46 protein-coding genes and 1 pseudogene are annotated in these 44,743 nt (G+C 62.7%); 30 read left to right on the top strand and 17 right to left on the bottom strand.

Translation table 11 applies throughout. The features are described 5' to 3' along the window. Positions 1 to 142: 142 nt before the first annotated feature. A complete protein-coding gene (gene dnaN / locus AQ12_RS18005) occupies positions 143 to 1,249 on the bottom strand; it encodes a DNA polymerase III subunit beta (protein WP_048441340.1) in 1,107 nt (368 codons plus the stop codon). Positions 1,250 to 1,501: 252 nt separating this feature from the next. Next, positions 1,502 to 2,914, bottom strand: coding sequence for a chromosomal replication initiator protein DnaA (gene dnaA, locus AQ12_RS18000; protein WP_048441339.1), 1,413 nt, complete (start codon positions 2,912 to 2,914; stop codon positions 1,502 to 1,504). A 251-nt stretch (positions 2,915 to 3,165) separates the two neighbouring features. On the opposite strand from dnaA, the gene rpmH reads away from it, so the two are divergent. From rpmH to AQ12_RS17960, 8 genes are all read left to right on the top strand, one after another. Then, entirely contained in the window at positions 3,166 to 3,300 is a 135-nt protein-coding gene (gene rpmH, locus AQ12_RS17995; RefSeq protein WP_027101598.1) for a 50S ribosomal protein L34, read from the top strand. 36 nt (positions 3,301 to 3,336) lie between these two features. Then, positions 3,337 to 3,786 (top strand): ribonuclease P protein component, encoded by a 450-nt coding sequence (locus tag AQ12_RS17990; protein WP_048441338.1) that lies wholly within the window; start codon positions 3,337 to 3,339, stop codon positions 3,784 to 3,786. Further along, positions 3,783 to 4,073 carry a membrane protein insertion efficiency factor YidD gene (yidD, locus tag AQ12_RS17985; RefSeq protein WP_048441337.1) on the top strand — a complete coding sequence of 97 codons (291 nt, stop codon included), beginning with the start codon at positions 3,783 to 3,785 and terminating at the stop codon, positions 4,071 to 4,073. Before AQ12_RS17990 ends, yidD begins: the two co-directional genes overlap by 4 nt. Next, positions 4,070 to 5,761 (top strand): membrane protein insertase YidC, encoded by a 1,692-nt coding sequence (gene yidC, locus AQ12_RS17980; protein WP_048441336.1) that lies wholly within the window; start codon positions 4,070 to 4,072, stop codon positions 5,759 to 5,761. The genes yidD and yidC overlap by 4 nt, the downstream gene beginning before the upstream one ends. Positions 5,762 to 5,805: 44 nt before the next feature. Continuing rightward, positions 5,806 to 7,209 carry a tRNA uridine-5-carboxymethylaminomethyl(34) synthesis GTPase MnmE gene (gene mnmE / locus AQ12_RS17975; protein ID WP_048441335.1) on the top strand — a complete coding sequence of 468 codons (1,404 nt, stop codon included), beginning with the start codon at positions 5,806 to 5,808 and terminating at the stop codon, positions 7,207 to 7,209. A gap of 102 nt (positions 7,210 to 7,311) precedes the next feature. Further along, positions 7,312 to 7,803: a Crp/Fnr family transcriptional regulator gene (locus AQ12_RS17970; protein WP_048441334.1), complete on the top strand. Its 492-nt coding sequence runs from the start codon at positions 7,312 to 7,314 to the stop codon at positions 7,801 to 7,803. A 148-nt stretch (positions 7,804 to 7,951) separates the two neighbouring features. After that, a complete protein-coding gene (locus AQ12_RS17965) occupies positions 7,952 to 8,878 on the top strand; it encodes a hypothetical protein (protein WP_048441333.1) in 927 nt (308 codons plus the stop codon). 31 nt (positions 8,879 to 8,909) lie between these two features. After that, a complete protein-coding gene (locus AQ12_RS17960; RefSeq protein WP_048441332.1) occupies positions 8,910 to 9,359 on the top strand; it encodes a Crp/Fnr family transcriptional regulator in 450 nt (149 codons plus the stop codon). 13 nt (positions 9,360 to 9,372) lie between these two features. Here AQ12_RS17960 and AQ12_RS17955 read toward each other — a convergent pair whose 3' ends face one another. Then, positions 9,373 to 11,358: a monovalent cation:proton antiporter family protein gene (locus tag AQ12_RS17955; protein ID WP_048441331.1), complete on the bottom strand. Its 1,986-nt coding sequence runs from the start codon at positions 11,356 to 11,358 to the stop codon at positions 9,373 to 9,375. Positions 11,359 to 11,408: 50 nt separating this feature from the next. Between AQ12_RS17955 and AQ12_RS17950 the strand changes: the two genes are divergently transcribed. Genes AQ12_RS17950 through AQ12_RS17935 form a run of 4 tightly spaced genes read left to right on the top strand, consistent with a single transcriptional unit; the run spans position 11,409 to position 14,403 of the window. After that, positions 11,409 to 12,434 (top strand): SIS domain-containing protein, encoded by a 1,026-nt coding sequence (locus AQ12_RS17950; RefSeq protein WP_048441330.1) that lies wholly within the window; start codon positions 11,409 to 11,411, stop codon positions 12,432 to 12,434. A 5-nt stretch (positions 12,435 to 12,439) separates the two neighbouring features. Next, positions 12,440 to 12,982 (top strand): HAD family hydrolase, encoded by a 543-nt coding sequence (locus AQ12_RS17945; protein ID WP_048441329.1) that lies wholly within the window; start codon positions 12,440 to 12,442, stop codon positions 12,980 to 12,982. Beyond that, a complete protein-coding gene (gene lptC / locus AQ12_RS17940; protein WP_048441328.1) occupies positions 12,979 to 13,620 on the top strand; it encodes an LPS export ABC transporter periplasmic protein LptC in 642 nt (213 codons plus the stop codon). Before AQ12_RS17945 ends, lptC begins: the two co-directional genes overlap by 4 nt. 3 nt (positions 13,621 to 13,623) lie before the next feature. Then, positions 13,624 to 14,403: an SDR family oxidoreductase gene (locus tag AQ12_RS17935; protein ID WP_048441327.1), complete on the top strand. Its 780-nt coding sequence runs from the start codon at positions 13,624 to 13,626 to the stop codon at positions 14,401 to 14,403. Between the two features lie 60 nt (positions 14,404 to 14,463). Here AQ12_RS17935 and AQ12_RS23035 read toward each other — a convergent pair whose 3' ends face one another. The 4 genes and pseudogenes from AQ12_RS23035 to AQ12_RS17920 form a co-directional block, all read right to left on the bottom strand. After that, on the bottom strand, positions 14,464 to 14,985 hold the full coding sequence (locus tag AQ12_RS23035; protein WP_048441326.1) for an RNA-binding protein: 522 nt from the start codon (positions 14,983 to 14,985) through the stop codon (positions 14,464 to 14,466). A gap of 323 nt (positions 14,986 to 15,308) precedes the next feature. After that, a pseudogene (locus AQ12_RS23480) lies at positions 15,309 to 15,716 on the bottom strand (RNA recognition motif domain-containing protein); the annotation flags it as partial. Positions 15,717 to 15,880: 164 nt separating this feature from the next. After that, positions 15,881 to 16,081, bottom strand: coding sequence for a zf-HC2 domain-containing protein (locus AQ12_RS22535; RefSeq protein ID WP_082151673.1), 201 nt, complete (start codon positions 16,079 to 16,081; stop codon positions 15,881 to 15,883). Then, positions 16,078 to 16,650, bottom strand: a complete 573-nt coding sequence (locus tag AQ12_RS17920; protein WP_048441324.1) for a sigma-70 family RNA polymerase sigma factor — start codon at positions 16,648 to 16,650, stop codon at positions 16,078 to 16,080. Before AQ12_RS17920 ends, AQ12_RS22535 begins: the two co-directional genes overlap by 4 nt. A 35-nt stretch (positions 16,651 to 16,685) precedes the next feature. Between AQ12_RS17920 and AQ12_RS17915 the strand changes: the two genes are divergently transcribed. The 5 genes from AQ12_RS17915 (at position 16,686) to AQ12_RS17895 (ending at position 19,759) form a co-directional block, all read left to right on the top strand. Further along, entirely contained in the window at positions 16,686 to 17,210 is a 525-nt protein-coding gene (locus tag AQ12_RS17915) for a TlpA disulfide reductase family protein (protein ID WP_048441323.1), read from the top strand. Positions 17,211 to 17,324: 114 nt separating this feature from the next. Next, a complete protein-coding gene (locus tag AQ12_RS17910) occupies positions 17,325 to 17,600 on the top strand; it encodes a DUF2282 domain-containing protein (RefSeq protein ID WP_048441322.1) in 276 nt (91 codons plus the stop codon). Positions 17,601 to 17,633: 33 nt separating this feature from the next. After that, positions 17,634 to 18,491: a DUF692 domain-containing protein gene (locus tag AQ12_RS17905; protein ID WP_053076788.1), complete on the top strand. Its 858-nt coding sequence runs from the start codon at positions 17,634 to 17,636 to the stop codon at positions 18,489 to 18,491. Beyond that, positions 18,488 to 19,246: a DUF2063 domain-containing protein gene (locus AQ12_RS17900; RefSeq protein WP_048441321.1), complete on the top strand. Its 759-nt coding sequence runs from the start codon at positions 18,488 to 18,490 to the stop codon at positions 19,244 to 19,246. Before AQ12_RS17905 ends, AQ12_RS17900 begins: the two co-directional genes overlap by 4 nt. Positions 19,247 to 19,267: 21 nt before the next feature. Further along, the gene (locus tag AQ12_RS17895; protein ID WP_048441320.1) at positions 19,268 to 19,759 is read left to right on the top strand and encodes a DoxX family protein; all 492 of its coding nucleotides are present in this window, start codon (positions 19,268 to 19,270) and stop codon (positions 19,757 to 19,759) included. Here the strand turns inward: AQ12_RS17895 and AQ12_RS17890 are convergent. Next, on the bottom strand, positions 19,749 to 20,951 hold the full coding sequence (locus AQ12_RS17890) for an ammonium transporter (protein ID WP_048441319.1): 1,203 nt from the start codon (positions 20,949 to 20,951) through the stop codon (positions 19,749 to 19,751). The genes AQ12_RS17895 and AQ12_RS17890 overlap by 11 nt on opposite strands. Before the next feature lie 247 nt (positions 20,952 to 21,198). Between AQ12_RS17890 and AQ12_RS17885 the strand changes: the two genes are divergently transcribed. From AQ12_RS17885 to AQ12_RS17860, 6 genes are all read left to right on the top strand, one after another. Then, positions 21,199 to 22,338 (top strand): homoserine O-acetyltransferase, encoded by a 1,140-nt coding sequence (locus AQ12_RS17885; protein WP_048441318.1) that lies wholly within the window; start codon positions 21,199 to 21,201, stop codon positions 22,336 to 22,338. Then, positions 22,335 to 22,919 (top strand): methionine biosynthesis protein MetW, encoded by a 585-nt coding sequence (metW, locus tag AQ12_RS17880; RefSeq protein WP_048441317.1) that lies wholly within the window; start codon positions 22,335 to 22,337, stop codon positions 22,917 to 22,919. Before AQ12_RS17885 ends, metW begins: the two co-directional genes overlap by 4 nt. Before the next feature lie 113 nt (positions 22,920 to 23,032). Then, entirely contained in the window at positions 23,033 to 23,872 is an 840-nt protein-coding gene (locus AQ12_RS17875) for a chromate resistance protein ChrB domain-containing protein (protein WP_053076791.1), read from the top strand. Beyond that, complete coding sequence (chrA, locus tag AQ12_RS17870; RefSeq protein ID WP_082151671.1) at positions 23,869 to 25,206, top strand: chromate efflux transporter; 1,338 nt, start codon at positions 23,869 to 23,871, stop codon at positions 25,204 to 25,206. Before AQ12_RS17875 ends, chrA begins: the two co-directional genes overlap by 4 nt. 34 nt (positions 25,207 to 25,240) lie before the next feature. Continuing rightward, complete coding sequence (otnI, locus tag AQ12_RS17865) at positions 25,241 to 26,050, top strand: 2-oxo-tetronate isomerase (protein WP_048441314.1); 810 nt, start codon at positions 25,241 to 25,243, stop codon at positions 26,048 to 26,050. Between the two features lie 3 nt (positions 26,051 to 26,053). After that, positions 26,054 to 26,641: a YigZ family protein gene (locus AQ12_RS17860; protein ID WP_048441313.1), complete on the top strand. Its 588-nt coding sequence runs from the start codon at positions 26,054 to 26,056 to the stop codon at positions 26,639 to 26,641. 16 nt (positions 26,642 to 26,657) lie between these two features. On the opposite strand, the gene AQ12_RS17855 is transcribed toward AQ12_RS17860, so the two are convergent. Continuing rightward, entirely contained in the window at positions 26,658 to 26,861 is a 204-nt protein-coding gene (locus AQ12_RS17855; RefSeq protein WP_048441312.1) for a DUF3606 domain-containing protein, read from the bottom strand. Between the two features lie 154 nt (positions 26,862 to 27,015). Then, positions 27,016 to 27,780 carry a DUF72 domain-containing protein gene (locus tag AQ12_RS17850; RefSeq protein ID WP_048441311.1) on the bottom strand — a complete coding sequence of 255 codons (765 nt, stop codon included), beginning with the start codon at positions 27,778 to 27,780 and terminating at the stop codon, positions 27,016 to 27,018. Positions 27,781 to 27,873: 93 nt separating this feature from the next. On the opposite strand from AQ12_RS17850, the gene AQ12_RS17845 reads away from it, so the two are divergent. After that, positions 27,874 to 29,346, top strand: coding sequence for a M20 family metallopeptidase (locus AQ12_RS17845; RefSeq protein ID WP_048441310.1), 1,473 nt, complete (start codon positions 27,874 to 27,876; stop codon positions 29,344 to 29,346). Positions 29,347 to 29,500: 154 nt separating this feature from the next. After that, the gene (locus AQ12_RS17840; RefSeq protein WP_048441345.1) at positions 29,501 to 30,355 is read left to right on the top strand and encodes an alpha/beta hydrolase; all 855 of its coding nucleotides are present in this window, start codon (positions 29,501 to 29,503) and stop codon (positions 30,353 to 30,355) included. On the opposite strand, the gene AQ12_RS17835 is transcribed toward AQ12_RS17840, so the two are convergent. Genes AQ12_RS17835 through AQ12_RS17825 form a run of 3 tightly spaced genes read right to left on the bottom strand, consistent with a single transcriptional unit; the run spans position 30,327 to position 33,328 of the window. Continuing rightward, positions 30,327 to 31,502 (bottom strand): MFS transporter, encoded by a 1,176-nt coding sequence (locus AQ12_RS17835; RefSeq protein WP_048441309.1) that lies wholly within the window; start codon positions 31,500 to 31,502, stop codon positions 30,327 to 30,329. The genes AQ12_RS17840 and AQ12_RS17835 overlap by 29 nt on opposite strands. Further along, positions 31,499 to 32,218, bottom strand: coding sequence for a 16S rRNA (uracil(1498)-N(3))-methyltransferase (locus tag AQ12_RS17830; RefSeq protein WP_048441308.1), 720 nt, complete (start codon positions 32,216 to 32,218; stop codon positions 31,499 to 31,501). The genes AQ12_RS17835 and AQ12_RS17830 overlap by 4 nt, the downstream gene beginning before the upstream one ends. A 12-nt stretch (positions 32,219 to 32,230) precedes the next feature. Beyond that, a complete protein-coding gene (locus AQ12_RS17825; protein WP_048441307.1) occupies positions 32,231 to 33,328 on the bottom strand; it encodes an aminoglycoside phosphotransferase family protein in 1,098 nt (365 codons plus the stop codon). A 59-nt stretch (positions 33,329 to 33,387) separates the two neighbouring features. Here AQ12_RS17825 and AQ12_RS17820 point away from each other — a divergent pair, with 59 nt between their 5' ends. Genes AQ12_RS17820 through rsmA form a run of 3 tightly spaced genes read left to right on the top strand, consistent with a single transcriptional unit; the run spans position 33,388 to position 37,940 of the window. Beyond that, positions 33,388 to 35,757: an LPS-assembly protein LptD gene (locus AQ12_RS17820; protein ID WP_082151670.1), complete on the top strand. Its 2,370-nt coding sequence runs from the start codon at positions 33,388 to 33,390 to the stop codon at positions 35,755 to 35,757. Between the two features lie 14 nt (positions 35,758 to 35,771). Next, a complete protein-coding gene (locus tag AQ12_RS17815; RefSeq protein WP_048441306.1) occupies positions 35,772 to 37,151 on the top strand; it encodes a peptidylprolyl isomerase in 1,380 nt (459 codons plus the stop codon). Positions 37,152 to 37,166: 15 nt separating this feature from the next. Further along, positions 37,167 to 37,940 (top strand): 16S rRNA (adenine(1518)-N(6)/adenine(1519)-N(6))-dimethyltransferase RsmA, encoded by a 774-nt coding sequence (rsmA, locus tag AQ12_RS17810; protein ID WP_048441305.1) that lies wholly within the window; start codon positions 37,167 to 37,169, stop codon positions 37,938 to 37,940. Positions 37,941 to 38,188: 248 nt separating this feature from the next. Here the strand turns inward: rsmA and AQ12_RS17805 are convergent, their stop codons facing one another. The 4 genes from AQ12_RS17805 to AQ12_RS17790 form a co-directional block, all read right to left on the bottom strand. Then, positions 38,189 to 38,617 carry a barstar family protein gene (locus AQ12_RS17805; RefSeq protein ID WP_048441343.1) on the bottom strand — a complete coding sequence of 143 codons (429 nt, stop codon included), beginning with the start codon at positions 38,615 to 38,617 and terminating at the stop codon, positions 38,189 to 38,191. Positions 38,618 to 38,667: 50 nt separating this feature from the next. Further along, positions 38,668 to 39,069, bottom strand: a complete 402-nt coding sequence (locus AQ12_RS17800) for a ribonuclease domain-containing protein (RefSeq protein ID WP_048441342.1) — start codon at positions 39,067 to 39,069, stop codon at positions 38,668 to 38,670. 218 nt (positions 39,070 to 39,287) lie between these two features. Further along, positions 39,288 to 41,597 (bottom strand): NADP-dependent malic enzyme, encoded by a 2,310-nt coding sequence (locus AQ12_RS17795; RefSeq protein WP_048441304.1) that lies wholly within the window; start codon positions 41,595 to 41,597, stop codon positions 39,288 to 39,290. A gap of 166 nt (positions 41,598 to 41,763) precedes the next feature. Further along, positions 41,764 to 42,075: a hypothetical protein gene (locus AQ12_RS17790; RefSeq protein WP_048441303.1), complete on the bottom strand. Its 312-nt coding sequence runs from the start codon at positions 42,073 to 42,075 to the stop codon at positions 41,764 to 41,766. Positions 42,076 to 42,171: 96 nt separating this feature from the next. Between AQ12_RS17790 and AQ12_RS17785 the strand changes: the two genes are divergently transcribed. Next, complete coding sequence (locus AQ12_RS17785) at positions 42,172 to 43,209, top strand: SPFH domain-containing protein (protein WP_048441302.1); 1,038 nt, start codon at positions 42,172 to 42,174, stop codon at positions 43,207 to 43,209. Positions 43,210 to 43,263: 54 nt separating this feature from the next. Continuing rightward, positions 43,264 to 44,743, top strand: a 1,480-nt coding sequence (locus tag AQ12_RS17780) for a DUF4178 domain-containing protein (protein ID WP_048441341.1), incomplete at its 3' end; no start/stop codon positions are given.

Here is a 44,743-nt window from a genome sequence, read left to right as displayed (position 1 = left end):
CCCGCCTCGATGGCGGGTTTCATCTATTCCCGCCTGTATCGGCGGGTCTGGATTCTTTACCCGGTTGTCATGCCGGACTTGATCCGGCATCCATGAATTCGGGGTCATGGATTGCGGATCGGGTCCGCAATGACATCCTTCCTCAAATCCGCATCGGCATCACGACGTACTTGAACGTCGAATTCTCGGGAATGGTGAAGAGCGCCGAGCTGTTCGAATCGGCCAGCTCCAGCTTCACCATGTCCTGCTCCATGTTGGTCAGCGCGTCGATCAGGTACGTGACGTTGAAGCCGATCTCGATCGAGTCACCGCCGTAGTCGATGTCGAGTTCATCCACGGCTTCTTCCTGCTCGGCGTTGTTGCTCGCCACGCGCAGCACGCCTGGCTCGATGTTCAGGCGCACGCCCTTGAACTTCTCGCTCGTCAGGATTGCTGTGCGCTGCAGGCTCGCCAGCAGCGGCGCACGGCCCAGCGTGACCGTGTTCTTGTGGTTCTTGGGGATGACGCGGTTGTAGTCGGGGAACTTGCCTTCGACCAGCTTGGTGACGAACTCCATGCCCTCGAAACTGAACTTGGCCTGGTTGCTCGCGAACTGCATTTCGATCGCGCCTTCGGCGTTCGACAGCAGGCGCTGCATTTCGAGCACCGTCTTGCGCGGCAGGATGACTTCCTGACGCGGCACTTCGACATCGAGCGTCGCGTTGGCGAATGCCAGGCGGTGACCGTCGGTTGCCACCAACGACAGCTGCTTGCCCTCAGCGACGAACAGGATGCCGTTGAGGTAGTAGCGAATGTCGTGCACGGCCATCGCGAACGAGACCTGGTTCAGCAAGTCCTTGAGCGTCTTTTGCGGGACCGAGAAAACCGGGCCGAAGCTCGCGGCTTCCTGCACCAGCGGGAAGTCTTCGGCTGGCAGTGTCTGCAGCGTGAAGCGGCTCTTGCCGCCTTTCAAGATCAGCTTGCTCGCGCTCGACTCCAGGCTCACGGTCTGGTCGCTGGGCATGGTGCGCAGGATGTCGATCAGCTTGCGTGCGCCGACCGTCGTTGTGAAGTTGCCGCTGTCGCCGCCGAGGTCCGCGGTTGTGCGGATCTGGATTTCAAGGTCGCTGGTGGTCAGCTGCAACGAGCTGCCCGTCTTGCGGATCAGAACGTTGGCCAGGATCGGCAGCGTGTGCCTGCGCTCCACGATGCCCGCCACCGATTGCAGGACCGAGAGCACCTTTTCTTGCGTTGCCTTCAAGACGATCATGTCTTCCTCTTCTCTTTAATATTCTTTATTTAACTTAGTAGTAGTTAGATAAGGGAGCGGCACTTCTGTGGACAACCGCTATTTTCCCCTTTTTCATCAAGCACTTGGCGACTTTAAAAGCCTGTGATGCTGCCTGCGTTTCGTGTACCCGGCGCAGGGATAACTTTTGCTTTTTGACCGGTCGTGTGGATAACCGGCAGGTTGTGCCAGAACCATCCACAGGGTTTGCGCGGGCAGCAGCTGAATCATCTGCTAGCCCTTCAGCGTCTGTTCCAGCACATGCAGCTGCTGGTTCAACTCGGTCATTTGCTGGCGCTCACCACCGATCTTGCGCACGGCGTGCAGCACGGTGGTGTGATCGCGGCCCCCGAAGAGCTCGCCGATCTCGGGCAGGCTCTTTTGCGTCAGCTCCTTGGCCAGGTACATCGCGATCTGGCGCGGGCGGGCAATCGAGGCCGGGCGCTTCTTGGAGTACATGTCGGCGACCTTGATCTTGTAATAGTCGGCCACCGTCTTCTGGATGTTCTCCACGCTGATCTGCCGGTTCTGGATCGACAGCAGGTCTCGCAGGGCCTCCCGGGCCAGCTGGATCGAGATTTCCTTCTGGTTGAAGCGCGAGTACGCCAGGATCTTTCGCAGCGCGCCTTCTAGTTCACGCACGTTCGAACGGACGTTCTTGGCCACAAAGAAGGCGACTTCTTCGGGCATGTCGGCGCTTTCGGCCCGCGCCTTGTTGATCAGGATGGCCACGCGCATTTCGAGTTCGGGAGGCTCGATGGCCACCGTGAGGCCTGAATCGAAGCGCGAAACCAGCCGCTCGTGGATGTCGGTCAGGCCCTTGGGGTAGGTGTCGGACGTCATCACGATGTGCGACTTCTTGGCCAGGAGGGCTTCAAACGCGTTGAAAAATTCTTCTTGCGTGCGGTCCTTGTTGGCGAAGAACTGCACGTCGTCGATCAGGAGCAGGTCGAGCGAGTGGTACTTTTCCTTGAACTCGTCGAAGGTCTTGCGCTGGTAGGCCTTGACCACGTCCGACACGAACTGCTCGGCATGGATGTAGAGGATCTTGCTGCCCGGCTTGTCGGCCAGCAGCTTGTTACCCACAGCGTGCACCAGGTGCGTCTTGCCCAGGCCGACTCCGCCGTAGATGAAGAGTGGGTTGTAGAGATGACCGGGGGTGGTTGACACGTGCATTGCTGCTGCGCGAGCCATGCGGTTCGCAGTGCCTTCAACCAGGGTATCGAAGGTCAACCCGGTGTTCAGCCGGTTCTTGAATGCGACATTGGCCGCATCGTCGCCCAGGTCGGCGGGTTCGGCCACGGCGCCCATTTCAGGGCTGCTGGGGGTGCTGTACGTGCGCGCCGTCGGCTCTCTGATAGCGAGCGCTAACTCAAGTTGAACTGGCTGCCCATATAGCTTTTCAAGCAGACTCGAGATGCGAGACGCATATTGCGCACGGACCCAGTCGAGTTTGAATCGGTTGGCCACGAACACCGTGACTTTGGAAAAATCGTCGGAAACCTGGGCCATCAATGGCTTGATCCAGGTGTTGAACTGCTGCTCTGGCAGCTCTTGCGCCAGCTGGTCGATGCAGGCCTGCCACAGGCTGTCGCCCGCGCCCAGGGCGGCATTGGCCGCCAGGCTGTTGTGTTGCCCCTCGCTCATTCTTGGCTGTTGCCTCTTGTGGATATAGTGCTGCCGGAAAGGTCGCGATTCTAGATTATCAAAACGTTGTCCACAAAGACGATTTGGCGATGAACTTGTGCAAAGTCGGTCTTAAATTGTCCTTGACAAGAGGTCAAAGGCGGCAGGTGCGCCCCGCCCCCCGACCCTCACCCCAGAGGGGCAACGCAGCAAGGCTGATTTGCCGGGATGGCCGATTTACAGGATAATGCTGGGTTCCCCCGAGAATCATCATGAAACGCACCTACCAACCATCCAAAGTTCGCCGCGCACGCACCCACGGCTTCCTCGTTCGCATGAAGACCCGCGGTGGTCGCGCCGTCATCAACGCACGCCGCGCCAAGGGCCGCAAGCGCCTGGCTGTCTAAGCAGTCGGCTTTGTTGCCGGCAGCCCCAGGCGGCGCATGCAGCGGCTGAAAACACGGGCGCAATTCCAGGCTGTCATGGCCGGGTCAACCGTCTCGCGTACACCGCACTTTGCGCTGCATCGCACAGGGCTTTACCCCGACTCGCAAAAGATTGCGCAAGAGTCCGAGAGATCGGCGTCCAGTGGGCGCCCCCAGTCTCCGCCCACAGGGCCAGGGTCCACAGGACCTGAGGCCCTGTTTGCCGTTAGTGAACCCTGGCTTGGAGCCATGGTTCCCAAGCGCTGGGCCAAGCGTGCCGTGACCCGTAATGCCATCAAACGCCAGATATACGCCGTGAGCCGCGACTACAGCTTTCCCGTGGCTGCCCATGTGGTGCGGTTGCGCTCGGGTTTTGATCGCGCGCAGTTTGTGAGCGCCGAGTCCGATGCGCTCAAGCGCGCGGTGCGTGCCGAGCTGCAAAACCTGTTCGCGAAGGCTGCAGCATGATACGCAGGTTGCTGATTGGCGTCGTCAAGGCGTACCGACTGCTCCTGAGTCCCTGGCTGGGCTCGGCCTGCCGGTTCACGCCCACCTGTTCCCTCTATTCGATCGAAGCGCTCGAGCGCCATGGCGCCATTCGCGGGTCCTACCTGACGCTTCATCGCATCGCTCGCTGCAATCCCTGGTGCGACGGCGGTCACGACCCAGTGCCGCCCGCCAAAGACATCAGCCTCTTCACACAGCTGCTGAAGTCGGTTCACACCTCCCCCCTTTCCGAGAAGAAGTCTTCATGAACGATATTCGCCGCACTGTCCTGTGGGTGATCTTCACCCTGTCCCTGGTGCTGCTGTGGGACCAATGGCAGGTTTCCAACGGCAACAAGGCCACTTTCTTCCCGACGCCGCAGCCCGCAGCCACGGCAAAGGCTCCTGCGGGCGCCTCCAGCGTGCCCGCCAGCACCGTGCCTGCCGCGACAGCGACTTCGACGGCGGCTGCCGTGCCTGGCGCGACACCGTCCGCTGCACCTGCACCAGCGGCGGCCTCCGAGAAGATCACGGTCAATACCGATGTGATGAGCGTGACGTTCAACACCGAAGGCGGATCGGTCGTGCGCACGGAATTCCTCAAGCACCGCTCGGATGACAAGCAGAGCAATGTCGTGCTGCTGGACAACGTGCCCGGCCATACCTACCTTGCACATTCGGGCCTGATCGGCGGCGACTTCCCCAATCACACGACGGTGATGACCTTCAGCGGCGAGCGCCAGTTGAAAGACGGTGCCAATGAGCTGACGGTCAAGTTCGAGTCCCCCGAAAAGGGCGGCGTGAAGCTGGTCAAGACCTACACGCTCAAACGCGGCCATTACGACATGGCCGTCAGGAATGAAGTGATCAATACCGGCACGACGCCGCAGGCACCGCAGCTGTACCTGCAGATCGTCCGGGGCGCCGCAACGTCGGGCGGATCGTTCATCACGAACCCGACCGGCACGTTCACCGGGCCGGCGGTCTACACGGACGTCAAGAAGTTCCAGAAGATCGAGTTCAGCGACATCGAAAAGAACAAGGCTGACTTCCAGAAGGAATCCACCAGTGGCTTCATTGCCATGGTCCAGCACTACTTCACCAGCGCATGGGTGCTGCCCGATGGCGTCAAGCGCGAGCATCGCGTGCGCAAGGAAACGGGCGAGCTCTATTCAGTTGCCATGGTGACGCCCGTCAACGTGGCGCCCGGTGCGACCCAGGCGATCAACGCGACGTTCTTCGCAGGCCCACAGGAAGAAAAGGTCCTCGAAGGCGTTGCTCCTGGCCTGGATCTGGTCAAGGACTACGGCATCTTCACCATCATTTCCAAGCCCCTGTACTGGCTGCTCGACAAGCTTCACGGCTTCATCGGCAACTGGGGCTGGTCGATCATGGCGCTGGTCCTGATCATCAAGATTGCCTTCTACTGGTTGCAGGCCAAGGGCTACGAGTCCATGGCCAAGATGAAGGCCGTGAACCCGAAGGTCATGGCCATGCGCGAGCGCTACAAGGACAACCCGCAGCAGATGCAGCAGGAGATGATGAAGATCTACCGTGAAGAGAAGGTCAACCCGATGGGTGGTTGCCTGCCCATCATGGTCCAGATCCCGGTCTTCATCGCGCTTTACTGGGTGCTGCTCTCCAGCGTCGAGATGCGCGGCGCGCCGTGGATCTTGTGGATCAAGGATTTGTCCACGCCCGATCCGTTCTTCATCCTGCCTGTGGTGATGACGCTGACGACGCTCTTGCAGACGGCGCTCAACCCGGTGCCACCTGATCCGTTGCAAGCCAAGATGATGTGGCTGATGCCTCTGGCCTTCAGCGTGATGTTCTTCTTCTTCCCGGCCGGCCTGGTGCTGTACTGGATCACGAACAACGTGCTGTCGATCGCGCAGCAATGGCTCATCAACGTCCGCATGGGCGTGCCGCCTGAATTCAATCTGCCGAAGTTCAAGTAACGGCTTTCTCCCTCCCCTTGTCGGGGAGGGTTGGGGATGCATCCATGTTTTCCCGACACGACCAACCCATTGCCGCGATTGCGACCGCGCCCGGGCGCGGCGCGGTGGGCATCGTCCGGGTCTCGGCGTCATCGGTGGCACCCCTCATCGAAGCGATTTGCGCGCGGCCCCTGAAGCCGCGTGAGGCCACACTGCTTGCTTTTCGGGCTGCAGACGGATCAACCATCGACCAGGGCCTGGCGATCCACTTTCCAGCGCCTCACTCCTACACCGGCGAGGACGTACTGGAACTACAGGCACACGGCGGCCCTGTTGTCATGCAGCTTCTTCTCGCACGATGCCTGGAGGCGGGTGCCGCGATGGACCTGCGCGTGGCGCAGCCGGGCGAATTCACCCAGCGTGCATTCCTCAACGACAAGATCGACCTCGCACAGGCCGAGGCCATCGCCGACCTGATCGACGCCAGCACCGAGGCGGCAGCGCGCAGTGCAAGCCGGTCGATGGCCGGCGAGTTCTCGCGCGAGATCCACCAGCTGCGCGACGCGCTGATCCACCTGCGAATGCTGGTCGAGGCCACGCTCGACTTTCCCGAAGAAGAGATTGATTTCCTCCAGCAGGCCGATGCACAGGGCCAGCTCGATCGGCTGGCCCAATCGCTCGCAGGCGTGATGCAGCGCGCGCGTCAGGGCGCGCTCTTGCGCGAAGGCATCAAGGTCGTGATTGCGGGGCAGCCCAATGCCGGCAAGAGCTCGCTGCTCAATGCGCTGGCCGGCGCCGAGCTGGCCATCGTGACGCCGGTGGCTGGAACGACGCGCGACGTCGTGAGCCAGACGATCCAGATCGAGGGCGTGCCGCTGCATGTGATCGATACGGCCGGCCTGCGCGACAGTGACGACCAGGTCGAGCAGATCGGCATCGAGCGCGCCTGGGGGCAGATCGAAGGTGCCGATGCGGTGCTGTTCCTGCACGACCTCACACGCTCGCAGCAGGAGGACTATCTCGCGGCGGATCGCGCGATCGCACGCGGGCTTGAACTGAAGTTGGGACGGCGGGTGCCGGTGATCGACGTGTGGAACAAAGTCGATGCTGTCACGGCTTCCTCCCCTTCGGGGCCCGTTGAAGGGCCGAGGGAGCATGCGCACGTGAAAGTCTCGGCCAAACATGGCACCGGCCTGGATGTCCTGCGTCGCCAGTTGCTGGACGTCGCCGGCTGGCAATCAGCGCCGGAAGGCGTTTACATCGCACGGGAGCGCCATGTTCAGGCCCTGCGAAATGTGAAAGAGCATCTGCAAGCCGCCGACGGGCACCTCGCCCAGCGGGCAAGCGCACTCGAACTGCTCGCAGAAGAACTGCGGCTCGCGCAAAACGCGCTCAATGAAATCACCGGCGAGTTCACTTCCGATGATTTGCTCGGGGTGATATTTTCGAGCTTCTGTATCGGGAAGTGACGGGCATAGCCGCTGATACAAACCCGGCCGATCAGGTTTCAGGTGTAAGGACGAGTTAGCGGGCATTGCCCCGGCCCTTTACTGGCGGTACTGTGGGCAACCATGAATGCACCCCTACGAACACCGCTGAAGTTCGACCTGAATGGTCTCATCCAGGCGATCTCCCACAACCGCTCAAACGACGCGTTCAATCCGCAACTCACACCTGCGCAATGGGAGTTGCTCGGTGGTTATCTCACGCCGTTCGCGCTGATGGAGGGGCAGGTGCTCATCGAGCAGGGGGCCGTGGATCGCACGCTGTATCTCGTCGAGTCGGGCACGCTCAGCGTCCATTACAAGGACGGCAACGAGCGCGTGCGGCTGGCAATGGTCGGTGCGGGCTCTGCCGTCGGAGAGGGCGCGTTTTTCACACGGCTTGCACGCAATGCGACCGTGCAGGCGGCCGGGCCGTCCAAGATGTGGTGCCTCACGCCTATTCGCTTCACCGAACTGAGCAACCGGCAGCCGGCAGTAGCGCTGGAGATTGCGATGGCTCTCGGCTCCGTCGTGACGCGGCGTCTGGCCAACAAGCCCAAACGCGTGGCCGTGACCTGAGCGTCTTGGTGAGCACAACAACTATTTCACGCCGACACCTTTCGTCCTTGAAAAAGTTGGTGTCCTGACACGACCCGGGCATACACTGGCCGACCCAGGAAGCCTGGGGTCAAGGCCCCGTTTCCATTGCCATTCGCAGGTGTCCGCCATGTCTCTTTTCAGCTGGCTATTTCCCGCGCCGTCCCAACGCGCGGCCAAATCGTTGCCCGACAGCTCGGGCTTGTCCCGCATGGAAGCCACCCGTCCCGTGGGGCGGTCCGGTTCGGGCGCCGGTTCGAACGGCGCTGCAAGCTCCAGCACCAGCAACGGCCAACCGGCCAACCGCAAGAACGAGCGCATGGCACGCCGTGAGTTGCTCTATCAGGTCGTTCGCGATTCGATGATGCGCGCAGGCGTTCTGTCGTCGAGCTACAAATTCAAGGTGCTTTCGCTCGACGCGCGCGGCCGCCAGTTTCTGGTGATGTGCGACCTGGCACGTGACTACGGCGGCGAGACCTCGCGCCTGGCCGAGATCGAGGCGTTGATTGCGCAGGGCGCCAAGACCCGTCACGACATCGTGGTGACGGCCGTGTACTGGCGCATGAACGAACACGTCGCCGTCGGCGATCCGGTGGCTGCCTCCCCCAGGAAGACCGAGACTGCGCCGGTCGATTCAACCCCCGTGCCTTTGGACTCATTGCCTGCGGTGCTGGAGTCGGCCCCTGCCGCACTGCAGGCGCATCCCGATCCGGAGCCCGTGGCTGCGCGAGGTCCAGCCCGATTCGACCCCATCCAGTCTGACGAAGTCGAAGCATTCAGACGCGCTCTGGCTTCAGGGGCGACTTCGGCCGCTGCAGTGGCGGCTTCCGCCGCGGCCGCCAAGGCTTCGGCAGCGTCAACTGCCATTGGTGTAGCGCCTCTCGCACCCGAGGCGCGCGATCCTGCGCACGCACACGGAGCCAGCGCCAAGGCATTTGACGGCTCCACCCGGCACGGACCCCAGAGCTACACGTTGCTCACCGGTTTCGAGGACACAGAGATGCCTGAAACCAAGGGACCGGCCTTGAGCGGCACGCAATACGGCGAGCTTCGCTAGACGTTTTTTTCGGACCTGGTGAGAACTCCCCATGAATGTCGAACAGCTCGTGAACGCCATCAACAAGCTGGAGGCTTCCGACGCGCTGCAATGCAAGTTGACGCTTCCCGAGTGGAAGTCGCTAGCGCCCTATCTTTCCATGCGGTTCCTCAAACCAGGCGACCCCCTGATGACCGAGGGCGACACCGCGCGCGAGCTGTTCATCCTGGCCGATGGAGAACTGAAGGTGAGCATTCTGGGCAACGCCATTGCAACGCTGCTGCCCGGCACCGTCGTGGGCGAAGGCTCTTTTTTCTCGGGTGCACCCCGTAGCGCGACCGTCACGCCGTCCTGTCCCGGCGTGGCTTGGGGCTTGAGCTGGGACAAGTTCGATGCAATGACCAACAAGCACCCCAGGCTTGCCGTTGACCTGGTGAAGGGACTCGCAGCGGTGCTCGCGGTTCGCATGCGCGAAGCGATCCTGGTCGGTCACTTCACCTGATTCACCGAGCCGTTCAACCGCGCATCAGTTTTTCCTCGGCGACCGCCAGTGCCTCGGGTTTGCCTGAAAGGACCAGCGTATCGCCGTCGGCCAGCACGGGGTCCGAGTCGGGATCGACCGGCTTTCCGTTGGCGCGCCGCATGCTCACGACGCGCGCGCCCATCGCATGCAAGGCCAGCTTGCTGATGGGTCCGCCCAAAGAACCGGCCCCGAATGGGAGCGTCACAGTCGCAAGGCGCTCTGTGTCCCGCTCTTCGACGCTGTCGTCGTCAGCGCCATGGAAGTAGCCGCGCAGCAGGTTGTAGCGCGCATCGCGCTGGTCCTGCACGATGCGGATCACGCGGCGCATCGGAACACCGACGAGTGCCAGCGCATGGCTGGCCAGCATCAATGAGCCTTCGAGCGCCTCTGGAACCACTTCTGTCGCGCCGGCCGCCTGAAGTTTTTCGAGATCGCGGTCGTCCTGTGTCCGCACGATCACCGGCACCTGAGGCGCGTGCGTGCGCGTGACAGCCAGCACCTTGAGCGCGCCCGGTATGTCGAGATACGTCACGACCACCGCGCTGGCCCGGGCCAGGCCGGCGGCTGCCAGGGCCTGCAGGCGCGCCGCGTCGCCGAACACGACAGAGTCGCCCGCTGCGGCGGCCTGCCGCACACGGTCGGGGTCGAGGTCGAGCGCCATGTACGGGATGCCTTCGCGTTCGAGCATGCGCGCGAGGTTCTGGCCGCAGCGGCCGTAGCCGCAGATGATGACGTGCTTGTTGACGTTGATCGACTTGCGCGCAATCGTGGTCATCTGCAGCGACTGCTGCAGCCATTCGCTGGCCACCAGCTTCATCACGATGCGGTTGGAGTACATGATGATGAACGGTGTTGCGAGCATCGACAGCACCATGCTCGCCAGGATCGGATTGAGCAGGTCGGGGGGGACCAGCTTGTTCTGGTTGGCCAGCGTCAGCAGCACGAAGCCGAACTCGCCGGCTTGCGCCAGGTAAAGGCCCGTGCGCAGCGACACACCTGTCGAAGCCCCGAACATGCGGGCCAGCGCCGTCACCAGTGCCAGCTTGAAGAGCACCGGCAAGCTCACCAGCAGCAGCACCAGCGCCCAGTTCTGGAACACCTGGCGCCAGTCGAGCAGCATGCCGATCGTGATGAAGAAAAGGCCCAGCAGCACATCGTGAAACGGGCGGATGTCGGTCTCGACCTGGTGCTTGTATTCCGTTTCCGAAATCAGCATGCCCGCAATGAAGGCGCCCAGGGCCAGCGACAGCCCCGCCAATTCGGTAAGCCATGCCAGCCCGAGCGTGACGAGCAGCAGGTTCAGCACGAAGAGCTCTTCGCTCTTGCGGCGTGCCACGATGGTGAGCCACCAGCGCATCACACGCTGTCCGCCCACCAGCAGCACGGTGATGAGCGCCGTGGCCTTGGCCGCAGCAATGGCCAGGGCGGTGAACAGCTGGTCGGGCGGGCTATTGAGGGCTGGAATCACCACCAGCATCGGTACCACGGCCAGATCCTGGAACAGCAGCACACCCATCACGCGCTTGCCGTGTTCGGTCTCCAGTTCGAGCCGCTCGGCCAGCAGCTTGACCACGATGGCGGTGCTGCTCATGGCGACGGCGCCCGATAGCGCAAGCGCGGTGCGCCAATCGACCTTCCAGAGGGTCGGCGCGAGCGCCGCCAGGAAAAGCGATGCAAAGGTGATCAGGACCACGGTGAGCAGAACCTGCATCATCCCCAGGCCGAACACATGCGCGCGCATCGCCCGCAACTTGTGCAGGTTGAATTCGAGCCCGATGACAAACATCAGGAACACGACGCCGAATTCGCCCAGATGGCTCAGCGCCTCGGGCTGATCGCCCAGGGCCAGCGCCTTGGGCCCGACCACCACGCCAACGACCAGGTAGCCCAGCATCGGTGGCAACTTGAGCGAGCGGCATGCGACCACGCCAAACACGGCTGCGCCAAGATAGAGCAGCGTGATTTCAAGCGAAGACATTTCCAGATGCTACCAAGGGCCTGCGACAGCGCCTCGATAGAATGCCTCCCATGGATCTTCCGCAAGTGACGAACGCACCCGACGCCCCGGTTCAGGCCCATGGCTTCGACGCGAAACGGGCCCTGGCCCTGGCGCTGGAGACGTTCGATATCGAAGCGGCTGCCGTGCAGGGCCTGAAGGCGCGCACCGGCGAGTCGTTCACCCGGGCGGTGGAGGTGATGCTGCGCGTGCGGGGACGGGTGGTGGTGATGGGCATGGGCAAGAGCGGGCACATCGGCCGCAAGATTGCAGCGACGCTCGCCTCGACCGGCACCCCTGCGATGTTCGTGCACCCCGCCGAGGCCAGCCATGGCGACCTGGGCATGATCAAGCCGATCGACCTGGTGCTGGCCGTGTCGAACAGCGGCGAAGTCGATGAGGTCACCAATCTCCTGCCGGTCATCAAGCGCATGGGCTCCATGCTGATCGCGATGACGGGCAACCCCAACTCGACGCTGGGCCGCCATGCCGACATCGTGCTGGACAGTGGCGTTGAAAAGGAAGCGTGTCCGCTGCAGCTCGCGCCTACCGCGAGCACCACTGCGCAGCTCGCATTGGGCGATGCGCTTGCGGTGGCTTTGCTGGATGCGCGGGGCTTTCGCACCGAGGACTTCGCCCGCTCGCATCCGGGCGGCGCGCTGGGCCGCAAGCTGCTCACGCATCTGTCCGATGTGATGCGTACCGGCGATGCCGTGCCGCAAGTCAGCGCAGATACACCTTTCACCGGTCTCATGCGCGAGATGAGCGCCAAGGGACTGGGCGCGTCCGCTGTGGTTGACGGCGAAGGCCGCGTCATCGGCATCTTCACCGACGGTGACCTGCGCCGCCAGATCGAAAAGGGAATGGATCTGCGCGCCCTGTCCGCGCGTGAGGTGATGCACCCCGACCCGCGCACCATCCGCGCCGATTCGCTGGCCGTCGAAGCTGCGCAGCTGATGGAGCAATACCGGATCACCAGCGTGCTCGTGGTGGATGCCAACGGCAAGCTCGCAGGCGCTGTGAACAGCAACGACCTGATGCGCGCGAAGGTCATCTGATCGCGATGCCGCCTGCACTGAATTTCGCGCCCGATGTGCTGCTGGCGGCGCAGGGCATTCGCGTCGCCTTCTTCGACGTGGATGGTGTGCTCACCGATGGTGGCGTGCTGTTCTCGCACGAGGGCGAAACGCTCAAGCGCTTCAACATCCTCGACGGGCTGGGCATGAAACTGCTCCAGCGCGCGGGCATCACGCCTGCCGTGATCACGGGCCGCGATTCGAAGCCGCTGCGCAACCGGCTTCAAGCGCTGGGTATTTCACACGTTCACTACGGCACCGAAGACAAACGCCCTGCCGCAGAAAAGACATTGGCTGAACTGGGGCTGGATTGGGCACAGGCCGCCGCGATCGGCGACGACTGGCCCGACCTGCCTGTGATGGCACGCTGCGCATTTTCGTGCGCCCCCGCCAATGCGCATGCGGAAGTCCGCGCAAGAGCGCGCTATGTCACCCAACTGCGCGGCGGCGAAGGCGCAGCACGCGAGTTTTGCGACTTGCTGCTGGTCGCCAGTGGCCGGTATGCAGACCTGCTGGAAGGCTACGCATGAGCACGGCGGCTGGTCGCACGGCTCCCTGGGTGCTGATCCGTGCGGGCTGGGAGCGCGCATCGATCTACCTGCCGATCATCCTGATGGCGATCATGGCCCTTGGCACCTACTGGCTTGCGCGCAACACGCCCATCACTGGACCGGCGAGCCCGCAGCGCCCCGTGACTCACGAACCCGACTACTACATGCGCGGCTTCTCCGTGCGGACGTTCGACGCCCAAGGCCGCTTGAAGAGCGAGGTGTTTGGCACGGAGGGGCGGCATTACCCGGATACCGACGTTCTCGAAATCGACCAGCCCCGCATCCGCTCTTTCAACATTCGAGGCGAACTCACAACAGCCACGGCACGCACGGCGATCAGCAACGCCGATGCAACTGAAGTTCAATTGATCGGGGGTGCCGTGGTCACCCGCGATGCCACTGCCGACAAGGATGGAAAGGTACGCCCCAAGCTCGTTGTTCGCGGTGACCTTCTTCATGTGTTCGTCGATACCGAAAAGGTCCGCTCACCCAAGCCGGTTGAGCTCACGCGCGGCAACGACAGGTTTACTGCCGACAACATGGAGTTCGACAACCTTGAGCAGGTCATGGAACTCAAGGGCCGTGTCAAAGGGGTGCTGACACCCAATCAGCCCTAGACCATGGACAGGCTGGCATTCATCACAGGCGCGTCCAGTGGCATCGGCCAGGCACTTGCCTTGCGCTACCACCAGGCCGGCTGGCGACTCGCGCTTGCTGCGCGCAGGGGCGGCGAAATCGAGACCTGGGCTCAAGGCGTCGGCCTGGCGCGCGATCGATACCAGGTCTATGCGTGCGATGTTGCAGATACGGCGAGCATCACTGCGGCCGGACGCGCATGCATCGAGGCGCAAGGCGTTCCCCAAGCCGTCATTGCAAATGCAGGCATCAGCGTCGGAATGGACACGGCAGTGCTGGAAGACATCGAAGTGCTGGCCCGCACCTTCGCAACCAACAACGTAGGCCTCGCCGCAACATTTCATCCGTTCATCGATGCGATGGTCCGACGCGGCTCTGGGGCTTTGGTGGGAATCGGCAGCGTGGCCGGCATTCGTGGCCTGCCCGGCCACGGTGCCTACTGTTCGAGCAAGGCCGCAGTGATCAGCTACTGCGAAAGCCTGCGGGGAGAATTGCGCTCAAGCGGAGTCAAGGTCGTCACGATCTGCCCGGGTTACATCGACACGCCGCTGACTCGCGCCAACCGGTACTCGATGCCGTTCCTCATGAAGCCCGAAGACTTTGCGCAGCAGGCGTTTCGAACGATTGAGGCCGGCCGCAGCTACAGGGTGATTCCCTGGCAGATGGGAGTCGCGGCCAAGCTGCTTCGTGTCATGCCGAACCCGTTGTTCGACAAACTGCTGGCGGGAAGGCCCAGAAAGCACCGCCAGGGCGAAGGCCGCTGACGCGAAAGCCAAAAACTGAAAAGCCCTCACAGAGAGGGCTTGTTCATTCAGGCAAAGCGCTCAGTAGCCGCCGCGGTTTCCGCCGCCACTTCCACCGCCACCGCCTCGCGGACCGCTTCCGTAGGGGCTGCGAAAGCCTCCATCGCCGCCTCCACCACCGCCGCCGCGGTAACCGCCGCCACCGCCGCCGCCTTCACGACGACCGCCGCCACCGCCACCGCCGCCATATCCACCCCCACCTCCGCCGCCGTAACCGCCGCCACCGCCGCCATAGCCCCCGCCTCCACCGCCGCCATAACCGCCGCCGCCACCACCTGAGCGCGGGGGGCGCGCTTCCATCGGGCGTGCTTCGTTGACCACGACGCTGCGGCCGCCCAGCGGCTGGCCGTTCATGCCATTGATGGCTGCCTGGGCTTCCCCATCACTGCCCATTTCGACAAACCCAAAGCCCTTGGAGCGCCCGGTGTCGCGTTCCATCATCACCTTGGCGCTGGTGACAGCGCCGAACTGACCGAAGGCCTGCTCCAGGTCGCTGTCGCGAACGGAGTAAGGCAGGTTACCGACGTAAAGTTTGTTGCCCATTGAAGGGGACTCCTGCAGAAAAAGTCTTGAACGTAGCGATGGAGTCCCGAAAACGCATTCAACTTGAACCTGAGCGAGCGCGAAAGTGACCTGTTCACCGCAATCCTGCGCGCGATACTGCCTGCACGCGATGTAATTATGAACAGATATTTGCTCGCCGTGCACCACCTGCGTCGCAGGTGCGAACCCACAAAAACCCTAAGCGAAGCACTCAGCAACGCCCATGAAAAAGGGGCCTTAAGGCCCCCGGAGATACAAAAAAAGGGCCCGTAGGCCCTTTTCATTGCTTTCAAGCGAAAGACGATTGCGTCTTGGGCTTAGTAGCCGCCACGGCCACCGCCGCCGCCACCACCGTAACCGCCGCCGCCGCCTTCACGACGACCGCCGCCGCCGCCACCACCGTAGCCGCCGCCACCACCGCCACCACCGCCGTAACCGCCGCCACCACCACCGCCGCCGAAGCCGCCGGTGCGAGGACGCGATTCCATGGGACGAGCCTCGTTGACAACGAGACCGCGGCCGCCGACCTGCTGGCCGTTCATGCCTTCGATAGCTGCCTTGGCTTCTGCGTCATTGCTCATCTCGACGAAGCCGAAGCCCTTCGAGCGGCCGGTGTCACGTTCCATCATGACTTTTGCGCTGGTGACTGCGCCGTACTGGCCGAAGGCCTGTTCGAGGTCGCTGTCGCGGTAGGAATAGGGCAGGTTGCCCACGTAAAGTTTATTGCCCATTGCATGGACTCCACAAAAAAAAACACGCCAAAAGCGATGGAGTCCGAAAAACGCAAGCTACAAACCACGCGAAACCGACCATTCACCGCAAACCTGTGCCGCATACGCGCGGACACACAAGGATTATGGGGCAATAAAGCACCGCATGGGAACCCCTTGTGAAGCTAGTTTGTAGCGTCTTGGTTGTAATTTCGCCAGTTCGACAGTGAATTTCGCAAGATAAGCAGCTGCTTTTCGAACACCGGACAGGCATTGCATGCAGCCAGATGGATGCGCAGGGCCACCCGATCCTTCAGCGGTAACGGGCGATCTTCCCTTGCGATCAACAGGGCGGCGGCTTCTTTACAGGAGGGCAGGAACATCATGAGGCGGGGTGGTTTCCAAACCAGTTGAGCTCCAGGCACTCTCGCAGCCTGAGGCGCGCCCGGTGTAATTGCACATAGAGATTGGTCGCCGTCAGCCCCAGCTCCTTACAGATCTCGTCGCTGGGCAACTCGAGCCATTCCCGCATCATGAACACGCGCCCCATCGCTGCCGGCAGTTTCTCCGTGCAAGCTTCAAGGACGGCAAAGAACTGGCGTGAATCGAGTTCCTGCTCGGGGTTGCCCCAGTCGGCGGGTCTTTGCACGTAATGACCATCGGCCTTGAACATCAGCGCCTCCAGTTCTTCGGTCCCATCCCCATCATCGTCGGACAGGGTCACTTCCCGCTTTCGTTGGCGCAACTGGTCGATCACCTTGTGCTTGAGGATGCCGACCAGCCAGGTCTTGAGCTGGCTTCGATTGCCGAAAGATTGTGGCTTGGAAAGCGCCGCCAGGATGGTCTCCGAGACTGCGTCTTCCGCCCATGCGTCATTGCGAAGCTGCAGCCGCGCGAATCGCATCAGGTAGACCCGGTGTTCGGCGAGCTGGTGCTCGAAAGATGTTTCGGACATTTGTAAGAGTAAATCATCGCACACGACCAAGGCGGATGAAATCCATTTGCAAGATCGCTTTCGCGGCTGCCACCGTCTTGTTCGCGGCGCCGTTTGCGGCGCACGTATTCGCGCAGGTTCCTGCTACAGCGCGTGCACCAGCTTCACCCTTTCTCGAAGGCAAGACCATCGAGGGGCGAGCGTTCAATCTGGCCTCGCTCAAAGGCAAGGTCGTGCTCCTGATGTTCTGGTCCACCGACTGCGCCGTATGCCGCGACAAGATGCCCGAGCTTCGCCAGAACGTCGAGGGTTGGCGTGCCAAACCCTTCGAGTTGGTGCTGGTCAGCACCGACCGCCGCATCAGGGATCTGCAGGACTATGAACAGATCATTTCGCGGACCGTGCCGGTCAAGCAGCGTTTCGTGCAGCTCTGGTCAGGTGATGCCGGTTATCAGGATGGCTTTGGCAGGCACGCACAGTTGCCGGCTGCATATCTCATCGACAAGAGCGGACAGGTGGTCGATAGCTGGCGTGGCCGCATTCCTGCCGAAGCATGGGACCGGATCGCCGAGTTGCTTTAAAAAATTGTTTTTCGTGTGTAAGAACGCCGCCGCAGCGCTGACCAAGCTGCAACCAGCGGATCTTGATTGCAGGCGCCCTGGTTGTTGTTCAACCTTTCAATCACTGGAGCTTCCATGAACCAACGTGCCCTCGTCGCTGCAGCCGCAGCATCCCTGTTGTCCACCCTGCTTGTCGCGACGCCAGCTGCAGCGCAGGAAAAAGAGAAGTGCTATGGCATCGCCAAGGCAGGCATGAACGATTGCGCCAACCTCACCGGCTCGCATTCGTGCGCTGGGCAGGCCAAGGTGAGCGACGACGCAGCCGAATGGAAATATGTTGCAAAGGGCACCTGCAAGACCATGAATGGCATGTCCGCCGACGAAGCGAAGATGAAGGCGAAGAAGGCCTGAGCCGCGCCATTTGCGAGATCCAGGGAGCCGCACTTGACTGCCATCGGCATCGGCTGGCGCCATCCGCACTACGAAGAGCTGTTGCGCGAGCAGCCATCGCTTGGCTTCCTGGAAGTTCACTCGGAGAATTTTTTTGGCGAAGGTGGTGCGGCGCTCGCAGTGCTTGAGCACGGTCGACGTGACTACGCCATCAGTTTGCATGGCGTTGGCCTGGCCCTCGGTTCGGCCGAGGGCGTTGACGCCTGGCACCTCGATCGACTGCAGCGCCTGGTCGAGCGCATAGAACCTGTGCGCGTCAGCGACCACGCCTGCTTCGCGCGCGCGCAATGGGCCGGGCGCTGCGTCCATGCCGCCGATCTTCTTCCCCTGCCATTCAACGACAGCGCACTCGATGCTCTGTGCTCCAACGTCCAGCGCGTGCAGGATCGCCTGAAGCGCTCGTTGCTGGTCGAGAATCTGTCTTCCTACGTCGAGTTCATGGGCAGCGACCGTAGCGAAACCGAATTCCTCTCGCAGCTGGCGACACGCACGGGCTGCAGTTTGCTGGTGGACCTGAACAATATCTACGTCAATGCGCTCAATGCCGGCATGGGTGGCAGCGATGCCGATCCTTTGGTGTCCTGCAAGCGCTGGCTCGATGCCATCAACCCCGGCGATGTCGCAGAGATTCACCTGGCCGGTCATTGCCGCACGCCTGAGATCGTGATCGATGATCACGGCAGCATCGTGGCCGATGATGTGTGGGACTTGTACCGTCACGCCGTCATGCGGTTTGGTGATGTGCCTGCACTTGTCGAATGGGACACGGGCGTGCCAGCGCTGGGCGTGCTGCTGGGAGAAGCCGGCAAGGCCCTCGTCATCGCGCAGCAATCCATGCAGGTCGCCGCATGACGTTTTGCCTTGCGAGCCAGCAGCGCCAGATGGTTCAGGCGCTCATGCTTCCTGCGCATGATCGGGCGATCGCCTTTGTCGCCGATGCAAACTTGCTCGCACGGCATCCGCTTTGGCAGCGTGGATTGCTCGCCTATCGCAGCAATGGCATCGAGCTTGCGCAGCGCGCCTTGTGCGCGGTCTATCCGGTCACTGCGCAGATTCTGGGCGACGCCACTTTCAAGCGGCTCGCGGTGCGTCTTTGGCGCGCGGATCCCCCCACTCTTGGCGACGTGGCGCAGTGGGGCGGCGGCTTGCCGGCATTGATCGAATCGATCAGTGAACTGTGTGCCGACGAGCCCGGCATTGCCGATGTGGCGCGCGTGGAGTGGTTGCTGCATCGCACGGGCGATGCACCTGACGCTGCACGTGACGCGGCCTCTTTCCAGGTGCTGGCCGATCGCGATCCTCAGTTGCTCACGCTGGTGCTGGCGCCTGCGACCGGTCTGGTCCGCAGTACCTATCCCGTTGTTTCGATGATCGAGCATCGGTCAACGCGCGTGCACGGCGAAGCGCCCCAGGCAGCCCTCATCTGGCGAGATGGCTGGACCCCGCGGTTTCGCGCGTGCGCCGACGGCGAGGCGAGCTTTATCGCTGCGTTGCGGGATCACCGCTCACTGGCCGACTCATTGCTGGCCGCGCCGGATCTGGACTTCAACGCATGGCTTGTGCGCGCCGTGCAGCAGGGCCTGCTCATGGCGGTCGCACATCGCTGAACAAATTACCAAGGAGCCTCTATGTCCATTGCCGCCCAACCTCTTGTCCAGCCCGTACGCAGGGCCTGGCGATTGCTCAGTGGTGCGCTGGAATCCCTGCAACCCCTGGCCGCGCTGGCAGCGCGTGTGTATCTGGCGCAAGCCTTCTTTCTGTCAGGCCTGACCAAGATCCGCGATTGGGACACGACGCTGGCTCTCTTCGCCGATGAATACAAGGTGCCGCTCCTGTCGCCCGCGATGGCGGCCCTGGCAGGAACAGCAGGCGAGCTGGTGTTGCCGGTGATGCTGGTGCTCGGACTTGGCGGGCGTTTTGCTGCGCTCGGACTGTTCGTGGTGAACGCGGTTGCGGTCATCTCGCTCAGTGAGATTGCGCCGGCGGCGTTGCAGCAACACATCTTCTGGGGCTCGTTGCTGGCGGGTCTGGCCATCTTCGGCCCCGGCTCGTGGTCTCTGGAGCGCCTGTTGCTGCCTCGCCGGTCGGGCGATCCCGCCTTGCCTCGCGCTACCAGTTGACTTCGCGCTCCGGTGTCGAGCCGATGCGGTGAATCGAAATGTCTGCGCCTGCGTATTCATCTTCAGCCGACAGGCGCAGGCCCAGCAGGGCCTTGATGGTTCCGTAGACCGCAAATCCCGCGAGCAGCGCCCACGCAACGCCGAGCAAGGTTCCGATCAACTGCGCCAGCAGGCTCACGCCGCCCAGCCCGCCGAATGCCTTCAGGCCAAAGATTCCCGCAGCGATACCGCCCCATGCGCCGCAAAGCCCGTGCAGCGGCCACACGCCCAGCACGTCATCGATCTTCCATTTGTTCTGGGTCAGTGTGAACATGCCCACGAAGATCGCGCCCGCAATCGCGCCCACGACCAGCGCGCCCAGCGGGTGCATCAGGTCGGAGCCTGCGCAAACCGCGACCAGCCCGGCGAGCGGGCCGTTGTGCACGAAGCCCGGGTCGTTGCGGCCGATGAGTGTGGCTGCCAACGTCCCGCCGGCCATGGCCATCAGCGAGTTCACTGCGACGAGCCCCGAAATCTTGTCGATGGTCTGCGCGCTCATCACGTTGAAGCCGAACCAGCCCACCGTCAGAATCCATGCGCCGAGCGCCAGGAAGGGGATGTTGGACGGCGGATGCGCCGAGATCGCGCCGTCCTTGCGGTAGCGATTGCTGCGGGCGCCCAGCAGGATCACTGCAGGAAGCGCGAGCCAGCCGCCCATGGCATGGACGACGACCGAGCCTGCGAAGTCGTGGAACTCCTGGCCGGTGACCGACTTGATCCAGGCCTGCACGCCGAATGCCTGGTTCCACGCGATACCTTCAAACAGCGGATAGACGAAGCCCACGATCACCGCGGTCGCGATGAGCTGCGGGCCGAACCTGGCGCGCTCCGCAATGCCCCCTGAAATGATGGCGGGGATGGCCGCCGCAAAGGTGAGCAGAAAGAAAAACTTCACCAGGTCGTAGCCGTTTTTCGCAGCCAGTTGCTCCGCGCCAATGAAAAAGCTCGTCCCGTAGGCCACGCCATAACCGACTGCGAAATAGACGACGGTAGATACCGAGAAGTCCACAAGGATCTTCACCAGCGCATTGACCTGGTTCTTCTTGCGCACGGTTCCCAGTTCCAGGAACGCGAAACCTGCATGCATGGCCAGCACCATGATGCCGCCCAGCAAGATGAACAAGGCATCCGAGCCCTGTTTTAGTGCTTCCATATCCCCTCCGATGGATGTTTTGCAATGAATTGGTGCGCTTCTGTGCGGCCAGCACGACGCGCACCAAAAACAAGCAAAAACTGCGCCAGAAACGTGCGCCGACATGAATCATGCAATTGGGATATGCGTTGATATACTGGCATCCAGCGCCGATTTGCCTCAGCTTGCGGGCGCTCAATAAATTCAGCTAAAGACAGCCAGTGCATCCCGGCCTCGCTTCTTTGGCGACGCCGGGATTTTTCTTGCCATGACGCTGGTTGCTGTTTCGCAGTTGATGTCCTTTGAAGCGCCCTTGCCACTTCGCAGCGGTGCGTCGGTTCGCGACTACGCGCTTGCCTACGAAACCTACGGCACGCTCAATGCCGACAAGAGCAACGCGGTGCTGATTTGCCATGCACTGAATGCCTCGCACCATGTGGCGGGCGTCTATGAAGGCCAGCCCAACTCCGAAGGCTGGTGGGACACGATGATCGGCCCGGGCAAGCCGGTGGACACCCGCCGGTTCTTCGTCATCGGCGTCAACAACCTGGGCTCCTGCTTTGGCTCAACCGGCCCGATGGATGTGAACCCGGATACGGGCAAGGTCTATGGCGCCGATTTCCCGGTCGTCACCGTCGAAGACTGGGTCGACGCCCAGGCGCGCCTGCTGGATGGGTTGGGCATCAGTACGTTGGCTGCCGTGATGGGCGGCAGCCTGGGCGGCATGCAGGCGTTGTCGTGGACATTGCAGTATCCCGATCGGGTGCGCCATGCGGTGGTGGTTGCCAGCGCGCCCAACCTCACGGCAGAAAACATCGCATTCAACGAAGTCGCGCGCCGCGCCATCGTCACCGACCCGGATTTTCACGGCGGGCATTTCTACGAGCATGGCGTCGTGCCGAAACGCGGTTTGCGCATCGCGCGCATGATCGGCCACATCACGTACCTGTCTGACGACGTGATGAATGAAAAATTCGGGCGGCAGCTGCAAAACGCCAGCGACGTGCGCTACACCACGCAGGACGTGGAGTTCCAGATCGAAAGCTACCTGCGCTACCAGGGCGACAAGTTCAGCGACTATTTCGACGCCAACACCTACCTGCTCATCACCCGCGCGCTCGACTACTTCGACCCGGCGCTCAAGCACGACGGCAGCCTGACCCGCGCGTTCGCACAAGTGCAGGCGAAGTTCCTGCTGGTGAGCTTCACGACCGACTGGCGTTTCGCGCCATCGCGCAGCCGCGAGCTGGTCAAAGCGCTGCTCGACAACCGCCGCGACGTGAGCTATGCAGAGATCGACGCGCCCCACGGCCACGATGCATTCCTGCTGGAGGACGCACGCTACCTGTCGGTGGTGCGCGCCTACTTCGAACGCATTGCCGCTGAAACCGTACTGGAGGCCGCATGAGCGAACGCCAGGCGATGGAATCGATTGCAGCGCTGGTGCCCAGGGGCTCACGCGTGCTGGACCTGGGCTGCGGCGATGGCGCGATGCTCGACTACCTGCAGCGCGAGCGCGGCTGCAGCGGATACGGCATTGAAATCGACGATGCCAATGTACTCGCGTGCGTCAAGCGAGGCATCAATGTGATCCAGCTGAACCTGGACGAAGGCCTGTCGATGTTCGACGATTCGTCCTTCGATGTGGTCCTGCAGGTCGACACACTCCAGCACTTGCGCAACACAGAAACGATGCTGGTCGAAACCGCGCGCGTCGGTCGCACAGGCATCGTCGCCTTCCCCAATTTTGCGCATTGGCCCAACCGCCTGGCCGTGATGCGCGGTCGCATGCCCGTGACCCGGCGCCTGCCCTACCAGTGGTACGACACGCCCAACATTCGCGTGGGCACCTACAAGGACTTCGAGGTGCTCGCCACTCGCAACCGCCTTTCCATCCTCGATGCATTCGGCTTGCAGGATGGCCGCGAAGTGCGTTTCATGCCGAACGCCCGTGCGAGCACGGCAGTGTTCAGGTTCGAGCGCGGTTGAAGTGAGGGCCGTGCCTGGGTTAGCATCGGACCCATCGGGAACACAGCCTCCCGGTCTCCCGAGATAGACGGTGTCCCGTCCAAGCGCTGGCAACTTCCTTGTTGGAGTTTTTCGTGGACACCTCTATGCCATCAACGTTTTCCATCTCCCCTTCTGAACTTTCGAACCTCGTCGGGCATCCCGGTGCGCCCATGCTGCTCGACGTGAGACGCGACGTGCGCTTTGCCGAGAGTGACCGCATGGTGCCCGGCGCGTTGCGCTGCGCGCCCGACGCGGTTGCCGATCTGGTGGCAGCGCATCCGCCCGGCGACGTCGTCGTCTATTGCGTGCACGGCCTGGAGATCGGAGAGCAGGCTGCATCCGGGCTGCGCGCCGCCGGCTGGAACGCCCGGTTCCTGCAAGGCGGCATCGAAGGCCTCATCGAAGCGGGCTTGCCGACCATTCGCAAGCGTCCGGATCTGGGCGTGACGGGGCAGGCGCCATCGCAGTGGATCACCCGCGCGCGTCCCAAGATCGACCGCATTGCGTGCCCTTGGCTCATCACGCGTTTCATCGACCCGAACGCACGGTTTCACTACGTGCCGACTGACCAGGTCTTTGAGGAGGCGCAGCGGCTGCGCGCGGTGCCCTATGACATCGCCGATGCGCCGATCACGCACGAGGGTGACCAGTGCAGTTTTGACGCGCTGCTCAAGGCTTTCGATCTTCGCGACCGCGCACTCGAAGCGCTCGCCAGGATCGTGCGAGGGGCAGATACCGACCGCCTGAATCTCGCCCCGCAATCGGCGGGCCTGCTTGCGGTCTCGCTGGGTCTGTCGCGGCTGTACGCCGACGACCACGCGATGCTGACGGCTGCGATGCCGGTCTACGATGCGCTTTATGCCTGGTGCAGGGGTGCATCGAACGAGCGCCATACATGGCAGGTACCAGCAACGAAAGAAAGCAACGCATGAGCGCAGTTCCATTTGGTCAGGCGCTTCGCTTCTGGTTGCGCCTGGGGTTCATCAGCTTTGGCGGACCCGCCGGGCAGATTGCAATCATGCACAGGGAACTGGTCGAGCAAAAGCGCTGGATCTCCGAGCGGCGCTTCCTGCATGCCCTCAACTACTGCATGCTGCTGCCCGGTCCGGAGGCGCAGCAACTGGCGACCTACATCGGCTGGTTGATGCACAAAACCTGGGGCGGGGTGGTGGCCGGCGCCCTGTTTGTGCTGCCCTCGCTGTTCATCCTGATCGGCCTGAGCTGGGTCTACATGGCCTATGGTGATGTCGCCTGGGTCGCAGGCATCTTCTACGGCATCAAGCCGGCCGTGGCAGCCATCGTGTTGCAGGCGGTCTGGCGTATCGGGAGCCGCACGCTCAAGCATCCTCGCCGCGTGCCGCTGCTGTGGTTCATCGCTGTCGCGAGCTTCGTGGCGGTAGCGATCGTGCGCGTGCCGTTTCCCGCCGTGGTGCTTGCAGCAGCGATCATCGGGGCGCTGGGTGGACGGTACCTGCCCACCCAGTTTGCAGGCGCGGGCGGACATGGCTCCAGCGCGAAGCTGGAACCCGGCGAGCCCTTCGTGATCGATGACCACACGCCCACCCCTGAACACGCGCGTTTCAAGCCGTCGCGACTGGCGGCGGTGGTGGTCGCAGGCGCGCTGCTGTGGCTGGTTCCGATGGGTGTGCTGGTCGCCACGCGCGGCTGGGACGACACCCTGTCGCAGATGGGCTGGTTTTTCACCAAGGCTGCGCTGCTCACGTTCGGCGGCGCCTATGCGGTGCTGCCCTATGTGTACCAGGGTGCGGTCGAGCATTTCCATTGGCTGACCGGGCCGCAGATGATCGACGGATTGGCGCTGGGCGAAACCACGCCGGGTCCGCTCATCATGGTTGTTGCGTTCGTTGGATTTGTCGGCGGCTGGTCGCAACAGGTGCTGGGTCCCGGCATGCAATTCGTGGGCGCGGCATTGGCAGCAAGCATCGTCACCTGGTTCACCTTTTTGCCGTCTTTCCTGTTCATCCTGGCGGGTGGGCCGCTGGTGGAGGCGACGCACGGCAACCTCAGGTTCACTGCGCCGCTGACGGCCATCACGGCCGCCGTGGTGGGTGTGATTGCGAGCCTGGGTGTCTTTTTTCTCGGGCATATCGCGTGGCATCCTGTGACGGGCAAGCTCGATGTGTTCAGCCTGGCCATCGCTGCTGCTGCCGCGCTCGCCCTCTTGCGTTTCAAGATGGGTGTGATGCCGGTGATCGCCGCCTGCGCGGTGGCGGGCCTGCTCCTTCGCCTCGCGGGTCTCGCCTGAGGCGGTATGCTGGCGGCTCCGACGAGGAGCACCTATGCCCCGGTTTGCCGCCAATCTTTCCATGATGTACCCGGAGCTCGAATTCCTCGAGCGATTCGACGCGGCCGCGCGCGATGGTTTCCGAGCCGTGGAATTCATGTTTCCGTACGCGTTTGATGCATCTGAAATCACCGCACGTCTCGAGTCCAATGGATTGCAGCAGGTGCTGTTCAACGCGCCGCCGGGTGATATGGACAAGGGCGAGCGAGGCATCGCCTGCCTGCCGGGTCGCGAAGCGGAGTTCCGCCAGGGGATCGAGTCGGCGCTGCGCTATGCAGATGCCTTGAAGTGCCCGCGAATCCATGTGATGGCCGGACTGGTGCCAGCAGGAATTGAGCGCGCCGCCGTGCGCCCCACCTATGTCGCAAACCTGCGCTGGGCCGCGCAGCAGGCTGCCAGGCAAGGCGTCGATGTGCTGATGGAGCCGATCAACACGCGCGACATTCCCGGGTTTTTCCTCAATCGCCAGGACCACGCGCACGAGCTGCTTGGCGAGATCGATGCGCCCAACGCGAAAGTGCAGATGGACCTGTACCACTGCCAGATCGTCGAAGGCGACGTCGCGATGAAGATCCGTCAATACCTGCCGACAGGCCGGGTCGGGCACTTGCAGATCGCGGGCGTGCCCGAGCGCCATGAACCCGACATCGGCGAGATGAACTATCCCTACCTCTTCAAGGTGATCGATGAGGTCTCCGCCAAATGCGGCTGGGACGGCTGGATCGGGTGTGAGTACCGCCCTGCCCGCGGTTCGGTGCCCGGCGGCACGTCGGCCGGATTGGGCTGGTTGAACAACTGGCGCTAGCGGGTGGCGTTTGGCATCGCGCAGCCCGTTGCGAGCGAGCTGGTCATCAGGAAGAGTCGTTTCATCGGCTGCGTGCAGTCGGTCAGTGATCGCGGCGAGGCCTTGAACATCGTTGCAAGGCTTCGGCTGGAGCACCCGAGCGCGACCCATGTTTGCTGGGCGCTGCTGGCAGGCGGCCAGTCGGCGGCCAATGATGACGGCGAGCCATCGGGCACTGCAGGTCGGCCGATGCTGGAGGTGCTGCGCAGGCAAGACCTGGACGGCGTCCTCGCTACGGTGGTGAGGTATTACGGCGGCGTGAAGCTGGGTGCGGGCGGCCTTGTGCGCGCCTACACCGACGCGGTTGCGCAAGCGCTGCTGACGGCGCAGAAAATTGAAAAGGTGGAGCTGGTCGCGCTCAAGTGCGCAGTGCCGTATTCGATGGAGGGCCTGGTACGCCGGGAGTTGAAGCTGGCCGGGGCGGACTTAAAGGCAGTGAGCCACGATGACACCGTGGTGTTCGATTTCATGCTCGACGGCACAGCCATGCAGGCACTCGTCGTTCGGCTGAACGAGGCGGGGCAGGGTGAGTTGAAGTGGTTGGACGCCTAGATGAAAGCCTGGCTTCTCAGGCCGGTGCAAGGGTGACAATGAATGCGCTGCCATCGAGCACCTGCTCGACATGGGCCGCCGACGGCCCGACTTGCGCGACGGCACGGCGCAGCTGAACTTCGCTGCAGTCGAAACGCTTTCGCCACCAGCTCACCTCGCGGGGATCATCCAGGTCAATCAGGCCCCGATTGGCGGGGACGGTTTCGAAAACGTAGGCCATGCTATGTGTCTCCAACGGCTTTTGCTGTCACGCTTTGAATTTGAAGCGTTTCCAATGGGCTCCCTTGAACGACGCAGGCGGCACTGTTCGTAAGCCCGCTCCTACCGTCTCGCTGTTGAAGACCAGCATAGGACGTGCCAGCCGTTGGCTGGAGCTATCCAAGTGTATGAATCAGCTCGCAGGCGCCGGCTGGCGCGCGCTCCTTGGCCCCGTTGATGAAGAAGACGAACACCTCGCGAGAAGGCCCTTTTGCCGTCCATGCACGAGCGCCTTCAGCCCACTTGGCGATTTCGCTGGGCGGGTATCCGGTGGGGCATTGCGAGGTGCTGCGCATCAGGCGGATATAGGCAAGGTCGCTTTGCGCGTCGGCGATGGCCGGGAATTTTTCCGAGTCGGTGTGGACCACCGTGCATCCGAAGCGGCGCGCCAGCGGCAGGAACTGCGGATCGTTGAAGCTGTCGTGGCGCACATCGAGGACGTGACGCAGCTTGCGGTCGCCAACATGGTGCGGCAGCAGCTTGAGAAATGCCTCGAAATCGGGCGCGTCGAACGGCTTGGTGGGCATGAACTGCCACACGATGGGGCCGAGCTTGTCGCCCAGTTCCGAAATGCCGCTGCCAACAAAGCGTTCGATCGACTCGCCGGCTCCGGCAAGGACGCGCCGGTTGGTAGCGAAACGATTCGCCTTGAGCGAGAACACGAAGTTCCCGGGCGTCTCGTCTCGCCATTTGGCGAAGGCCGCGGGCTTGAAAGTGCTGTAGTACGTTGCGTTGACTTCGATCGCCGTGAGCTGACGGCTCGCGTAGTGCAGCTCTTTGCTGTGCGCGAGTCCCTTGGGGTAAAAATTGCTCCGCCAGGGCTCGAAGGTCCAGCCGCCCACGCCAACACGGATGCGCGTGTTGTTTTCCCTAATTCCCATGCCCCGCCCCTTGCGACAAAGGTTCCACTCTAGCGCCGTCTCCGGCCCCGGCGTACAGTGGCGGATTGACTCCTGACACAACACGCACACACCATGAACGCACCGCTGCACCGCGAGATTCCCCAAGGCCTGCTCGACCCTGTCGCCGCCCTGGCCCACACCACAGCCAAGTGGGATGGCGACATCGTTCGCCAGCTCACCGACTACATTGCGATCCCGGCCAAGTCGCCAGGCTTTGACAAGGACTGGGCCGCCCACGGCTACCTGGAGACCGTGATGCGCAATGCGGCCGCCTGGGTCGAAGCGCAAAAGGTAGAAGGCCTGAAGCTCGAAGTGGTCCGGCTGGAAGGCCGCACGCCGGTCCTGTTCTTTGAAATTCCGGCGACGAAGCCCGGCAGCACCGAGACGGTGTTGATGTACGGCCACCTGGACAAGCAACCCGAATTCAGCGGCTGGCGCAACGACCTGGGACCCTGGACGCCGAAATACGAAGACGGCAAGCTCTATGGCCGTGGCGGCGCAGACGACGGCTATGCGGTCTACGCAAGCATCGCTGCCGTCCAGGCGCTCAAGGCGCAGAACGTGCCGCACCCGCGTATCGTGGGTCTGGTCGAGACCTGCGAGGAATCGGGCTCTTATGACCTGCTGCCGTATGTCGATGCGCTGCGGCCACGCCTGGGCGAAGTGTCGCTCGTGATCTGCCTCGATTCGGGCGCCGGCAACTACGACCAGCTGTGGCTCACCACATCGCTGCGCGGGATGGCCAGCGGCACGTTGAAAGTCGAAATCCTGACCGAGGGCGTGCACTCGGGTGACGCCTCGGGACTGGTGCCGTCGAGCTTTCGGATCATGCGGCAAGTGCTCGACCGCCTGGAAGACAGCAAGACCGGGCGCCTGTTGCCCGCCAGCTTCCATTGCGAGGTGCCCGCAGACCGGCTTGCGCAGGCCAAAGCCACGGCCGCGATCCTGGGCGATGAGGTCTACAAGCGATTCCCGTGGGCGCACTACGACTGCGGCGGCTCCACTGCATTCGCGCTGCCGACGACGACTGATCCGGTTCAGGCCCTGGTCAACCGCACCTGGACGCCGACGCTCTCCGTGACGGGGGCTGAGGGCTTTCCTTCGCTGCAGGATGCCGGCAATGTGCTGCGCCCCTACACCGCGTTCAAGCTGTCGCTGCGTCTGCCGCCTCTGGTGGAAGCGGCGCAGGCGGTGCAGGAACTCAAGACCCTGCTCGAAGACAACGCGCCCTACCAGGCCAAGGTCACCTTCGAGTCCAACGGCGGCGCGACAGGATGGAACGCCCCATCGACGGCGAGCTGGTTCCAGAATGCGCTCGACCAGGCGTCGCAGGCGCATTTCGGCGCTCCGTGCGGATTCATCGGGCAAGGCGGGACGATTCCGCTCATGAGCATGCTGAGCAAGGGATTCCCGAAGGCGCAAATGATGGTTTGCGGGGTGCTGGGCCCCAAGAGCAATGCACACGGCCCGAACGAATTCCTGCATGTGCCGTATGCGCGCAAGCTGACGGCAGCGGTTGCCGAGGTTATTGCGCAGATGCCTTAAGGCAGCCAGGCGGCTGGGACCACGGCGGTTTGTGAACTACGTCACACCGCTTCAGTGACCTCTGAGCAAATGGTGGCGCTGCGTCGCCCGGACCCTACCGTTGGTCGCAATCGGCGTTGCGCAGCGCACCTTTGCGCGCGATCATCCGCGCCTTATGGGCACCGCCTTGCGCAGCGAATCCACGCTCTCCACATTCACCGCGACCGACGGCGACAACCTCGCCATCCAGGACTGGCCGCTACCCGAGGGCGTGAGCCTGCGCGGTGTGGTCGTTGTCGTTCACGGCCTGGGTGAGCACGCCGGCCGCTACGATGCGCTCGCGCGGCGCCTCAATGAGTGGGGATTTGCGGTACGCGGCTACGACCAGTACGGTCACGGCGAATCCGATGGCGTGCGTGGCGCGCTGCCGGTGCCTGACCGGTTGACCACCGACCTGGCCGATGTGATCGACAGCACCCGGTTGCGGATGGACGAGCGCACACCCCTCATCGTATTCGGCCACAGCATGGGAGGACTGGTTTGCGCCTACACCCTGGCGCATGGCACGCTGCCCGTGCAGGCGCTGGTGCTTTCGTCGCCCGCATTCGATGCCGGGCTTTCCAGGTTTCAGAAATTCCTGCTGGCGGTCGTGCCGAAATTCGCGCCAAACCTCACGCTGGACAACGGACTGGAAATCGACCTGATCTCGCACGACCCCGATGTGGTGGAAGCCTACAAGCGCGACCCGCGTGTGCACGGCCGGATCTCCGCGCGCCTGGGACTGTTCATTGCGCAAACCGGCGCAGCCGTCATTGCACGTGCACCGAAGTGGAAGGTGCCCACCCTCTTGATGTATGCCGGCGCCGACAAGCTGGTGAACCCGGACGGCAGTCGCGCGTTCGCCGCAGCCGCGCCCGCCTCCACCGTCACCCATCATTGCTTTGAAGACCTCTTCCACGAGATATTCAACGAGTTGGACAACGAGCCTGTTTACGACATGCTCAAGCAGTGGCTCGACGCTCGCTTCTGAGGCGCAGCGCCATCCACACCAGCGCCGCACCCGTCAGCACCACCGGCACCAGCGAGCCGTAGTTCAGCAGTGTCCACCCCCGGGTGGTGACGAGCACGCCCGAAGCGAGCGAGGTGATGGCCAGGGTTGCAAACACGAAGAAGTTGAGCGCTCCTTGCGCGCGGTCTTTTTCGAGCGGACCGTAGGCGGCAAGAGACAAGGTGGTGCTGCCGGTGAAAAGGAAATTCCAGCCCACGCCCAGCAGGAACAACGCGATGAGGAACTGGTGGAGTTCCACGCCCGTGAGGGCAACGACGATGCACGCCAGAAAAAGCGCGACGCCAACCCCCATCACCGGCAGCGGTCCGAACCGCTTGATCAGGTGGCCGGTGAAAAATCCTGGTGCGAACATGCCGATCACGTGCCACTGCAGCACCAGCGCCGCATCCGAAAACGGGAGCGCGCATTGCTGCATCGCAATCGGTGTTGCAGCCATGAGCAGGTTCATCACCCCGAAGCCGAGCGCCCCCGTGAGTGCCGCGACGATGAAGGTCGGCTGCCGCATGATTTGCGACAGGGGCCGGCCGCCCTCACTGTCTTTTTTTGCCGGCGGTGGCGCGAAGTCGATGAAGGCCATGATGATCATCGAGATAGCGGCAACGAGCGCCAGTGCGAGGTACGCCCCCGCGAACGGAACGTCGAACACGTCACGTGTGCGAGCTGCCAGATTCGGCCCTGCCACTGCGCCCAGCAGGCCACCTGCCATGACCAGCGAGACGGCTTTTTCGCGGACCTCCGGCGAGCACAGTTCCGCCGCGGCGAATCGATACAGCCCCGCATTGGCATTGAAATACCCCGCGATGACGGTTGCGAAACACAGCAGCCAGAAATGGCGTGTGATCGCTGCGTAGGCGCACAGCAAAGCCGACAGCAAGGCGACGACCAGGCCTGACTGGAAAGAGATGCGCCGGCCGAATCGCCTTTGCGTCGCGGCGACCGCCTGTGTGGACAGCGCGCCCCCGACGACGTAGCCCATGACCGGCAGCGTGGCCATCCAGCCAAAGGGCGCGAGTGCGAGGCCGACCAGGCCGTTGATCGCGATGAACGTGACGTTGTTGGTGAGGTAGAGCCCCTGGCAGATGGCAAGCAGCCAGAGGTTGCGGTTCATGATGCGGCCAGAGTCAAGGCAGCAAGCAGCGCAAGTGGTGCCGTCTCGGCGCGCAGCACGCGGGTGCCCAGGGTAGCCGGGGCAAATTCACGTGCGATGGCCTCTTGTTCCTCGCGCGAGGAGAGCCCGCCTTCAGGGCCGGAAAGCAGCAGCAGAGGCTGCCGCAGGCCGGCTGCATCGACCGCCGGGCGTGCATGCGCCGAGAGCGACAGCACCAGCCGGGTTGATGCAACCGGAGGCTGTCCCAGCCAGCGCGCGAACTCGGCAACTGCAAACACCTGCGGGACGCGATTGCGGCCGCACTGCTCGCACGCGGCCACGGCAACGGCCTGCCAGTGCGCCTGCTTTTTCTGCGCGCGCTCGCCCGAGAATTTCAGAACGGTGCGTTCGGTCACGAGCGGCTGGATGCTGGCGACCCCGAGTTCGGTCGCCTTCTCGACCAGCCAGTCCATGCGTTCATTGGCGGGCATGCCCAGGGCCAGGTGGATTGCTCGCGGTGCTTCGCGTTCGATGGGGTCTTGCACACCCACGTTCACCCGCACGCTGCTGCGTCCCATCTGTTCCACAACGGCCTCATATTCGCCGCCCTCGCCGTTGAAGAGCGTGATGGCGCTGCCGGGTTGAAGCCTGAGCACCTGGACGTGGCGCGCCGGCCCTTCTGGCAGCTCCACGCTCTCGCCCGCAACCAGCGGTACATCGCAGTAAAAGCGTGGCATTCGATGCGACGCCTAGACCCGCCCGAAGGCGTATCCCGTCTGCACGTCCATGCCCTCGATCTCTTCGAGCAGCTTGGCAAACGGCCCGAGTTCACGGTACCGGTTCGCTGCGGCCAGGATGTAGCGAATGAACCGAGGCGCATCGGCCAGGTAGCGCGGCTTGCCGTCGCGCAGGGTCAGGCGCGCAAAGATGCCGGCTACCTTCAGGTGCCGCTGCAGTCCCATCCATTCGACGGCGCGATAGAACTCGCCGAAATCCGGGTTGACCGGCAAGCCGGCCTTTTGCGCCTTCTGCCAGTACCGCACGGTGATGTCGAGTACGAATTCCTCATCCCAGCTGATAAAGGCATCGCGCATCAGGCAGGCGATGTCGTAGGTGATCGGGCCGTACACCGCGTCCTGGAAATCGAGCACGCCCAGGCGGGGCTCTGCCGCATCGCGGGGAATCATCAGGTTGCGCGGCATGAAGTCGCGGTGCACGTAAACCGATGGCGAAGCGAGATTGGATTGCACGATCTTGTCGAACGCGCCGTCGAGCGTTGCGCGCTGCTCGGGCGAGAGTGTCACGCCCTTGTGCTTTTCAATGTACCAGTCGGGAAACAGGGCGAGTTCGCGCCTGAGCAGTGCCTCGTCATAGGGCGGGAGCACGTCCGGCCTGGAGGCCGCCTGCCAAGCGACCAGCGCATCCACGGCGCGCAGGAAGACCTGCTGGTTGGAGGGAGGGTCTTGCGGGTTCAGGACCTCGATCATGGTCTGCGTGCCCAGGTCTTCGAGCAGCAGGAAACCATGGGCCTCGTCCCAGGCGAGCACGCGAGGCGCATTCAGCCCGGCGTCCAGCATCAGCTGCCCTACCTTCACGAAGGGATGGCAATCTTCCTTGTCTGGCGGCGCGTCCATGATGATGCGGCTGGCCGCGCCTGTGGCGGTGCAATCGACGCGCAGGTAGCGGCGAAAACTCGCGTCAGCCGAGGCGAGCCGGACACTGCCCGTGATCAGTTGTTGTGGACCGGCAGTGGCGTTCAGCCATTGCCGGAACGCGGCCTCGCGTGCAGGATCAGGCCAATTGACCGTAACGCTTGTTGCGGCGGGGATATGAATGGGTTCGCTCATGGATAATCCATTCTACAAATCCACTCCCGCCGGCCGGCCCCGCCCCCTACGGGAACCACATGTCACTGAAGTACGACCTGAAACACAAGGCGTTTTGCGCCCGCTTTGCCCTGACACCTGTGGCCCTGGTCGCAGGCGCACTGCTGCATGGCGGTCCTGCGTTTGCGCAAGCCGCGCAAGACAGTGCCACCCTCAAGCCGACACCCCAGCTCAGGGAAGACATCCCTACCGGCGAGCGCAAGCAACTTCCCACGTTCATCTTCGGTGACCGCATCACCGGCCGCCCCGACCTGGAGACCACGGTCGAAGGCGAAGCGGAAATGCGTCGTGGCAGCACCATCATCCGGGCGGACCGGCTGGAGTATTACCAGCCCGATGACCAGGCCAAGGCCAAGGGCAACGTGCGAATCAACCGCGCGGGTGACGTATTCGAAGGCCCCGAGCTGCAGTTGAAGGTCGATTCCTTCGAGGGCTTCTTCCTGGAGCCCAAGTACAAGTTCCTGCAGAACGACGCATACGGCCAGGCTGACCGCGTCGACTTCATCGACGACAAGCGGGCGATCATCCGCAACGCGACCTACACGACATGTCAGCGCCACCCCGGCCCCAGCTGGATGCCCGACTGGATCCTGCGCGCTGCCAGCATCCGCATCGACAACGAAGAAGAGGTTGGCCAGGCCACCAACGCCGTGCTGAGCTTCATGGGGCTGCCCATCCTGCCGGTGCCACAGCTGAGCTTTCCGCTCTCCGAAAAGCGCAAGTCGGGCCTGCTGCCCCCGACGATTGGCCTGGACAACCTCAACGGCGTCGAGCTGACGCTGCCCTACTACTGGAACATTGCGCCCAACCGCGATGCGACGTTCTTCCCCACGCTGATGACCAAGCGCGGCGTGGACGTGGGTGGTGAATTCCGTTACATGGAAGCGGGCTACGAAGGCAAGGTCAGGGCCAACTACATGCCGATGGATCGGCTGCGCGACGAAAGCCGGTGGGGGTACTCGGCGCGTCACGATGGCACCATTCCAACGGCGGTCGGCCCGGTGGGCGTTGCAATCAACCTCAACCGCGTCAGCGACGACAACTACTGGCGCGATTTTTCGCGCACCACGTCGTCGCTCACCCAGCGGTTGCTGTCTAATGAAGCGGGCCTTTCCTGGGTCTATGGCGACCTCTATTTCGGCGCACGCGCCCTGAAGTGGCAGACGCTGCAGGATGTCACTTCGCCTATCGTGCCGCCTTATGACCGGATGCCGCAGTTGCTCACGCGTTATGCGCGCAGCGACCTCATCGGCGGGATCGACGTTTCGGCCGAAGCAGACTACTCGAAATTCGTCTCCGATCGCGTGCTCAACGGGCAACCGAACGCGCAGCGAAGCTATGCGATGGCCCAGGTCAGCCGTACCTGGCAGGCGCCGGGCTGGTTTGTCGTGCCCAAGATGCAACTGCACGCCACGCAGTACAAGTTCGACGCACCGCTGGTGACGGGGCAGACCTCGGCGAGCCGTACGGTTCCGACGCTCAGCCTGGACGGCGGCCTGATTTTCGAGCGCGACGCCTCGTACTTCGGACGCAATTTCCGCCAGACACTGGAGCCGCGCGCTTTCTATGTCTACACGCCTTACCGGGACCAGAGCAAGCTGCCCAATTACGACTCGGGCTACAACGACTTCAACTTTGCGACCATCTACACAGAGAACGCATTTGGTGGCAATGACCGCATCTCGGACAACAACCTGCTGACGCTCGGCGCCAGCACACGCCTGCTCGACCCTGACACGGGAGCTGAAGCGGCCCGCTTCAGCGTGGCCCAGCGCTTCCGTTTCAAGGATCAGCTGGTCACCTTGCCGGGCGCTGCGCCCGTCAGTGAACGCCTGTCGGACGTTCTCTTTGGTGCAACGATCAACTGGTCGCCCAAGTGGAGCATCGACTCGACCTTCCAGTACAACCCCAAGACGTCGCGATCGATCCGCTCCACCATCGGGGGCCGCTACAGCCCGAGCAACTACCACGTGATCAGTGCTGCGTATCGCCTGCAACGTGGCTCCAGCGAGCAGATCGACATCGGCTGGCAATGGCCGCTGAACGATTTGTGGGGCGACAAGGGCAAGGACCTGGGCGCCGGACGGGGCGAAGGCGAAGGCCGCTGGTACAGCGTCGGGCGCCTGAACGTGAGCTTGAAGGACAAGCGGCTGGTCGATGCAGTCGTCGGCCTGGAATACGACGCCGGATGCTGGCTGGGCCGCGTGGTCTTCGAGCGTCTGCAAAGCAGCACGAATACCTCGAACAAGAAGGTGCTCTTCCAGCTCGAATTCGTCGGCTTCACAAGGCTGGGGTCCAATGCGCTGCAGACCCTCAAGGAAAACATCCCGCGCTACCAGTTCCTGCGTGAGCAGGTGACTACGCCCAGCCGCTTCAGCAATTACGAGTGACACGAGTGACCCACATGAAAATTCGAGCCTTCACCCTGTCCATCGTCTGCGCTGTGCAGCTGGCTGCATGGCCGCTCGCGGCCAGCTCGCAGGGCCTGCGACCAGGCCCGTCCGGTGCCGCGCCGCGCGTGGCCCCACGCGTGATCGACAACACGCCGCGGGCAGCCGACTACATCGTCGCGATCGTCAATTCCGAGCCGGTCACGAACAACGAAGTCCGCTCGCGAATGGCCCGGTTCCAGGAGCAGCTCGCCGCCCAGAACCAGCCGATACCACCGCGTCCCGAGTTCATGCGCCAGGTTCTGGAGCGGCTGATCGCCGAAAAAGCCCAGATCCAGCTCGCCCGGGAAACCGGCATCAAGATCGAAGAAGCAACCGTCGACCAGGCCGAACTCAATGTGGCCCGTTCCAACCAGATGGACGTTGCGCAGCTGCGCCGGCAATTGGCCGCCGAGGGCATGCCTGTCAATCTGTTCAGGGAAGAACTGCGCAACCAGCTCTTGCTCAATCGCCTGCGTGAGCGCGAGGTCGAGCCCAGGGTGCGGGTGACCGATCTCGAACTCGATGCGTTCATCCGCGAGCAACAGGGTCGCACCGACATCGGCACCCAGGAAATCAACCTCGGCCACATCCTGGTTGCAGTGCCTGAAACAGCCAACGATGCGCAGGTCGCCGCGTTGCGTGACAAGGCCTTGCGTATCCAGGCCCGTGCAAAGGCAGGAGAAGACTTTGCGAAGCTCGCCCGTGAAAACTCGGACGCTGCCGGAGCGGCGACCAACAGCGGAGTCGTCGGTCGCCGGCCGGCCGATCGCTATCCGCCGCTGTTTCTGCAGGCCATCGCCAACCTGAACGAAGGCGGCGTGAGCGAGCTGATCCGCTCCAACGCAGGCTTTCACCTGGTCAAGGTTATCGAGAAGCGCCGCCTGAGCACGATGCCGGGAGCCACTGTCGAGCAAACGCATGCGCGCCACATTCTGCTGCGACCTACCGCACAGATGCCAGAGGCGGCAGCCGTCGCACGGCTGGCCGATTTCAAACGGCGCGTCCAGGCGGGTCAGGCGGACTTTGCTGCGCTTGCTCGTGAGTTCTCGCAGGATGCGAGCAATCGCAATGGAGGCGACCTCGGCTGGACCAATCCTGGCTCATTCGTACCGGAGTTCGAGGAAACGCTCAGTAGCCTCGCCCCGGGGCAGATCGCTGACCCCCTCATCTCCCGCTTTGGCGTGCACCTGGTCCAGCTGCTCGAACGCCGCCAGGCCAGCCTGTCGCAGCGCGAGCAGCGCGACATGGTTCGCAACGTGCTGCGCGAGAAAAAGCTCGATGAGGTGTATGTGACGTTCGTGCAGGAAGTGCGCGGCCGGGCATTTGTCGAGTACCGCGAGCCGCCGCAATAAGCGGCGAGTGCGCCGTTGAAACATATTCCGCGAAAGCGTTTCGGCCAGCATTTCCTGTCCGATGGAGGAATCATCGATTCCATCGTCGGCGCGATCGATCCGCGTCCAGGCCAGCCGATGGTGGAAATCGGTCCGGGGCTGGCAGCGCTCACCCAGCCTCTGGTCGAGCGCCTGGGGCACCTCACGGTTATCGAACTGGATCGCGATCTCGCGCAGCGGCTGCGTGCGCATGCGCAACTGACGGTCATTGAGTCCGATGTGCTCAAGGTCGATTTCGCCGAATTGGCAACGACGATGGGCGCGGACAGGCTGCGCATCGTCGGAAACCTGCCCTACAACATCTCGACGCCGATTCTCTTTCACTTGCTCGGGCATGTCGAAAGCATCGTGGATCAGCACTTCATGCTGCAAAAGGAAGTGATTGACCGCATGGTGGCCGACCCGGCCACGAGCGACTACGGACGCCTTTCAGTGATGCTCCAGTGGCGTTACGAAATGGAAAACGTGCTTTTTGTGCCACCAGAGTCGTTCGACCCACCGCCGCGCGTGGACAGCGCGGTGGTGCGCATGGTCCCGCGCACGGCTCCTGTCGAGGTCCAGGAAAAACTCCTGTCGGAGATCGTGCAGGTGGCGTTCAGCCAGCGTCGCAAGATCTTGCGCAACACGTTGGGCCGCTGGCTCGAGGACCACGGATTTACTGGCGACTTTGATGTGCAACGCCGGGCCGAGGAAGTCCCTGTGGACGAGTACCTCGCGATTGCAAGCGCCATAGAAAAGGCCCGTCGCTAAGGACGGGCCCTTGTTCTTGCGTCACCAGCCACGGGCCGGTGACGCCCTGTGCCTCATGGTTTACGCTGCAGCCAACCAGTAACCCGCGTTGAACGGGCTGCTCATTCGCAGCGCCAGCGGAGACACGTCGACCAGCTTGTCGGTCGGCATCTTCTCGCCGGACTCGGTGGTCGGGGCCACCGAGGCGGGCACTTCGGTGCCCGGAGCCTCATTCGCCCGTTCTGCTTGGCTATTTTGCGCAGAACGGGCTACAGAAAAGAATAGAAGCACCTGAACGGTATTTTCCGTTCGGCCCAATAGTCAGCGGTGTCGCGGAAGATGTCGAGCAGCTGCTCTCGGGCTTCCTTGTCGAACTTGGCGTTGGCTGGAATCTGCTCAAGGACCACGATGAAGCCGGGCTGCGGGCCCGATTTATGCACCGGATCGGTCATGCAGTCGTACAGCGCATCGAAGTTCTTGCCGAAATGCACCGGCAGCATGAATTGCTGCGCGATGAGATCCAGCACGTCCTGCTTGCTCTGGGCGTTGGCCAGGTTGGCGTACAGGAAATGCTGGCCCAGCGCACGCGCTGTGTCCTGCAGGTCCTGCACCCTGAATGCACGGATGGACTGGACGATGTTCGTCCGTACGCCCTTCAGTGCGTTCTCGGGTGTTTCCCGACGAAGTGGGGTATCCATCTCCGCGTCTCTTTCCATAGTCACAAAATCGTCCCGCTTCATTTGGGGTGTCACTCCACGATCATTCGAAAACTGGCGTAGTGGTCAGCGGTGTAATAACAGGCCTGCGGCGCCCTTGGGGGTCCTCCACAGACGATCCGGCGAGCGCCCCGGTTCCGGGAACCCGGAGTGGCGACGGTGTATTCGCGGTAGAACCCGCGCCGGGCGCCTGGAAGCAGTCGCTCCCTGTTGCCGAACACCGAACCATCCTTGTCGTACGGAAACGGTCCGCCCTGGCGGATCAGTTCATAGGTTTCACGTCCCTGCCTGGGCAACTGGGCGACAGAAACTGTCGCCGTCGTGCCGCTGGCCGGATCATCCCGGAAGCTCCTGGCTTGTACTGTCTGGCCGACCAGCGAGGCCGCCAGCAAAATGCTAGTGAGCGCAAACTTGACGGCCGCAAAGCGAGCCATGAACGGACCTTCTTGGGTGACCTTTTGGGGGCGTTTTCCAGGCTTTTCGGGGCTCCACAGCCCTCGGGTAAACCCGGAAATTTCAGGCGGTAGTGTGACGTATTCGTGTCGAAAAGGCAAGCGACTGCCCAATTTTTGGGCAGACAGCAAGGCCATTGCGACCTTGCTTGCAAATTTATAAGTTAGTGCCCGCTTTTGATGCGAGTCTTATTTGAAGGCTATCTCGCCGCGTTTGCATCGGCGACGGTCAGCGCCGTCATATTCACGATACGGCGCACGGTGGTGCTCGCTGTGAGAATATGCACCGGCTTGGCCGCACCCAGAAGCACCGGGCCGATCGCGATATTTCCGCCGGCCGCAGTCTTGAGCAGGTTGTAGGAAATATTGGCCGCATCGATGTTCGGCAGCACCAGCAAGTTGGCGTCTCCATAGAGCGTGCTGTGCGGCATGATCTGGTGCCGGGCGGCTCCGTCAAGCGCCACATCGCCATGCATTTCGCCATCGACTTCCAGCCACGGAGCCGACTCGCGCAGCAGCTCCAGCGTCTCGCGCATCTTCACGGCGCTCGGCTGGTTGCTCGAACCAAAGTTCGAATGCGACAGGAGTGCCGCCTTGGGCTTGATGCCAAAGCGCATCATTTCCTCGGCAGCCATGACAGTGATTTCTGCGAGCTGCACCGCAGTCGGGTCGTAGTTGACGTGCGTGTCGACCAGGAAAACCTGACGGTTCGGCAGCATCAGCCCGTTCATGCAGGCGTAGGTGCAGACGCCCTCGCGTTTGCCGATCACCTGGTCGATGTATGGCAGGTGAAGTGCGGTCGTGCCCCAAGTGCCGACGATCATGCCGTCGACTTCATCCTTGTGCAGCAGCATCGCGCCGATCAGCGACAGGCGCCGGCGCATCTCGATCTTGGCCATCTGGGCCGTGACGCCCTTGCGCTCGGTCATGCGATGGTAGGTCTGCCAGAAGTCACGGTAGCGATGGTCCTGCTCGACATTGACGATGTCGTAGTCGAGCTCTTCCTTCAGGCGCAGGCCGAACTTCTCGATCCGCTGCGCAATGATGGCGGGCCGACCAATGAAGGTCGGACGGGCGATGCCCTCGTCGACCACGATCTGCGCTGCACGCAGAACACGCTCTTCTTCGCCTTCGCAAAATGCCACGCGCTTTTTCGCGGCCGCCTTGGCCATCGCGAAGATCGGTTTCATCGCAGTGCCCGACGCGTACACAAAGCTTTGCAGACGCTCCCGGTAAGCGTCCATGTCCTGGATCGGCCGCAGCGCCACGCCGCTGTCGGCCGCGGCCTTGGCGACTGCCGGCGCGATCTTCATCATCAGGCGCGGATCGAACGGCTTGGGGATCAGGTACTCAGGGCCGAACGCCAGTTGCTGACCCGCGTAAGCTGCCGCAACGACCTCGCTTTGCTCCGCCTGTGCAAGCTCTGCGATGGCGTGCACCGCGGCAATTTCCATTTCCACCGTGATCGTCGTGGCGCCCGAGTCGAGCGCGCCGCGGAAGATATACGGAAAGCACAGGACGTTGTTGACCTGGTTGGGGTAGTCGGTGCGGCCCGTGGCGATGATGCAGTCGGGGCGAACCGCCTTGGCGTCTTCCGGATCGATTTCCGGGTTGGGATTGGCCAGCGCCAGGATCAGCGGACTGGCCGCCATCTTCTTGACCATCTCGGGCTTGAGCACACCACTGGCCGACAGTCCCAGAAAGATGTCAGCGTCTTCGATGATCTCGGACAGTGTTCGCGCATCGGTCTTGCGTGCGAACGGCAGCTTGTCCTCGTCCATCAGCTCCTTGCGGCCCTCGTAGACCACACCGGCCAGGTCGGTTGCGAAGATGTTCTCCACCGGCATGCCCAGCTTGACCAGCAGGTTCAGGCACGCGAGCGCTGCGGCGCCTGCGCCCGAAGTGACCAGCTTGACGGTCTTGATGTCCTTGCCGACCACCTTGAGGCCATTGATGATCGCCGCGCCGACACAGATCGCCGTGCCGTGCTGGTCGTCATGAAAGACCGGGATGTTCATCCGGGAGCGCAGCTTGCGTTCCACGTAAAAGCAATCGGGGGCCTTGATGTCTTCGAGGTTGATGCCGCCGAAGGTCGGTTCCAGCGAGGCGATGATGTCGACCAGCTTGTCCAGGTCGTGCTTCTCGTTGATCTCGATGTCGAAGACGTCGATGCCCGCGAACTTCTTGAACAGGACGCCCTTGCCCTCCATCACCGGCTTGGCCGCGAGCGGGCCGATATCGCCCAGGCCCAGCACGGCCGTGCCGTTGGTGATCACCGCCACCAGGTTGCCCCGGGCGGTGTACTTGAACGCGTTGTTCGGATCCTTGACGATCTCTTCGCAAGGCGCGGCAACGCCGGGCGAATAGGCGAGCGCGAGGTCGTGCTGGTTGATCAGCTGCTTGGTCGCGTGGATGGCGACCTTACCCGGTGTCGGGAACTCGTGATATTCAAGTGCAGCCTGGCGCAGTTCAAGGCGCTTTTCGATGGAATTGACGTCGTCTTTGGACATATTCTCGTTGTCTCCTGGAGGCACAGCTTAGGCCAGTGCCGCTTCGTGGGGAGTGCGATTGTAGTTCTCTCGGGGGAAAACCCTAGTACGCTATCTTGCGTATCGCACGGGTATCTGTTTTGACTAAAACCGCACCTATCCGGCTGTGGCGCTGCGAGCGAAGGCCTCAATCTGGAATTGCTGAAAGGGTGGCCAGCTCGTAGGCCACCTCGTCGATGAAGGACTCGGGATAGCCGGCTTCTTTCAGAGCCCACTTGAAGCGGTTGGCCAGACGCGCCTTCTTGTAGATGTTGAGCGGGTGTTTTCGGCGAAAGCCCGTGAGCTCCTGCGCGAGCGTCGCCTGCACTTTGCGAAAGCGCGCCTCCTGCTTCTTGCCGCCAACCGAGAATTCGGAGGCCGGGAATCGGCTCACGAACATCTTGACCATCGCGTCGGCGAACGCATCGACTGCTGCCGTATCGAACCACTTCAGGACCATGTCGTTATGCCCGCCTTCGAGGCAATTCTGACACGGAGATTTGGCGGTGCCGCAGTTATCATGCGCCGACGCGGACCCCGCGACAGGAGCTAAACCATGGCACTGATGGACTTCATCAAGAAACAGTTCATTGACATCATCCAGTGGACGGAGGACGGCGAGGGCACGCTCGCCTGGCGCTTCCCGATGCGTGACATGGAAATCCAGTACGGTGCATCGCTCACCGTGCGCGAGTCGCAAATGGCCGTGTTCGTCAACGAAGGCAAGATAGCCGACGTGTTCGGGCCGGGCATGTACAAGCTCAACACGCAGACGATTCCGGTGCTGACCTACCTGAAGAACTGGGACAAGCTTTTCGAGTCCCCCTTCAAGAGCGATCTTTACTTCTTCAGCACGCGCCAGCAGGTGGACCAGCGTTGGGGCACGCCGCAGCCCATCACGATCCGCGACAAGGATTTCGGCATGGTGCGGTTGCGCGCATTCGGCAACTACAACTTCAGCATCGCCGACCCCAAGGTGTTTCACCAGAAGATCTCCGGCACGCGCGATGTCTACACCGTCACCGAGCTCGACGGCCAGCTGCGCGGGATGATCCTGCAGCACTTGTCGGACGCCATTGCGCAAAGCGGTATTCCGTTCCTGGACCTGGCGGCCAACCAGATCGAATTTGCCAGGGCGCTGTCCACCGAACTCACGCCGGCCTTCGAAGCCATCGGCCTTCGGCTGGAAGGCATGACCGTGCAGAACGTGTCGCTGCCCGAAGAGCTGCAAAAGCTGCTCGACCAACGCATCGGCATGGGCATGGTCGGCAACGACATGGGCAAGTTCATGCAGTACCAGACGGCGCAGGCGATTCCCGAAATGGCCAAGGCCGCCGGGTCGGGTGGCGGCAGCGTGGCTGGCGATGCGATGGGTCTGGGCGCGGGAATCGCGATGGGCCAGGTGCTTGCGCAGAACCTGCAGCAGGGTTTGCAGCCGCGACCAGCAGAAGCCGCGTCTGGCGCTGCTGCAGCGATCAGGCCCGACGACGTGATGGCCACACTTGAAAAGCTTGGCGAATTGAAAACCAAGGGCATCCTCACGCAGGAAGAATTTGACGCCAAGAAGGCGGAGCTGCTCAAGAAGCTGGTCTGAGAGATGACATCACCGGCGTGACGTCCGGACAGCCAACGACAACATCAATAAAACGTGGCGACCCCGTCCCCGCAAAGAACCTACCGGGCACCCTGCCCCGGATGCGGTGCGCCAGTCGAATTTCGCAGCGCCCAGTCCACCTACGCGGTCTGCAGCTTTTGCCAGAGCACCGTCGTGCGCAGCGGCGAGACACTCGCTCGCGTCGGCAAGATGGCCGAGACCTTCGACGACCACAGTCCGTTGCAGCTCATGGCGTCCGGCCGCTGGCAAGGCAGGTCGTTCATGCTGGTCGGCCGGATCCAGTACCGCGGCGAGACCGGCACATGGACCGAGTGGATCGCGATGTTCGACGACGGCACTTCAGCCGTACTCGCGGAAGACAACGGCGCGTATGTCTTCGCGTTGCCCGCAACCATCGAACGCGACATCCCTGAGGCAGCGCGGTTTCGTGTCGGCACCGGCACTGCGATCAGCGGCAAGCCATTCACGGTCGCCTCCAACGAATCGGTTTCGCTGATCTCGGCGCAGGGCGAGCTGCCCAAGCTGCCGCCGCTCAATCATCCGTTTGCCAACGTCGAGTTGCGCAGCGCAGACGGCGAGGTGCTGAGCATCGACTACGGCAGCGAACCGGCGCAAGTCACGCGCGGCAAGTCGGTGCTGCTCGAAGAACTCTCGCTCAGCGGCCTGAAGGAAGCCAGCGAAAAAGACGAAAAAGCACGCCAGTTCGCCTGCCCCAATTGCGGCGTGCCGGTACAAGTGGCGCTGACAACCAGCAAGTCAGTAACCTGCCGCGCCTGCAACAGCATCATCGACCTCACCAGCGGCATCGGCGGCGAACTTGCGCACGCAGAGCAGCACGAGCCGGTGCAGCCGCTCATTCCATTGGGCAGCACGGGCCAGCTCCAGGGCGTGACGTGGCAGGTGGTCGGCTTCCAGCACCGCATGGGTCACGAGCCCGGCGACGACGAAGAGCACTTCGGCTGGAGCGAGTACCTGCTGTACAACCGCAAGCGCGGCTTCATCTTCCTGGTCGACTCGACCGAGGGCTGGAGCATCGTCAAGCCGACCACTGGCGCACCCGCTTGGGAAGCGGGAGCCCAGAGCGCCTCTTACCTGGGCTCCTCCTACCAGTTGCTCTACAGCTACGAGGCCGAAACAAGCTATGTTTCAGGCGAGTTCTACTGGCCGGTCGAGCGCGGCCACAAGAGCTTCAACCGGGACTTTGCCAGGGGCACCAGCGTGCTGTCGATGGAGCAGACACCGCGGGAGGTGACGTGGTCCAGCGGCAGCAAGATCGACAGCGATGCGGTCGCCAAGGCTTTCAGGATCGAGGATAAAGGCGCGCTGCTCAAACGTACGGATGCGGGTCCCGCAAGCACGGCCAAGGGCCTGGGATGCGCCACCATCATCGTGCTGTTCATCATCATCCTGATCCTGCTGTTCGTCATCAAGGCATGTGTCGAATCGGGCAACACCGGCTCGGGCTACACATCAGGCACGAGCCGCTCCAGCGGCGGCTCCTACGGCGGCTATT

The sequence above is a fragment of the Caenimonas sp. SL110 genome, from assembly GCF_001044395.1.
In the GTDB taxonomy this organism is placed as follows: domain Bacteria; phylum Pseudomonadota; class Gammaproteobacteria; order Burkholderiales; family Burkholderiaceae_C; genus Ramlibacter.
Note: the sequence above shows the minus strand (reverse complement) of the source record. Positions and strands in the feature narration are given on the sequence as shown.

Bases quoted from the DNA above. Each gene is read 5' to 3' on its own strand.
- dnaN (WP_048441340.1), bottom strand. From the start codon at position 1,249: ATGATCGTCTTGAAGGCAACGCAAGAAAAGGTGCTCTCGGTCCTGCAA.
- dnaA (WP_048441339.1), bottom strand. From the start codon at position 2,914: ATGAGCGAGGGGCAACACAACAGCCTGGCGGCCAATGCCGCCCTGGGC.
- rpmH (WP_027101598.1), top strand. From the start codon at position 3,166: ATGAAACGCACCTACCAACCATCCAAAGTTCGCCGCGCACGCACCCAC.
- AQ12_RS17990 (WP_048441338.1), top strand. From the start codon at position 3,337: ATGCAGCGGCTGAAAACACGGGCGCAATTCCAGGCTGTCATGGCCGGG.
- yidD (WP_048441337.1), top strand. From the start codon at position 3,783: ATGATACGCAGGTTGCTGATTGGCGTCGTCAAGGCGTACCGACTGCTC.
- yidC (WP_048441336.1), top strand. From the start codon at position 4,070: ATGAACGATATTCGCCGCACTGTCCTGTGGGTGATCTTCACCCTGTCC.
- mnmE (WP_048441335.1), top strand. From the start codon at position 5,806: ATGTTTTCCCGACACGACCAACCCATTGCCGCGATTGCGACCGCGCCC.
- AQ12_RS17970 (WP_048441334.1), top strand. From the start codon at position 7,312: ATGAATGCACCCCTACGAACACCGCTGAAGTTCGACCTGAATGGTCTC.
- AQ12_RS17965 (WP_048441333.1), top strand. From the start codon at position 7,952: ATGTCTCTTTTCAGCTGGCTATTTCCCGCGCCGTCCCAACGCGCGGCC.
- AQ12_RS17960 (WP_048441332.1), top strand. From the start codon at position 8,910: ATGAATGTCGAACAGCTCGTGAACGCCATCAACAAGCTGGAGGCTTCC.
- AQ12_RS17955 (WP_048441331.1), bottom strand. From the start codon at position 11,358: ATGTCTTCGCTTGAAATCACGCTGCTCTATCTTGGCGCAGCCGTGTTT.
- AQ12_RS17950 (WP_048441330.1), top strand. From the start codon at position 11,409: ATGGATCTTCCGCAAGTGACGAACGCACCCGACGCCCCGGTTCAGGCC.
- AQ12_RS17945 (WP_048441329.1), top strand. From the start codon at position 12,440: ATGCCGCCTGCACTGAATTTCGCGCCCGATGTGCTGCTGGCGGCGCAG.
- lptC (WP_048441328.1), top strand. From the start codon at position 12,979: ATGAGCACGGCGGCTGGTCGCACGGCTCCCTGGGTGCTGATCCGTGCG.
- AQ12_RS17935 (WP_048441327.1), top strand. From the start codon at position 13,624: ATGGACAGGCTGGCATTCATCACAGGCGCGTCCAGTGGCATCGGCCAG.
- AQ12_RS23035 (WP_048441326.1), bottom strand. From the start codon at position 14,985: ATGGGCAACAAACTTTACGTCGGTAACCTGCCTTACTCCGTTCGCGAC.
- AQ12_RS22535 (WP_082151673.1), bottom strand. From the start codon at position 16,081: ATGATGTTCCTGCCCTCCTGTAAAGAAGCCGCCGCCCTGTTGATCGCA.
- AQ12_RS17920 (WP_048441324.1), bottom strand. From the start codon at position 16,650: ATGTCCGAAACATCTTTCGAGCACCAGCTCGCCGAACACCGGGTCTAC.
- AQ12_RS17915 (WP_048441323.1), top strand. From the start codon at position 16,686: ATGAAATCCATTTGCAAGATCGCTTTCGCGGCTGCCACCGTCTTGTTC.
- AQ12_RS17910 (WP_048441322.1), top strand. From the start codon at position 17,325: ATGAACCAACGTGCCCTCGTCGCTGCAGCCGCAGCATCCCTGTTGTCC.
- AQ12_RS17900 (WP_048441321.1), top strand. From the start codon at position 18,488: ATGACGTTTTGCCTTGCGAGCCAGCAGCGCCAGATGGTTCAGGCGCTC.
- AQ12_RS17895 (WP_048441320.1), top strand. From the start codon at position 19,268: ATGTCCATTGCCGCCCAACCTCTTGTCCAGCCCGTACGCAGGGCCTGG.
- AQ12_RS17890 (WP_048441319.1), bottom strand. From the start codon at position 20,951: ATGGAAGCACTAAAACAGGGCTCGGATGCCTTGTTCATCTTGCTGGGC.
- AQ12_RS17885 (WP_048441318.1), top strand. From the start codon at position 21,199: ATGACGCTGGTTGCTGTTTCGCAGTTGATGTCCTTTGAAGCGCCCTTG.
- metW (WP_048441317.1), top strand. From the start codon at position 22,335: ATGAGCGAACGCCAGGCGATGGAATCGATTGCAGCGCTGGTGCCCAGG.
- chrA (WP_082151671.1), top strand. From the start codon at position 23,869: ATGAGCGCAGTTCCATTTGGTCAGGCGCTTCGCTTCTGGTTGCGCCTG.
- otnI (WP_048441314.1), top strand. From the start codon at position 25,241: ATGCCCCGGTTTGCCGCCAATCTTTCCATGATGTACCCGGAGCTCGAA.
- AQ12_RS17855 (WP_048441312.1), bottom strand. From the start codon at position 26,861: ATGGCCTACGTTTTCGAAACCGTCCCCGCCAATCGGGGCCTGATTGAC.
- AQ12_RS17850 (WP_048441311.1), bottom strand. From the start codon at position 27,780: ATGGGAATTAGGGAAAACAACACGCGCATCCGTGTTGGCGTGGGCGGC.
- AQ12_RS17845 (WP_048441310.1), top strand. From the start codon at position 27,874: ATGAACGCACCGCTGCACCGCGAGATTCCCCAAGGCCTGCTCGACCCT.
- AQ12_RS17840 (WP_048441345.1), top strand. From the start codon at position 29,501: ATGGGCACCGCCTTGCGCAGCGAATCCACGCTCTCCACATTCACCGCG.
- AQ12_RS17835 (WP_048441309.1), bottom strand. From the start codon at position 31,502: ATGAACCGCAACCTCTGGCTGCTTGCCATCTGCCAGGGGCTCTACCTC.
- AQ12_RS17830 (WP_048441308.1), bottom strand. From the start codon at position 32,218: ATGCCACGCTTTTACTGCGATGTACCGCTGGTTGCGGGCGAGAGCGTG.
- AQ12_RS17825 (WP_048441307.1), bottom strand. From the start codon at position 33,328: ATGAGCGAACCCATTCATATCCCCGCCGCAACAAGCGTTACGGTCAAT.
- AQ12_RS17820 (WP_082151670.1), top strand. From the start codon at position 33,388: ATGTCACTGAAGTACGACCTGAAACACAAGGCGTTTTGCGCCCGCTTT.
- AQ12_RS17815 (WP_048441306.1), top strand. From the start codon at position 35,772: ATGAAAATTCGAGCCTTCACCCTGTCCATCGTCTGCGCTGTGCAGCTG.
- AQ12_RS17805 (WP_048441343.1), bottom strand. From the start codon at position 38,617: ATGGATACCCCACTTCGTCGGGAAACACCCGAGAACGCACTGAAGGGC.
- AQ12_RS17800 (WP_048441342.1), bottom strand. From the start codon at position 39,069: ATGGCTCGCTTTGCGGCCGTCAAGTTTGCGCTCACTAGCATTTTGCTG.
- AQ12_RS17795 (WP_048441304.1), bottom strand. From the start codon at position 41,597: ATGTCCAAAGACGACGTCAATTCCATCGAAAAGCGCCTTGAACTGCGC.
- AQ12_RS17790 (WP_048441303.1), bottom strand. From the start codon at position 42,075: ATGGTCCTGAAGTGGTTCGATACGGCAGCAGTCGATGCGTTCGCCGAC.
- AQ12_RS17785 (WP_048441302.1), top strand. From the start codon at position 42,172: ATGGCACTGATGGACTTCATCAAGAAACAGTTCATTGACATCATCCAG.